The following is a 57,671-nucleotide window of genomic DNA, read 5'->3' as shown; positions in this document are numbered from 1 at the left end:
CCATCTGGGCGGCCCAGGAGTCGTCCTCGGTGAGCCGGGCGGGGGGCGCGGCGCGGTCCACCGGCACCCAGTAGACGCGGCTGTCGCCGACCCAGCCGACCACCAGCAGCCCGGCGGTGACCACCGCGCCGACGAGGGTGCAGGCGGGGGCGTTGGTGTGCTCGGCGTGTTCGCGGGCCGTGGCGGGCTCGCGGGCCAGGGAGTTGACGGCGTGCGCGGCGGCGACGATCGCGTCGTGCATGGCCTGCTGCGGATGGGTGCCCAGCGGCAGCGCGGCGAGCAGCGCCTCACTGGCCGCCCGGGACGCGGCCAGTGACGCCTCGTCGGGGCGGGTGGCCGAGGAGACGCCGTCGCAGACGATCGCCACCGAGGCGGGGCTGCCGTCGGGCAGCGTGGTGCGGCCGACGGCGAACGCGTCCTCGTTGCGGTGGTGGCGCAGGCCCCGGTCGCTGACCGCGGCGAGCGGGCCGCACTCCTGTTCCATGTGGTCGCGTTCGCGGGGCTGGGCGTGGCCGCAGTTCTCGCAGTAGCCGTCGTCGTCGACCCGGCCGGCCCGGCAGGCCACGCACACCGCCGTGGCGCCCCCCGGCACCGCCGCCGGTGCGGCGGCCGGGCGCGGGTCGGGCGCCTGGAGCGGGTACTCGTCCGGCTCCCGCGGCCGGTCGAACCGCACCCCGGCCGCCGCCTCCGCCCCCGGCCGCGTCTCCGGCTGGGGCTGGACGTGTCCGGGCACCGGGGCGGGCGCGGGCGGGGGCGGCGGCAGGACGGGGCCGGCGGGCGGCACGCCGTCCAGGGCGATGGTCGGGCTGTCCGACGGCCGTGCGGGCACGGCGGACAGGTCGTATCCGCACGCACCGCAGAAACGGTCACCCGATTCAAGGGGTTCCTCGCAACTCGGGCAGGCGGACAGCCGGGGCATCTGCGACATCTACTACACCCATGTCCGGGGGCGGTAACGATTGGCTCGTTCCACCAGGTCGATCCTCTCCTCGCCGCCCCGCGCCAGATGGGCCAGCGTGCGGTACGAACGCTCCAGCGCGAAACGCAGGCCCCGTTCGTCCAGGCCGCTGCCGAGCAGCGTCCGGCCCCCGGCGGCGGGCAGGGCGGAACCCTGGCCACCGGAGAGTACCCAGTCCAGCGCGCAGCCGAGGACTTCGGCCGACAACTGCTCCCGGCGCGCCGGATCCAGACCGTACGCGTCCAGCGCCTCGACCTGCCGCGCGGCGGCGGTGAGATCCTCCAGGAATGGTACGTCGGCGGCGAGCGGCGTCCGCTGCCGCAGCCGGGCCCGGACGGCGGCCATCCGCGCGGCCGTGCAGTGGATCGACGACTCCGGCACCGACTCCAGCGTCCGTACGGCACCGGTCCGGTCGCCGGTGGCCAGCAGCACCCGGGCCAGTCCGAAGGCGGCGCTGACGAAGCTCGGGTCGGTGGACCACACCAGCCGGTAGTACTCGGCGGCGTTGTCCAACTGGCCCAGCACCTCCGCGCACAGGCCGAGGGCCAGCTTGGGCGCGGTCTCGCCGGGGAAGGCGTCGTAGATCGCGTCGAAGGCGAGCGCGGCGCCCTCGTGGTCGCCGGTGACCAGGCCGGCCACGCCCCGGTACCACACCACCCGCCAGTCGTCGGGCCGTTCGTCCTCCAGCGCGCGCAGGTCGTCCAGCGCGGCCGGGGCCTCGCCCTGCTCCAGCCGGGCCCGCACCTGCCGCAGCCGGGTCTCCACCGACGCCGCCGGCGCGGCGGCCAGCGCGCCCAGCAGCTCCCCGGGCGCGGACGCCATCAGGCCCGCGAGGAAACCGGCATTGGGGTCCTGGGGGTCCACCCGGGGCACGGGCAGCGCGAGGGCGGCGAGCGGCACGTCGACGGGCTTGACCAGCCCGGGCGCGGCGCCGGTGCCGCCCGCGGCGGGTCCCGTACCCCCCGTCGCCCCGGCCGGTGTCCCGGTCGCGGCCGGTGTGACGGCCGGTGTGCCGTCCGGTGCCGGGTGCGGGCCGCCCGGCGTCAGCGCGGGCGGACGGCCGGCCGGAAGCACGGCGCCTCTCGCGCGCCCCCGGGTGCGCACCGCACGCGCCCCCAGCCGCGACACCTCGCCGTCCAGCTTGGGGAACAACTCGGTGTCCGGGACCCGCAGTTCCGGCCCGAACAGGGTGGACAGCGCCGGCCGGGCCCGCCCCGACTGCAGGGAGACGACCTCGCGCAGCACCCCCGTCAGTTGCTCGGCCATCTCCTGCGCGGAGGCGAACCGGCGGGCCGGGTCGGGGTCGGTGGCGCGGACCAGCAGCCGGTAGAAGGACTCGTACTGCCGGAACACCTCGATGGTGTCGGGGTCCGGCAGGGAGTCGGCGTACACCGTGGTGTAGCCCTGGAAGTCGAACGTCAGGACCGCCAGGGTCCGCCCCACCGTGTAGAGGTCGGAGGCGACCGACGGGCCGGCGTCCGCGACCTCCGGCGCCTGGTAGCCGACCGTACCGTAGATCGCGGACTCGTCGTCGTCCATGCGGCGCACCGCGCCCATGTCGATCAGCTTGAGCTGGTCCTCGGTCTGTATGGCGTTGTCGACCTTGAAGTCGCAGTACAGCAGGTTGCGGCTGTGCAGATGGCCGAGCGCCTCCAGCGCCTCGATGCCGTACGCGCACGCCTGCTCCACCGGCAGCGGGTCGCGCCGGCCCTCCGGGGTGCGCCGGGCGTTGGCGATCTCCTTGAGCGACTTGCCGCCGAGGTACTCCATCACGATGTAGCCGTCGAGGGAGCCGGTGCGCTGGTCGAGGTGCTCGACGAAGTTGTAGATCCGCACGATGTTGGCGTGCTCGATCTCCGCCAGGAACCGCCGCTCGGAGATGGCGGCGGCCATCGCGTCCTGGTCGCCGGTGTCCAGCAGGCCCTTGAGGACCACCCAGCGGTCGGCGACGGCCCGGTCCACGGCGAGGTAGATCCAGCCCAGCCCGCCGTGCGCCAGACAGCCGACCACCTCGTACTGCCCGTGCACCACGTCCCCGGCCGCCAGCTTGGGCACGAAGGAGTACGGGTGGCCGCACTTGGTGCAGAAGCCCTCGGTGCGCCCCGGCCGGTCACCGCGCGACCGGCCCACCGGCGCCCCGCAGTCCGAGCGCGAGCAGAACCGCTTGCGCTCGGGCACCTCCGCGCGGTCCAGCACCATCGAGCGCGGGTCGGGCCGCGGGATCGGCGGGACCTGCACCAGGCCGGCGCCCAGCTTGCCGTGCGTGCCCGGACCGGCGGCCGAGCCCGAGCTGCGCACCGACACCGAACGGCTCGTCGCCCGGCCCGACAGGGCGCGCGAGAGCCGCCCCGACACCGACCGCCGCGACTTCGACGACTGCGAGGACGACCCCGGGCCCCGGCCGCCGGAACCGCCGCTGCCGCCGCCGGAGCCCCGGGACCCCCGCGAGCCCCGGCCGCCGCCGGTGATCCCGGTGGGCGCCGAGCCGACCGCGCCGGACGCCGACACCACCGGCGCCAGCCCGCAGGTGTCGCAGTACAGCTCGCCGCCGCCCACGTCCTCGTAGCGCCCGTCGCAGTCGGGGCGCTGACACGCCCCCCGGGCCTCGGTCATGACGCCGCCTCCCCCTGCTCCCTCACGCGCCCGGCCTGGTGGAGCCGAGCAGCTCCGCCGCCGCCCGCTGGTAGCGCAGCACCGCCTCCTCGGCGACCCGCAGGTCGCAGGGGGCGCTCCACAGCATCCGGCGGGCCTTCTCGTACTTCTCGACCAGCTCGGGGTCCTCCGCGAGCCCGTGCCGGGCGACCTTCGCCTTGTACGCGTCGAGCCGGCCGCGCAGCTCCGCGCGGACCGCGAGCGGCGCGGTGACGGCGGTCAGCGACTCGCGGGCCCGCAGCAGTTCGTCCTCCGCCTTCTGCTCCAAGGACTCCAGCAGCGGCGAGAGCCGGTTCCACTGCGCGGTCCTGCGGTACTCGGCGGCCGCCGCCAACTGCTCCTGGAGCGCGGTCGGCGGCCCGCTGACCGGCGGCACCTCGGTCGCCGCGATCTTCGCCAGCACCTCGCCGCGCGCGGTGCGGGCCTCGGCCAGGGTGCGGTCCGCGCGGGAGAGCACGTCCCGCAGTCTCACGATCCGCTGCTCCGCGTCCTGACGGACCGTCAGCACCGCGTCGATCTCCCGGCGCACGTCCTCCAGGGCGCGGGCCTCCCGGTCGTACACCGTGGTGTCGGGCCGGCCGCCGCCGGGGGCCGAACTGCCCTCGCCGGGCAGCCAGTACGCCAGCGGGTCGGCGATCACCTGCTCGCGCAGCCTGGTCAGGGTGCGGGTGATGCGCTCCAGGTCGTCGCCGGCCGGGTGCTCGCCGGGGCGGACGCCGACGGAGTGCGCGAGGCGGCGGGTGCGCTGGAGTTCGGCGGCGAGCAGGTCGATCCGGGCGGGCAGCGCCGACCAGACCGCGTCGGCGGCGACCACCACGTCCAGCGAGGACGCGTACAGCTCGTTCATCCGCTCCACCAGCGCGGCCAGCGAGAACCGCTCGCTCAGCCGCGCGCCCGGCCCCGCGGCGGCGCCCGGCACCGTGACGCACTCGCCGCGCAGCAGCTCGGTCAGCTCCACCAGGTCCTCGCGGCTGGACCAGCGGCGCCGGGCGCGGATCTCCCGCGCGGTGCGCAGCGCGCCGCTGTAGGCGTCGAAGTACGTCCACAGCAGCGTGATCGACGCCTCCGTGGCCGCCCAGCGGTCCCGGGTGACACCGGTCAGCTCGGCGCCTTCGAGCAGCCGGCGGCCCGCGTGGTCCTGGAGCGCCAGCAGCGAGGTCTCGACCGCCTCGTGCTCCGCGCCGAGCCGCGCCAGGGCACGGTCCACCTCGTCCCGGTCCAGCACCGGCCCGGTGGGTCCCGGGTCGCCCATCGATCACCTCTCGCTGCGGTTCGGTCGGTCGGCGGCCGCGGCCGCCCGGTTCAGCTCTTGCGCAGGTACCGCGGGTCCGGCGGTTCGTACTTCGCCGTGTCCCGGCCCAGTGTCTCCGACAGCCAGACGTCGTACGACCGCTGCCAGCCGCCGGTGGTGTCCGCGCGGAACTCCACCAGGATGCGGTTGACCCGGCGTACCAGATCGTCGGCGTCCTTCTTCATCGCCACGCCGTAGTACTCGGTCGTGAACGGGTCGCCCTTGAGCTGGACCGTGGGGTCCTGCGCGGCCTGGCTGGCGGCCAGCGCCCCGTCGGTGACCACCGCGTCCACCTCGCCGAGCTGGAGCCGCACCAGGCAGTCGAGCTGGTTGGGCACGGTCGTGCTCAGGTCGGCGGAGGCGACCAGATCGCCGTCGGCCCGGTCCTGCTCCAGGGTGCTGTACGCGGTCGAACCCGCCGCCGTGCAGATCTTCTTGCCGGCCAGCGACCCGTCGTACCCCGTGATCGGGGAGGACCGGGGGGCCAGGAGCTGCTGGCCGGTGCGGAAGTAGGGCGCGGAGAAGGCGACGTCCTTCATCCGGTCGCAGTTGATGGTCATGGTGCGCACCACCATGTCGACCCGGCCGTCCTGGATCGCCGGGATCCGCTGGTTGGTGGGGATCGCCTTGAACTGGACGGCGTCCGGGTCGCCGAGGATGTCCTCGGCGATGCGGTGCACCAGGTCGATGTCGAAGCCCTCCAGCTCGGCGGTGCCGCCGCTGTTGGGGTCGCGGTAGCCCCACCGGTAGCTGTTCTGGTCGACGCCGACGACCAGCTTGCGCTTCTCCCCGGTACGGGACTTGATCGCGTCGATGGTGGGGCCGTCGGCGGCGGACGGGGCGAGGGTCTGCTCCTCGGGGTCCGTGCACTCCTCGGCCCGGGTCTGGCTGCCGCGGGTGACGCCCGGCCCGCCGGTGCCGCCGGTGTCCCCGCCGTGCGACCGGGCGGCCGGCAGCAGCAGCGCGAACAGCACCGCCAGGGCGCAGACGACCGCCATGGCACCCACCCCGCCCCAGCCCCTCAGGCTGGCCCGCAGTCGTCGTGCACGCATCCTCGCCCCTCCTTCCGCGAGTCTCCCCGGTGCGCCGGTCACCGGTACTCCGACAGCCTGCGGCCGATGCCGAGGACCGCGCCGGCGGCGCCCAGCACCGCCAGGACGCCGGCGCCCACCGGCAGGCCGGTCATCGCGTCCAGGCCGTCGCCGGCCGCCCGCGCGAACTCACGTCTCTCGTGCTCCAGCGCCTCGGCGAGACGGGCGTCCACCCCGTCGAAGCACTCCACGGTGGCGCCCTCGTCGCCGATCACCTTGCGCAGCGCCTGCTGGTAGGCGCCGTTCTCGTCCGCCGCGCGGGCGGCCCGGTGGCGCTTCTGCCACTCCGTCATGTCGCCGGCCGCGGCGGCGACCGGCTTCCGGCCGGTGTCGTCGTCGGCGAGCCGCCCGGCGTCGGCCAGCTTCGCGGCGAGCGCCTTCATGTTCCGCTGGTAGTCGTAGTCGTAGGCGTCCAGCGCGGTGCCGTTCACCGTCCTGGTCTCGGCGCCGCGGGCGACCAGGGTGAGGTTCTCGTTGCCGCGGGCCTTCAGGGAGGCGATCCGGGCGTCGTGCAGCACGTTCAGCGAACGGACGCCGTGGTCGCGGGAGTCGTCGAGGTGGGCGCGGGCCACGGTGTGGCCGACGACCAGCCAGAGCAGCACCACGACGGTGGCGGCAGTGGCGGCCACCAGGCCGTGGTTGAGGACCCGGTTGGTGCGCCGGTAGGTGCGGAGCTGGGCCCAGCCCAGGGCGGCCAGGGCGAGCACGCCGAGCGCGACGGCGGCCCACGGGTAGGGCGTGGCGTCCGCGTAGTCGTCGCCCAGGCGGCGGTTCTCCGTGGTGTAGAGGTCCTCGGCCGCCGGGAGCATCTCCTTCTGCATCTTCTCGTTGGCGTAGCGCAGATAGGCGCCGCCGACCGGGAAGCCCTGGCGGTTGTAGGTGCGGGCCCGCTCGATCAGGCCCTTGTACTCCGGCAGCAGCCGGTTCAGCTCGGCGATGGTGGCCGCCGACGCGGACCGGGGGTCGGAGTTGGTGGCGGCGGTGACCAGGCCCGCCGCCGCGGTGCGGATGTCCTTCTCGTAGCGGTCGCGGGACGACTCGCTCTCCTGTCCGCCGGCCAGGAAGCCGCTGGACGCCGCCGTGTTGGCGTCGGCGAGGGAGCGGTAGATGTCGGCCGCGCCGGAGGACAGGGGCTGGCTGCGGTGCAGGACGTCGTCGGCGGCGTCGGCCCGCTCGGTGCTCTGCCAGGCGGTCACGGCACCGAAGGCGACGATCAGCAGGGCGAGCAGCGCGCCGATCAGCCGGAGCCGGCCGGGCTCGGTGACGGCCGCCGCCCGCAGCCGGTCCACGCCCTCGGCGAACGCGGTACGGCGCGGCGGCCCCGGTGCGGCGGCGGGCGCCGGGCCGGCCGGGTCCGGCGGGCCGGGCTGCGGCGGCACGGCCGGCAGCGTGGGCGTGCCGAGCGGTGGTGGCGGCGCGCTCGTCCTCGGCGGTTGGTTCACTGCTGACCTCCCCCATGGTCATCCGTCGCCGCCAGTATCGCCGCCCGGCACCGGCCCGCGCACCGGTTGCGACCCGAAGACGGCGGCGATCCCCGCGCCCCCGCACCACCCTGCCCATAGATACGCCGGGGGAACCGGTTCGGTTCCCCCGGGCGGACCGGCCCCGCGGGGCCCGGGCCTACTTGGCGGTGCCGGGCGGGATCGGCGTGCCGCTCCCCGGGGCCGGCGGAGTCAGCGGGGAGGCCGCCGCGGACTGCGGGGAGGAGGAGTTGGCGTAGGCGGAGGGCGCCGCGACGGCCGCCGTGGGGTCGGCGACGGTCTGCTCGGCCTCGTCGGCCGGGGCGGTGGCGCCGCCGACGATCGGGATGTCGGCCGCGTCGAACGCCCGCTTGATGCGCCAGCGCAGCTCGCGCTCGACGGTGAGGGACTTGCCGGGCATGGTCTTCGCCGACACCCGCACCACCATGGAGTCCAGCAGCACCGACTCCAGGCCGAGCACCTCGATCGGGCCCCACAGCAGCTCGCTCCAGGGGTCCTCCTTGGCCATCCGCTCGCCGACCGCGTCGAGCGTGGCCCGCACCCGGTCCAGGTCCTCGTCGGCCCGGACGGTCACGTCCACCCCGGCCGTCGCCCAGCCCTGGGAGAGGTTGCCGATCCGCTTGACCTCGCCGTTGCGCACGTACCAGATCTCGCCGTTGTCGCCGCGCAGCTTGGTGACCCGCAGCCCGACCTCGATGACCTCGCCGGAAGCCACGCCCGCGTCGATGGTGTCGCCGACGCCGTACTGGTCCTCCAGGATCATGAAGACGCCGGAGAGGAAGTCGGTGACCAGGTTGCGGGCGCCGAAGCCGATCGCCACGCCCGCGACACCGGCGGAGGCCAGCAGCGGCGCCAGGTTGATCTCGAACGTGGCCAGCACCATCAGCGCCGCGGTGCCCAGGATCACGAAGCTCGCCACCGAACGCAGCACCGACCCGATGGCCTGGGAGCGCTGCCGGCGCCGCTCGGCGTTGACCAGCAGCCCGCCCAGCGCGGTGCCGTCGACCGCCTGCACGGTGCGGTTCATCCGGTCTATCAGCTTGGTGATGCCGCGCCGCACCACCGCCCGCAGCACCGCCGCGATCACCACGATCAGCAGCACCCGCAGGCCGATCGCCAGCCACGTCGACCAGTTCTGCTCGACCCAGCCGGCCGCGTTGGACGCGCTCTCCTGGGCGTCCTTGAGGGTGGGCACGACCGGCGCCGTCGAGGACGGCGACGGCGACGGGGACGGCGAGGAACCGGCGGCCTTCACGACGGCGGCGGACAGCGACACGGCGGGTACCTCCAGGAGCAGCGGCCCGCCCCCGGCACGGGTCCAAGGTCACGAAAAGGTCACCGGACGGGCGGAACCACCACACTAACGGGGCATGATGTGCGGTTCGGTGTGATGTGCGGAGAAGAGACGGCACTCACCCGCGCTTGAACAGGTCACGCGCCGGGGGATGCATCAGATGTGGTCGAAAACACTCCCAGCCCGTTACCGGGACATGGTGGCGCGTGAGTCGGCCATGAGGGGAGACTGACTACGGATCGTCCCGGCGCGAGCCACGCGCCGCCGGCGTACAAGGAGGCATCCGTGCCGCACGTCCTGGTCCTCAACGCGTCGTACGAGCCGCTCGGCGTCGTACCGCTCCGCCGCGCGCTCGTCCTCGTCCTGGAGAACAAGGCCGTGTGCCTGGAGGAGTCCGGCGCCTATCTGCACAGTGCCACCGTCACCGTCCCCGCACCCAGCGTGGTCCGGCTCAAGCGATTCGTGCGGGTGCCCTACCGGGGGCCCGTCCCGCTCACCCGCCGCGCGCTCTTCGCCCGCGACGGCGGCCGGTGCATGTACTGCGGTGGCGTCGCAACCAGCGTCGACCACGTCATCCCGCGCAGCCGCGGGGGCAAGCACGTCTGGGACAACGTGGTGGCCTCCTGCCGCCGCTGCAACCACGTGAAGGCCGACCGCCACCTCGGCGAGATCGGCTGGCGGCTGCGCCACAAACCCGCCCCGCCCACCGGACTGGCCTGGCGCATCATCGGCACCGGCCACCGGGACCCGCGCTGGCTGCCGTATCTGCAGCCGTACGGCGCGGACGACGCCCTGGCCCGGATCGACGGCATCTCCGCCTGACCGGTCCGGGCCCTTCCACGTCCCGGCGTGCGGGGGCCCGGCCGGGAAGCCGCCCCCGGGAGAAGGGCAGGTGGGGCGGAACGTACCGGGCGTGACGGTCCGCACTTCCCGCCCCCGGGCACGTCTGCCGCCGCGTCCACGGGGTAGGGCTGCCATAGTCCGCCGAAGTCGCGCCCGACGAGGAGGCCCCGTGGCCGTGCCGACCCATCTGGTGTTCCCGCATCCCTGTGAACCCGTCGCGGACCGGTCCGCCGAACCGGAGGCACCGCTCACCAGCGAGCCGCCGCTGCCCGACGCCGAACCGCTCACCAGCGAGTCCCCGACCGCCGACGCCGTGCCGCTGACCAGCGAGTCCTCGCCCGAGCAGACGGCGGTCGTGCCGGAGCAGGGCACCGCCTCCTTCGCCGTACCGGAAGCGACGAGGCCGTAGTGGCGGCTCCCCGGCCGGCCGAGCCGCCCACCGAGGACCTCACCCGGCTCGCCGAACTCCACGGCGTCGCCGCCTCCTACCGACCGTCCCCCGACCGCACGGTCCCCGCCACCGCCACCGCGCTCACCCTCGCCCTCGCCGCCCTCGGCGTGGACGCCGGCGACCCCGCCGCGGTCCGCGCCTCGCTCGCCGCCCGCGAGGCGGAACTGGCGGCCCGGCTGCTGCCCCCCACCGTCGTCCACTGGAGCGGCGGCCCCGTGCCGGACGCCCTGGCCGCGCTGCCCGCGGGCACCCGGCTGCGGATCGACACCGAACAGGGCGAGACCCGGGCCGGCCCCGAGGACCTCCCGCCCGGCGTGCACCGGCTGACGGCCACCGCCCCCGACGGCCGCACCGCCCGCGCCCACCTCGTCGTCGCCCCGCCCCGGCTGCCCGCCCCGCCCGGCCGCTCCTACGGGCTGCTGGTCCAGCTCTACTCCCTGCTCTCCCGGCGCTCCTGGGGCATGGGCGACCTCGGCGACCTCGGCGAGCTGACCTCCTGGGCCGGCCGCGCCCTCGGCGCCGGATTCGTGCAGGTCAACCCGTTGCACGCGGCCGTGCCCGGCGCCCCCACCGACCCCTCCCCGTACCGGCCCTCCTCCCGCCGCTTCCCCGACCCGGTGCACCTGCGGATCGAGGACATCCCCGAGTTCGCCCACGTCACCGACCGCGACGAGGTCCGGGCGCTGTGGCAGCGCGCCGCCGGACTGCGCGCGGAGGTCCTGGACAAGGGCGCCCTCATCGACCGCGACGCCGTGTGGGCACTCAAGCGCGAAGCCCTGGAACACGTACGCCAGGTACCGCTCGGCCCCGGCCGCCGCGCCGCCTACTGCGACTACCTCGCCGCCCAGGGCCAGGCCCTGGAGGACCACGCCACCTGGTGCGCGCTCGCCGAGGTGCACGGTTCCGACTGGCACCGCTGGCCCGAGGCGCTCCAGGACCCGCGGTCCGCCGGGACCGCCCGCGCCCGCGCCGCGCTGATGGACCGGATCGACTTCCACTCCTGGCTGGCCTGGCTCACCGAGTCCCAGCTCACCGCCGCCCAGCGCGCCGCCCGCGAGGCCGGGATGCCGCTCGGCGTCGTCCACGACCTCGCGGTCGGCGTCCACCCCGGCGGCGCCGACGCCTGGGCGCAGCGCGAGCACTTCGCCGCCGGCATGTCGGTGGGCGCCCCGCCGGACGCCTTCAACGCCCGCGGCCAGGACTGGGGTCTGCCGCCCTGGCGCCCCGACCGGCTCGCCGAGTCCGGCTACGCGCCCTACCGCGACCTGCTGCGCGCCCTGTTCCGGTACGCCGGTGCGCTGCGCATCGACCATGTGATGGGCCTGTTCCGGCTCTGGTGGGTCCCCGAGGGCCACCCGCCCACCGAGGGCGCCTACGTCCGCTACGACGCCGAGGCCATGCTCGCCGTCCTCGTCCTGGAGGCGTCCCGCGCCGGGGCCGTGGTGATCGGCGAGGACCTCGGCACCGTGGAACCGGGGGTGCGCGAGACGCTCCGCGAGCGCGGCGTGCTCGGCACCTCGGTGCTCTGGTTCGAACGGGACTGGGAGGGCGACGGCCGCCCCCTGCCCCCCGACCGCTGGCGCGAGGACTGCCTGGCCACCGCCACCACCCACGACCTGCCGTCCACCGCGGCCCGCCTCACCGGCGAGCACGTCGAACTCCGCGACCGCCTCGGCCTGCTCACCCGCCCGGCCGAGGAGGAACGCGCGGAGGCCGCGGCGGACGCGGGGGAGTGGCTGGACCTGCTCGCCCGGCTCGGGCTGCTGCGCGGCACCGCCGACGGCACCGGCACGCCCTCCGAGGAGGCCGCGATCCAGGCCGTCCACCGCTTCCTGCTCGCCACCCCCGCCCGCATGGTCGGCGTCTGGCTGCCGGACACGGTCGGCGACCGCCGCCCGCAGAACCTCCCCGGCACCTCGGACGAGTACCCCAACTGGCGGCTGCCCGTCGCCGACGCCGAGGGCCGCCCGGTGACCCTGGAGGACCTCGCCGCCTCGCCCCGGCTGCACGCGCTGATCGAGGCGGTACGGGCGGGCGGCCCGGGGGGCTGAACCGCCGCGGACGGCACCCCGGGCGCGCGGCGCGCACCGGCGTTCGCTAACTTGGGCACGTGGACAAGAAGAACGCCCTGCGCGCCGGCACCCTGGCGGCCGGTACGACGCTGATGATGCTGCTCATGTCGTCCCCCGCGCTCGCGCTGACCCGCGACGACGGCGACGACCCCGGCACGGGCCTGAGCGTCATCGAGACGCTGGGCCTGTACGTCTTCGCCCCGCTCGTGCTGTTCGCGGTGATCGCCGGCCTCGTCCTGGTCCTCGACCGCTCGCAGGAGGCGCACCGGGTGACCAGCCGCAACATCCGCACCCGGGAGACCACGAAGGCCGACGCCAAGGGCTGATCCCGGCCCCGCCGCACGAGGCTCCACCGAGGCTCCGAAGGCTTCACCGAGGGCGCCCGCCCTGTCGTACGTACGCGCGCATCGCCGTACGTGCGCCACGGCGGGCGCCCTCGCGGCGTTCCGGGCCGGTGTTCTCGGGGCCGGTGTTCTCCGGGCCGGGTCCGGTCAGGGGTGCGGGGCGGTGAGGTAGCGCTGCACGGTGGGGCCCAGCCAGGCCACGACCTCCTCGTCGTGCAGCTCCACGGCGGCCGGGAAGCGCAGCACGAAACGGGTCAGCCCGAAGCCCAGCAACTGCGCCGCGACCAGGGCGGCGCGGGCCGGCACCTGCTCGGGGTCGGGGCAGACCCGCCGCACCGCCGGCAGCAACTGGTCGCGGAACAGGCCCCGGGTGCGCTCGGCCCCGGCCGGGTTGGAGGCGGCGACCCGGAACAGGGCGGTGAGCACCTCGTTCTCCCGCCACTGGGCGAGGAAGTGCCGCACCAGGGTCTCGCCGACGGTGGCGCGGGGGAGCGCGGCGAGGTCGGGGATCCGCAGGTCGACGGCGACGGCCGCGGCGAACAGGCCCTCCTTGCTGCCGTAGTAGCGCATCACCATCGAGGGGTCGATCCGGGCGTCCTTGGCGATGGCCCGGATGGTGGCCCGCTCGTACCCGTCGGCGGCGAACCGCTCGCGCGCCGCGTCGAGGATCGCGGCACGGGTGGCGTCGGAGCGGCGGGCGGCGGGGCCGGTGGGGCCGGTGGGGCCGGTGGGGCTCGTGGTGTCCGCGGGGGCGGTGCTGTCGGTCGGGGAGGGCATGTCGAGGAGCGTAGACCAACGGGTGATGGCCAACAAGTGTTGGCCAACAAGCGTTGACGCACCCTCGTCCACCCGCCTATCGTGACAACAAGCGTTGGCAACAACTGTTGGCAAACAACCGTTGGCACCCTCAGGAGGCCGCCACATGCACGCCACGCCGCACCCGCACCCGCACTCCCACCCCCAGCCTCACCCCGTGATCGTCGTCGGCGCCGGCCCCACCGGCCTGCTGCTCGCCGGTGATCTCGCCGCCGCCGGCGTCCCCGTCACCCTCGTGGAGAAGCGCCCCAGCGGCATCAGCAACCTCTCCCGCGCCTTCGGACTGCACGCCCGCAGCCTGGAGCAGCTCGATGCCCGCGGCCTCGCCGAGCCGCTGGAGGCGGTCGGCCGCCCCCTCGACCAGCTCCGCTTCTTCCATCTCAGCCTCGACTTCGCCGCCCTCCCCTCCCGCTTCAACCACGTCCTGGTCCTCCCGCAGTACGAGGTGGAGAAGGTGCTGCGGCAGCGGGCGGCCGAGGCGGGCGTCGAGTTCCGCTACGACACCGAGGTGACCGGACTGAGCCAGGACGCGGACGGGGTGACCCTCACCGTCCGCGGGCCCGGCGGGACCCCGGGCGAGCTGCGGGCGGCCTACGTCGTCGGGGCCGACGGCGTGCGCAGCGCGGTGCGGAACGCGGTGGGGCTGCCGTTCCCCGGCCGGGGCGTGATCCGGTCCGTGGTCCTCGCCGACGTACGGCTCGCCGAGGAACCGGCGGAGCGGCTCACCGGCGACTCCGTGCCGGGCGCGTTCGCCGTCATCGCGCCGTTCGGCGACGGCTACCACCGCGTCGTCGGCTGGCACCGCGGCCACAACGTCCCCGACAGCGAGCCCGTCGACCTGGACGAGGTCAAGGAGATCACCCGCCTGGTGATGGGCCGCGACTTCGGCATGCACGACCCGCGCTGGATCTCCCGCTTCCACAGCGAGGAGCGCCAGGCGCCCGCCTACCGGGTGGGCCGGGTCTTCCTCGCCGGTGACGCCGCGCACGTGCACAGCCCGGCCGGCGGCCAGGGCATGAACACCGGCCTGCAGGACGCGGCCAACCTGAGCTGGAAGCTCGCGGCGGTCGCGCACGGCCGGGCGCCCGAGCACCTGCTCGACACCTACCAGGCCGAACGCCACCCCGTCGGCAGGTCGGTGCTCCGCAGCAGCGGCGGCCTGATCCGCCTCGCGATGGCCCGGCGCCCCTGGACCCGGGCGCTGCGCACGGTGGCCGTCGCCGCCATGGACCACGCCGGCCCGGTCCGGCGCCGGGCGACCGGCCAGGTCACCGGCATCGGCTACCGCTACCCCGCCCCGCGCGGCGCCCACCGCCTCACCGGCGTCCGCGTCCCCGACGTGCGCTTCGCGGACGGCGGCCGGCTCTACGAGGCGCTGCGCGGCGGACGGTTCGCGCTGATCACCCCTCAGGCGTACGAGTACGGGGCCGCCCGCGCCGACCGGCTCGCGGTGCGCCGGTGGGCGAGCGACCGCCGTACGACCCTGCTGGTGCGGCCGGACGGGTACGCGGCCTGGGCGGCGGACGACGCGGACCAGCCGGCGATCGGTGCGGCCCTGGCCGCGCACGTGGCCTGACCCTCCGGACCTGCCGCCCGCAGCACGCCCCGGAAGCGGGAGCACTCCGGACGGGCCTGCCGTCCCGGGATCACCGGGACGGCAGGCCCGTCCCGGCCTACTTCGCCGCCGCGTCCGCCGCCTGCGCCCGCAGCGCGCGTTCCACGCCCGCGCGGGACTCCGAGACCAGGCGCCGCAGCGCGGCGTTCGGCTCGGCGGCGGACAGCCACGCGTCCGTCCTGGCGAGGGTCTCCTCGGACACCTGCACCGACGGGTACAGACCGACGGCGATCTGCTGGGCCATCTCGTGCGAACGGGACTCCCAGACGCCCTTGAGCACCTCGAAGTACCGGTCGGTGTACGGCGCCAGCAGCTCCCGCTGGTCGGTCTGGACGAAGCCGGAGATCACCGCCTCCTGCACGGCGTTGGGCAGCTTGTCGGACTCCACGACCGACGCCCACGCCTCCGCCTTGGCCTCCGGCGTCGGACGGGCCGCCCGCGCGGTGGCCGCGTGCCGCTCACCGGCCGCCGTGCGGTCCCGCTCGTACTCGGCGGCGATCTCCGCCTCGTCGAACCGGCCCACCGCCGCCAGCCGCTGCACGAACGACCAGCGCAGCTCGGTGTCGACGGCCAGCCCCGGCACGGTCTGGGACCCGTCGAGCAGCGCCTCCAGCAGGTCGAGCTGCTCGGGCGTGCGGGCCGCCGCCGAGAAGGCCCGGGCCCACGCCAACTGGTGGTCGCCGCCCGGCGCCGCCGCCCGCAGATGGGCGAGGGTGGCCTCGGTCCAGCGGGCCAGCAGCGTCTCGCGGGCGGCCGGGTCGGCGTACAGCTCGATGGCGAGCTTGACCTGGCGGTGCAGGGACTGCACGACGCCGATGTCGGACTCCTTGCCGATGCCGGACAGCACCAGGGAGAGGTAGTCGCGGGTGGCGAGTTCCGCGTCCCGGGTCATGTCCCAGGCCGACGCCCAGCACAGGGCGCGCGGCAGGGACTCGGCGAAGTCGCCGAGGTGCTCGGTGACGAAGGCCAGCGACGCCTCGTCCAGGCGGACCTTGGCGTAGGACAGGTCGTCGTCGTTGAGCAGCACCACCGCCGGGCGGCGGGTGCCGGCCAGCTCGGGTACGGCGGTCAGCTCGCCGTCGACGTCCAGTTCGACGCGCCGGACGCGGACCAGCTTGCCGCTCGGGTCGGGGTCGTAGGCGCCGACCGCGATGCGGTGCGGGCGCAGGGTGGGCTCGCCCTTGGCGCCGGCCGGGAGCGCCGGGGCCTCCTGCCGGACGGCGAAGGAGGTGATGACGCCGTCGGCGTCGGTCTCGATCTCGGGCCGCAGGACGTTGATGCCGGCCGTCTCCAGCCACGCCTTCGACCAGGTCTTCAGATCCCGCCCGGAGGTCTCCTCCAGGGCGCCCAGCAGGTCGGACAGGCGCGTGTTGCCGAACGCGTGCCGCTTGAAGTACGCCTGCACGCCCCGGAAGAACTCGTCCTCGCCGACGTACGCGACGAGCTGCTTGAGGACGGAGGCGCCCTTGGCGTAGGTGATGCCGTCGAAGTTGACGAGCACGTCGTCGAGGTCGCGGATGTCCGCCATGATCGGGTGCGTGGAGGGCAGTTGGTCCTGCCGGTACGCCCAGGTCTTCATGGAGTTGGCGAACGTGGTCCAGGAGTGTGGCCAGCGCGAGCCGGGCGCCGCGGCCTGGCAGGCGATGGAGGTGTAGGTGGCGAACGACTCGTTCAGCCACAGGTCGTTCCACCACTCCATGGTGACCAGGTCGCCGAACCACATGTGGGCCAGCTCGTGCAGGATCGTCTCCGCGCGGGTCTCGTACGCCGCGTCCGTCACCTTCGACCGGAACACGTACTGGTCGCGGATGGTCACCGCGCCCGCGTTCTCCATCGCGCCCGCGTTGAACTCCGGCACGAAGAGCTGGTCGTACTTCTGGAACGGGTACGGGTAGTCGAACTTCTCCTGGAACCAGTCGAAGCCCTGCCGGGTCACCTCGAAGATCGCGTCCGAGTCGAGGTGCTCGGCGAGCGAGGGACGGCAGTAGATGCCGAGCGGCACGCTCTGCCCGTCCTTCTCGTACACGCTGTGCACCGAGTGGTACGGGCCCGCGATCAGGGCGGTGATGTACGTCGAGATGCGCGGCGTCGGCTCGAACCGCCAGACGTTGCCCTCGGGCTCCGGCGTCGGCGAGTTGGAGATGACCGTCCAGCCCTCGGGCGCCCGCACGGTGAACTGGAAGGTCGCCTTCAGGTCGGGCTGCTCGAAGCTGGCGAAGACCCGCCGGGCGTCCGGCACCTCGAACTGGGTGTAGAGGTACGCCTGCTCGTCGACCGGGTCGACGAACCGGTGCAGCCCCTCGCCGGTGTTGGTGTACGCGCAGTCGGCGACGACCCGCAGCACGTTGCGGCCGGCCAGCAGCCCCGGCAGGGCGATCCGGTCGTCCTGGAAGACCTCGGCGACCGGCAGCGGGTCGCCGTTCAGCACCACCTCGTGGACGGCCGGGGCCACCAGGTCGATGAAGGTCTCCGCCCCCTGCTCGGCCACGTCGAAGCGCACCGTGGTCACGGACCGGTAGGTGCCGCCCTCCTGCGCGCCCGAAAGGTCGAGGTCGATCTCGTAGGCGTCGACGCCGATCAGCTTCGCCCGCTGCTGCGCCTCTTCGCGAGTCAGGTTTGTGCCAGGCACGCGGTCATCTCCTCGATATGTGTCGGTTGCGCCATCCTTCCATGTGCGGCGGGCCGAACGCGATGTCCGGATACCGCCGGTCAACGGCCCGGCCGGTGCCGAGCCTGGAAGGCATGAGCCACTACACCGCACACGCCATCCCCGCCCACGTCCTGAAGGAGCTGCGCGACCGCGACGACGCCGGCCGCCCGGCGGTCCCCGTCACCGACGAGGAGGGCGGCGCCCCGCTGCGTTGCTGCCTGCGCCACAGCGTTTCCGGCGAGTCGATCACCCTGGTGTCGTACGCCCCGCTGCGCCGCTGGGCGGCGGCCACCGGCGCCGACCCGGGCGCCTACGACGAGCAGGGCCCGGTCTTCGTGCACGCCGAGGAGTGCCCGGGACCGTCCGGGGCGGACCTGCCGTTCACCAACGCCCACCGGGTGCTGCGCCGCTACTCCGCCGAGGGCCGCATCCTGGGCGGACAACTGGTCGAGCGGGACTTCGCGGCGGCGCTCGACGAAGCGTTCGACGACCCGTCCGTGGCGTTCGTCCACGTCCGGGCCGTCGAGTACGGCTGCTTCTACTACGAGGTGACCAGGGACTAGCCGCCCGGCCCCGGGCCCTAGCCCTTCAGCTCGGCCGCCACCAGCTCCGCGATCTGTACGGCGTTCAGGGCCGCGCCCTTGCGCAGGTTGTCGTTGGAGACGAACAGGGCGAGGCCGTTCTCCACGGTCTCGTCCTGGCGGATCCGGCCGACGTAGGAGGGGTCCTGGCCGGCCGCCTGGAGCGGGGTCGGCACCTCGGTGAGGGCCACGCCGGGGGCGCCGCCGAGCAGCTCCTTGGCCCGCTCGACGCTGATCGGGCGGGCGAAGCGGGCGTTGATCTGGAGGGAGTGCCCGGTGAAGACGGGGACGCGCACACAGGTGCCGGAGACCTTCAGTTCCGGGATCTCCAGGATCTTGCGGGACTCGTGGCGGAGCTTCTGCTCCTCGTCGGTCTCGTACCGCCCGTCGTCCACGATCGACCCGGCCAGCGGCAGCACGTTGTACGCGATCGGCGCCACGTACTTGTGCGGCTCGGGGAACTCGGCCGCCGCGCCGTCGTGGGTCAGCTTCGGCGCGTCCTCGCCGACCTTCTTCACCTGCTCGAACAGCTCGTCGACGCCGGCCAGCCCGGAGCCGGAGACGGCCTGGTAGGTGGCGACGACCAGGGCCTGAAGGCCGGCCTCGGCGTGCAGCGGGCGCAGCACCGGCATCGCGGCCATGGTGGTGCAGTTCGGGTTGGCGATGATGCCCTTGGGGCGGTTGGCGACCGCGTGCGGGTTCACCTCGGACACCACCAGCGGGACCTCGGGGTCGCGGCGCCAGGCCGAGGAGTTGTCGATCACGACCGCGCCCTGCGAGGCGACCTTCTCGGCCAGCGCCTTGGAGGTGGCGCCGCCCGCCGAGAACAGCACGATGTCCAGGCCGGAGTAGTCGGCGGTGGCCGCGTCCTCCACCGTCACCCCGTCCAGGTCCTTGCCGGCGCTGCGGGCCGAGGCGAACAGGCGCAGCTCGGTGACGGGGAAGTCGCGCTCCGTGAGGATCCTGCGCATGACCGTGCCGACCTGTCCGGTGGCTCCGACGATTCCGACCCTCACGGCGACTCCCTTTCCTGGCGTGCGACCCTCCGGCCACCTGGCCGGGCCTTTTCCATCATGCGTCTCTCCCCCGGCCATGTGTCCAATCCATTGCCCGAGGGCTGGGACGCGGCGGCGCCCCGGCGCTCTGATGTGACGTACGCCACGTACTCCGGTGGGCGAACGTTTCCGCCCGCCGCGGCGTCATAGGGGAAACGCGGCGAGGGGAGGGGTGGCCGTGCTGCGCGGAAGGACCCGCCGTGGCCAGCAGGACGCCGTACGCGACGACCCGCTGGACGCGGCACAGGAACGCAGGGTGCGGGCGGTGCTCGCGCTCGGCGGAGTACCGCAGGCGGACCTGCCGGACGGGGTGCAGCAGGTCCGCCTGCGGCTGCTGGAGCGCGCCGCCAGCGGTCGCGGGGCACCGGAGAACGTCTCGGCGTGGGCGGCGGTGGTCGCCTCCAACCTCGCCATGGACTGGCACCGCGCCAAACGCCGCCAGGAGCGGATCGGGGAGCGCCTCGCCGCGCTCCGGCACAGCGACCACCCCTCCGGCGAGGAGACCAGCCTGCTCTCCCTCGCGGTCGCCCGGGGCCTGGACGAGCTGCCCGACATCCAGCGGCAGGTGGTCGTGCTGCGGTTCTTCGCCGACCTGCCGGTGCGCGGCATCGCGGCGGAGCTGGGCATTCCCGAGGGCACGGTCAAGAGCAGGCTGCACTCGGCGGTACGTGCGCTGCGCACCCGCCTGCACGAGGACGAGGTGGTGTGACATGGCCGCCGAGCACGAGGGACGCGTCCCCGTGGACGCGCTGATGGCCGCGATCACCGGGGAGGAACCGGCGCCCGGTGCCGGTGCCGGTGCCGGTACGGAGGCCGAGCGGCGGTCCGCCGAGGCGGACGTGGCGCTGCTGCGGGAGCAGTTGGGCGTCATCGGCCGGGCCCTGGCCGAGCCCCCGCCGCCCGCGCCGGCGCGGCCCGCGCCCGCCCGCGCCCCCCGGCGGCGGCGCCGGAGCCCGCACATCGCGTTCGGGGCGCTGGCGGTGGCCTGCGCCGGGATGTTCGTGGCCGGTCTGGGCTGGCTGGCGGCGCAGGGCGGCGGGGCCGGGGCCGCCGACGACGCGGCCGGCAGCAAGGCGGAGGCGACCGCCGGGCAGGACGCCGGGACGGTCTTCGGCAGCGCGGGCTATCTGGCCTGCGCCCGGCTGGTCGCGGAGGGCACGGTGACCGCCGCCGAGCCGGTACCGGGACGGGGACAGCACCGGATCACCCTGCGCGTCACCCGGTCCCACAAGCCCGCCCGGTCCGGGCGCGAGATCACCTTCGTCCTGGACGACGCGATCGCCCGTCTCCACCCGGGGGAGCACGCCCTGATCGGCCTCCCCCGGCACGGCACCGCCGCGGACGCCGTGGTCACCGGAGCGCGGGCGGTCGCCGCCGAACGCCCCCGGATCACCGCCGCCCTGCCCGAGTCCCGCACCCTGACCTGCGACTGAGGGGCGCGGATACGGCAAAGGGGCGGGCGCCGGGCGCCCGCCCCCCTGGTGCCGTACCGGACTACGGCACGACCTTGCCGATCGCCACGCTGCCGGTGCCCGCGACCGTGCCCCGGGCGTTCACCAGGTTCACCTGGCCGAAGAACGAGCGGCCCTCCGGCGCGGCGGCGAGCACCGTCACGCTCCCGGAGACCTTCGCCGACCCGCCGGTGGCGAGCTTCACCGCGCCGGTGCCGTCCCCGGCGACCGAGCCGAGGGAGGCGGCGAAGTACACGTCGCGGTAGTCGTACTCGGTGGTGCCGGCCGGCACCGCGTAGCCCACGACCTCGACGGTGTAGGTCCCGGCGGCCGGCTTCGGCACCGACACCGACTCCTCCGAGTCACCGTCGGCGGACTGCCCGACCAGCTCCCCGTCGGCGTCGTACACCGCCAGGTCGAGGTCGGCCCCGGCGTCGGAGACGCCTCCGATGGCCACGTCCAGGGAGTCGGCGCCCGCGGGCACCTCGACCGTGGAGGTGCGCGTCTGGCCCTGCGCGATGGACGGGCGGGAGGCCGCGGCCGAGCCCAGCGGCCCGCCGGTCAGCCTGCCGTCGATCGGGGCGTACCGGTTGGTCACCGTCCAGGTCGCGGTGGCCGGGGTGCCCACCTCGGCCTCGGGCACGGTCACGGTCTCCGGGTCGAAGTCCGCGCCGAGCACGGCGATGTCGAGGCGGTAGGGGTTGTCGAGCAGCGGCGAGGTGCGGCGCGACTCGACCTCGATCTCCCAGACGCCGGGCTCCGGGTCGGCGTACGAGCGTACGTCGGGCCGGCAGCCGTTGCCGTCGAGGTAGTTGTTGTAGCAGTACGGCGTGGAGGTCTCGTCGAGCGGGACGCCGTACGGGTGGATGGTGATGAACCGGGTCTGGCTCTTGCCCTTGAGCCCGCCGATGGCGACCTCCAGCGTCTTCGCGCCCTCGGGGACGGTCACGAAGTACGAGGTGGTGCTGTTGCGCTGCACCGAACCGGACGCCGAGTAGGTGTACTTCAGCGGCGTCGAGACCACGACGGTGGCCATGACCTGCCGGTCGGTGCCCGCGGTGCGCGGGTCGTCGACCGTGAGGATCGCGCTCTTGAGCCCGGCGGACCGGGGCGCGGCCTGCACCTTGACGGTGACCGGCTGGTTCAGCGGCAGGTTCACCGTGCGGGACCCGACGATCCGGAAGGTGTCCCCGGCGTTGTTGGCGAGGCCCAGCTCGTGCCGGACCGGGCGGTCGGCGCCGGAGGTGCGGGTGAGGGTGATGTCGTACGTCTTCTTCTGACCGGCCTTCAGGCCGCCCTCGCGGTCGTAGAGGCCGGTGCCGTAGCCCGGGGTCTCCAGCCTGGCGGAGAAGGCGGTGTCGACCGGGGCCTTGACGGTGTAGTCGTGCGCGGCGGCGCCGGCCCGGATCACCTTCCAGGCGTCCACGATGTCGATCAGGCCGGAGCCCTCCTCGTACGCCTGGGTGCCCTTGATGTGGCGGGCGGTCGAGGTCAGCGCCGTGCGCAGCTTGGCCGGGGTGAGGTCGAGGTGCTTCTGCTGGGCGGCCGACAGCAGCAGCGCGGAGGCGCCCGCGGCCTGCGGGGAGGCCATCGAGGTGCCCTGGAGCATGCCGTACCCGGCGGGCAGCGCGTAGCCGGCCTCGGCGACGGGGGCGCCGGGCAGCCAGGTCTGGATGGTGTTGATCGCGGCGCCGGGCGCGGTCAGCGTCGGCGTGAACCCGCCGTCCTCGCGCGGCCCGCGCGAGGAGAACGGCATCATGGCGTACTTCTTCTCCACCGCCGAGCCGTAGTTGGCGGCCCAGGTCTCCTTGGAGATGGAGGCGCCGACCGAGATGACCTTGTCGGCCAGGCCGGGGTCGCCGATGGTGTTGGCGCCGGGGCCGTCGTTGCCCGCGGAGATCACCAACTGGACGCCGTAGTCGTCGATGAGCCGGGTGTACAGCTCGGCGCGGGCGTTGTTGCCGTCGTTGAGCGAGGGCAGGCCGCCGATGGACATGTTGACGATGTCGACGCCGCGGTTGACGACGAGGTCCACCATGCCCTCGGTGAGCGCGACGTTGGTGCAGCCGCCGGACCAGGTGCAGGCCCGCGAGGAGACGATCTGCGCGCCCGGGGCGGCGCCGTTCATCTTGCCGCCGAACAGGCCGTTGGCGGCGGTGATGCCGGCGACGTGGGTGCCGTGCTCGGACTCGATGACGCCGATGTTGACGAAGTCGGCCTTGGCGCCGGCGCCGTTGTAGACGACGTCCTTGCGGATCTCCACCACGAAGGGCTGGCGTTCGGCGACGTCCGTGGACGGGTCGTCGGTGCCGAAGTACCCGACCTGGAAACCGTCCTTGTACGGCTTCATCGGGGTGTCGTCGGTGAAGTCGTGGTTGTCGTTGAGGTCGACGCGGACCGTGCCGGCCGCCGGGTCGTAGAGCACGCCCCAGGAGTCGGTGGTGTCGCCGTCGCGGTTGGCGTCGCCCGCGGCGTCGCCGCCGGTAGTGTACGACTCCAGGAAGGTGCTGATCCGGTAGGAGCCCGCCGGGGCGGTCCAGCTCTCGCCGCCGTAGGTGAAGGCGGGCCCGGAGACGCCGGTCAGCATCGGGCGCCAGGTGCGGTCGCCGTCGACGACCGGGTCGGTGGCGGTCACCCAGTCGACGATCTTGCGCTGCCCGGTGGTGGTCTTCTGCAGCGCCGGGTGGGCGAGGTCCACGCCGGAGTCGAGGATGCCGATGGTGACGCCGCGGCCGTCCGCCTTCGGGTTGCGCTTGACGAAGTCGACGGCGCCCGTCTCGAAGGACGGGTTGTACGGGTTGGCGGCGGGCGTCCTGCGGTTCGGCGCCGGGTAGGCGGCCGACGCCTTGGCGGCGGCGCCCTCGGCGGTGTCGGCGCTCGGCGTCGGGTCGTCCAGCGCGATCTCCTGGCGCAGGTCGATGCCGTGCACGGAGGAGAGCTCGGCGGCGGCGGCGATCGCCGCGTCGGCCTTGGCGGTGGGGACGGTGGCGCGGACGTAGCCGAGCTTGTCGTAGGTCCGGCCGACCGTGCCGCCGTCGACGGCGTCGAGTTCCTCGGCGACCCGCTCGGTCTTGCCGGGCGCGGTGGCGACCATCATGGTGATGGTCTTCTCGCCGTCGGCCTTGGCCTCGGCGAGCAGGTCGGCGTCGTCCGGACCGAGCTTGTCGTGCGCGGACTTGGCGCCGAGGTCGGCCGGGGCGGCCGCGGCCGGGTCGTCGGCGGCCATGGCCATGGGTATCGGCCCGGCCGCGGCGAGCGCGGCGACCAGACCGGCGGCCAGGGCGGCACGGGCCGCGCGTCTGCTGCCCGGCCTCGGCTCGCGCGGGGAGGTGTGGGTCATCGGCATCCCTTGCAGGTTTCGGCATCCCTGAGAACGTGACGGCACAACTACGACCAAGACCGGTCGGGTCTGATCGCAAGCAGTCCGGAATGCGATCCCGGACGACCGCTCAGCTTGACGCACCCGACCGCTGTTTGGGGAGGGCCGACCAGGACGCGATACGGCCATGGCGTACTCCCGCCATACGCCACCGCCGACACAAGGGACACCTCCCCCCATACCAACTCACCGCGGGGCTGCGGTCCCCCGGTGAGGCGATCGTCACGTTTGGTGAGACGACCGGGGCGGAAGAGGCGCGGTCGTTCCCCGGGCGGCGGCGGGCGCGCGGGGCGCCGGAGCGGCGTGGGTGATCCACGTCCGGTGATCGGTGTCGCGCGTTGCGGTCGCGTTCACACGCAGGTCACCCCCGGTGCCAACGATCCGGTGGAGGCGGCGGGTCCGCGGAAGCGATCCGTCCGCCGCCATCGCCGACGCGTTCGCACCCGGGGAGAGAAACGCATGTCGCGCACACGCTCAGTCACCGGCTCCGGGCCCGGAGTCCACCGCCGCGCCGTCCTCGCCGTCACCGGGGCGGTGGCCCTCTCCGCGGGCGCCGGCCTCGCCCTGCGCCCCGGCGAGCGCACGGCCGCCGCCGCCGACGCCACCGGACCCGCCGCCGACGCCACCGGCCCCGTCCTCACCTCCCGCGAGGCCCCCGCCGCCCCCCTGGCCCCCTACACCCGCGGCACCACCCTCGCCTCCGTCGCCACCCCGCGCGGCACCTCCGGCTACCGCCGCCTCGGCGACGGCCCCGGCTGGCGGCGGGTGGTCCGCGGCGAGCTGGCCGGGCCGAGGTCCGGCCGGGCCGGCCGCCGGGTCCCGCTCGCCGCCTTCGTCCAGCTCACCGACCTGCACCTGACCGACACCCAGCACCCGCTGCGCCTGGAGTACCTGCGCGCCACCGACCCGCACGCCTGGCGGCCCCAGGAGGCGCTCACCGTGCAGGGCGCCATCGCCCTGGTCGAGCGGGTCAACGCGCTGCGCGGCGGCCCCGTCACCGGCGCCCCGCTGCGCTTCGCCATGACCACCGGCGACAACACCGACAACAACGCCCGTACCGAACTGGACTGGTTCCTCACCGTGATGAGCGGTGGCCGGATCACCCCCAACTCCGGTGACCCCCGGCACTACGAGGGCGTCCAGAACAGCGGACTCACCCGGTACTGGCAGCCCGACGCGGCCGTCCGCGACGCCGACAAGCGCCTCGGCTTCCCCCACATCGAGGGGTTCCTGGCCGCCGCGATCCGCGAGGTCCGCAGCCCCGGCCTCAACCTGCCCTGGTACTCCACCGTCGGCAACCACGACGCCATGCCGCTCGGCTGCTACGCCAGCCACGGCGACTCCTACCTCGCCGAACTCGCCGTCGGCGGCCGCAAGCTGATGGAGCTGTCCGCCGCCGAGGCGAAGCGGCTGCAGAGCGCCCTGAAGGACGACCGGGACCCCCGGGGCGTCCGGTACCGCGAGTTCCTGGCGGCCCACGCCCGCGCCATGCGCCCGGTCACCCCCGACGAGCGGCGCGCGCCCTTCACCCCGGCCGACTACCTCACCGCCCACCTCGACCCGGCCCACCTCGGCCCCGGTCCGGCCGGCCACGGCTACTCCGCCGCCAACCTCCAGGCGGGCACCCAGTACTACGCCTTCCGCATCGCCGACGACGTGATCGGCGTCAGCCTGGACACCACCGACCCGGGCGGCCACTACGAGGGCTCCATCGGCGCGGCCCAGCTCGCCTGGCTGGACCGGACGCTCACCGAGCACCGGGACGCGCACGCCGTCGTCTTCAGCCACCACACCAGCCGGACCATGGACAACACCCGCCCCGACCCGGCCCGCCCGGACGAGGCCCGGCACACCGGCGCCGACCTCCTCGCCGTGCTGGCCCGCCACCGCAACGTCGCCGCCTGGGTCAACGGCCACATCCACCGCAACGCCGTGACCCCGCACACCGGACCGGACGGCGGGTCCTTCTGGGAGATCTCCACCGCCTCCCACGTCGACCACCCCCAGCTCGCCCGGGTGATCGAGCTGACCGACAACAAGGACGGCACCCTGTCGGTGTTCACCACCCTGGTGGAGTCCGCCGCCCCGGCCCGCACCGACGTCACCGACCTGTCCCAGACCGGCCTCGCCGCCCTCTACCGGGAGCTGTCCCTCAACGCCCCCGGCGCCCGCACCGACCTGGCGGGCGGCGCGGGGGACCGCAACACCGAACTGCTGCTCGAGAAGGACTGAAGAAGGACTGAAGAAGGACGGACCGGACGGACCGTCAGATACGGGATCCGCTCACAACCGTCCTGTCCCATAACAGCCGTTGATCTGTCAGAAGGCCGCATGCTCCACTAATCTCCGTGCACCACATAGGTCACCCGCCCACGGGCGGGAGGGCGTCCACGGGGGAGATGCGTGTATGAGGACCTGGGCTTCGAGAAACTCCTCGACGCGGACGGTTTCTTCGCGCGCCTGTTAGGGCGGTCGCCGTCGGGCGCCGACCGCAAACCGCTGTACGGACCCGACCTGCCCGTGGTGCTGCTCACCGGCGGCCCGGGGATGGGCAAGGGGCGGCTGCTGCGGGCGGTGCGGGACCGTTTCGCCCGCCAGGTGCCGGTGATCGCGCTGGACTGCGCCTCGGTGGGGTACGCCGACCGGGCCCGGCCGGAACCCGGTGCCCGCTCGGCGGTGACGGAGATCCTGGTCGAGGCCGCGCTGCTGCTGCACACCTGGCGGGGCACCGGCGGCGGGTTCACCTTCCCGCGGCTCTTCGCGGGCCTGGCGGTGATCTCGACCGGCGTCGCGGACGGCACCGGCGAGGCGATCAGAACCGAGGTCGAGCGGTACGAGGAGCTGATCCAGCAGCCCCGCCTGCGCGGGCTGGGGGCGCGCGACTTCTGGCGCGGCGCCCTGCTGGGCGCGGTACGCAAGATGCTGGAGGTGCTGGCCGGCCAGACGCTCGGCCCGTACGGGGCGGCCGCGCTCACCGCGCTGCTCGACGCCCTCTTCGAGCGCGTGACGCCCCGGGCCGAGGCGGCACTGACCCGGCTCTACGGCGACTACCCCGGCGCGGCCGGCCAGCCCAAGCACGGGCTGAGCCGGCTCGCCGCCGACTTCCGGGCCGGCGACGAGCGGCGGGAGGACGCCGAGCGCTTCCTGTTCCGCGCCCTGCGCGAGGACCTGGAGGCGGCCTACGGCGGGCTGGGCGGCTGGCTGGGCCGGGTCGGCCGCCCCGGGCTGCTGCTGGACCACGCCGACCAGCCGCTGGGAGAGCAACTGCTGCGCGCCGTCCTCACCGACCGCCGGGCCGGGCAGCGCGACCGCGTGGTGATCGTGGGCACGGCCCGCCGGGCGGACGGCGGCGACTTCCTGCACGGGGGCCTGGCACCCCGGCCGATGGCGGAGTTCCGGCCCGCCGACGGGGTGCCGGCCACCTGGACCCGCCGCGCCGACCCGGAACAGGACCGGGGCCCGCTCTCCGCCGGGGTGCTCATGCTGCGGATGCCGTTCCTCACCGGCGACCAACTGCGCCGGGAGACCGAGCGCATCCAGATGAACGCGGGGCGGGGCAGCGGCATCCATCGCCGCCGGATCGCCGCCGCCGTGGCCCAGCTCAGCGGCGGCCGGCCGCACTCGGTGATCCGGCTGGCCACCGCCGCCGCCGACCACCCGATGGAGCCGGACGACAACGACCGGGCCATCCTGGACGCCGAGCTGCACCACCCCGACGGCGCCCCCGGGCGGCCGGTGGCGGACGTACTGCTCCAGGAACTGGTCCTCGACCAGATGCCGGTGCGGCTCGCGGCCGAGCACCACGACCAGTGGCTCGACCTCCTCACCCACCTGTCCGTGGCGCACGACCCGCACTGCGCGGACGTACTGCTCCGCCACCACCAGGGGGACCGCGTCCACCGCCTGACCGCCCACGAGGTCGCGCGGCTGCTGCACGAGACCGGATGGCCCGGCTGCGCGCGGCACTTCATCGGCGACTTCGGCCTGCGCCAGTTGCTGGTGCACCGGCTGTACGGCCTCCAGCGCGACGGCGCCGCCTGGTACGCCGACCACCACCTGCTGCGCGACCACTACACCCTCAGCGAGCCGGGCGGCGGCGCGTTCCGCTCGGCGGCCGTGCACCGGATGAACCACCACCTCGTCTCCGGCGGCGTCGACGACGTGGTCCGCCACCTCGCCGCCGGCCTCCCCGGCCGTCCCGGCCCGTGGTGCGAGGAACTGCTGGAGATCGCCCAGGCGCCGTACCCGGGCGGGGCGGACGAACGCCGCCGGCGCGCCCAGGGGCTGGTGCCGGTCGACGGACCGCCGCTGCGCCGCACCGTCGACCAACTGCTGCACGCCGTATGGCTGTGCGAGGAGCGCACCCGACCGACCGGGAGTGAGATGGCCCGCACCCTGGAGCAGTTGCTGAGACAACTGTCGATCATGGACTTCGACGGCGCCGGAGAGCTCGGCCCGACCGCCACCGAGTGGAGCCGGCTGGTCGCCAACGAACGTCCGCTGCTGCACTGCGACTGCACCGATCAGCTCGGCCGGAGGAGGTGACGAGGATGCCCGGATGGATCCCCGGATGGCGCAGACTGCCCAGGTGGGGGAGGATCCTCTACGCGCTGGCGGGGGTGGCGGTGCTGGTGGCCGCCGGCCTGTACGGCGTGCCCGCCCTCACCAGGCCGGACACCTGCCACGACGGCATCGAGAAGATCGGCGGCGAGTGCGTCGGCGTCGACGGCACCGGCTACGACTTCGGCACCCCGGAGATCGGACCGGTGGCCCGGGCCATCGCCGCGGAGAACGACCGGATCGCGGACCAGCCGCACGTCACCGTGGCGATGATGCTGCCCCTGCAGTCGGACACGCCCGGACTGCGGCGGCAGATGCGCAGCGACCTCCAGGGCGCCTACCTGGGCCAGCGGCAGGCCAACTCGGGCGAGGGCCAGGTCCCCAAGATCCGGCTGGTGCTGGCCAACCCCGGGCGCAACTACGGCCATCAGCACGACGTCGTCAGCACGCTGCTCGACATGGCGGAGTCCGACCAGGACAAGCTGCGCGCCGTCACGGGCTTCAACCTCACCCTCGACGCCACCCGGCAGGCCGTGGCACGGCTGACCGAGGGCGGCGTCCCGGTGCTCGCCTCCCGGATCAGCGGCGACGGCATCGCGAACGTCGACGGGGAGAAGCAGCGCTTCCCGGGCCTGGCCCGGATCATCCCCACCAACGGCGAGGCCGCCAAGGCGCTGGCCAACTTCAACGGCGAGCGCGGCCGGCGCAACGCCAGGACGGTGCTGGTCTACGACAACCGCCGGGACGCCTACGTGGAGTCGCTGGCCCGCGCGTTCCGGGGGATCGAGGAGACGGGCGCGGCCGGCCCCGCCGACATGCCCTTCGAATCGCCGGGCATCGACGAGGCAGGCTCGACCGGCAGCCAGTTCGAGCAGATCGCCAACAACATCTGCGGTTCGAAGGCCGACACCGTCTACTTCGCCGGACGCACCCTGCACCTGCGGATCTTCGCGCTCACGCTCGCCAGGCAGACCTGCGCGGACCGGCACTTCACCCTGGTCAGCGGCTCGGACGCGGCCTCGCTGCGGCAGACCATGTCGGAGCGGGACTGGGCGCAGTTGAGCGGCGGCGAGAACGGCGCGGCGAAGGTGACGGTCCAGTACGCCGCCCCCGCGCACCCGGACGCCTGGGACACCGAACTGGCCGCCTGGACGAAGCGGTGGCAGGCGTCCCACGACCGCGAGCCCACCGACGCGGAACGCCCGCAGTACCTCACCGAGCCCAAGGCGGCCCTGGAGACCCTCCAGAACCTGATCAGGAGCGAGCGTCAGGCGGGCACGGACCTGGGATCCACCCCGGACCTGGAGGATTCCCGCACCATGCTCGTCCACGACGGCCTGGTCACCATCGGCACGGCCCTGCACGAGGTCCAGGGCAACGACGCCGAGCGGGCACCCGGCCTCGCGGACGTCCGCCAGGAGTGGTCCAAACTCCAGTCGGTGCACCGGGTGCGGGGCACGAGCGGCCTGATCTGCCTGACCAGCGGCGGCAATCCGTACGACAAGCCGGTCGCGGTGGTCGAACTGAACCCGGGCCGGGGCGCGCGCGGGACCCTGCGGTTCGTCGGCCTGGGCTGGTCCACCGGCAAGGCACAGCCGAAGAACTGCGTGATCCCGAGCGGCACGTCCTGAGCCGGCTCGCGCCGCCTTACTCGTAGCTCCACACCGCTTCGGATGAACTCCGAGGTGTACTCCTCGACCGGCTTGTTCAGCTCATGCGTGGCGAGGGCGTATGCCTCGGTCTGGAGGAGGCCCTAGACGACCGTCATGAGACCGCGGTACTGGGTGAGCCAGTCCTGCTGATGGGAATCCCGGTTGAGATTGATCAGCGACTCGAAAGCGGTCGTGGGACTGCGGATCTCCGAGGCATCCCTGCAACTCTCAACTTCCGAACGTGGGGGACCTCCGCAAGCTGCTGAGCAAGTACGGCGTCTCGGTGGACCGGGGATGTCGAGGACGCCGTGCTGGTCGTGGACGTGTCGGATCCGGTGCGGGTGCTTCCAAAGGTGCGGGACGACCCGGAGGGGGAGAGCGGGCGGGGGCTGCTGGTCGTGAGACCGCGGCGTTGTGTCCGCTGCCGTGGACGAGCAGCACACCCGCACCGGGGCAACCGCTTTTCCGGCGGGGCCGGACACTCCACCGGCTCCGGTCACCCGGCACGTCGCTATCGGGGCAGCACCACCACCGGGGCGGCGGGCTCCCGGTCGTGCGCCGCCATCAGCGCCGTACGGACCACGGCCGCCTGCTGCTCCGGGGCGTCGCGGAGCTGTCGCGGGGAGAGCTGGACGACCGTGATGCCCAGGTGCTCCAGGTGCTCGCGCCGCCGGGCGCGCTCCGGCCACAGCTCGTCGTCGCGCTGCCGGTGGGCGCCGGTGTCCAGGTCGACGGCGACCGCGTGGTCCGGCCAGTAGGCGTCCACGCCGCCGAGGTGGGGGCCGCCGGGCAGCCGCAGGTCGACGTTCCACAGCGGGTCGGGCAGGGCGTGGTCGCGGACCATCCGGTACAGCCGTTCCTCCGCGAGCGCCCGCCCCTCGGCCACCAGCGACTCGACCGCGTCGATCACGTGCGGGCGGCTCAGCAGCCGGGCCCGGATCAGCTCCTCCACCACCGCCGCCGGTTCGCAGTGCCCCTCGCGCACCGCCTCGGTCAGCAGCGCCCGCACCACGTCCGCGTCGGCCTGCTCGGCCACCGCGTCCGCCAGGGCCCGCGCGACCGGCGCGACGGGGATGCCCGCCACCAGCTTCGCCTCGGGCAGCCCGGCCGCGCGCACGATCCGGGCGCACCCGGCCGAGCGCACCCGGCGGGTCCGGGGCACCAGGACGTCGATGCGGGCCAGCGAGGGCAGCGGGGGAGCGGCGGCGAAGCCGTGCAGGGTCAGCGCGGCCACCCCGGTGATCATCGCCGGCACCGGCGAGGCCCCCGTCTCCCGGCCGGGCTGGGCCGGGACCCCGCCCGGGGTGCGCTCCCAGCCCGCGTACAGCAGGACCGCGCGCAGTCTCTCCTCGCCGGTCGGCGGGCCCGGCCGGAGCAGGACGACCCCGGGCAGGAGCTGCTGCCAGGGGCCGCCGGACCGGCACTGCTCGGTGATCTGCGCGGCCGTGACCCCGTGCGCGCGGAGCTGCCCGGCGGTCAGCACCCGGCGGGGTCCGCCGGCGAGGTGGTGCAGGCGGCGGGGGGAGAGCGGGGTGTTGTGCGTCATGCCGGGGGGTTTCCCGCACGCGGACCACCCCTTAACCCCTGTTACAAGCCCGCCACCAAATCAGGACAACCCGGCCCTAATGCACACCAGTTCGCCTGCGAAACCCCAGCTCACCGGCGGGACACCCGCACACTGCCACCACTTGGTAACACCCGGCGGAAAAGCGCCGCCAGGGGCGCGGGGAACTGCGCGACCAGCCCCCACCCACCCGCACCCACGACTCGGCTCAGCCCACCCCACCCGCATCGCACGCCTGCCCCCGCAGCGCCCGGGCCAGATCGTCCCGGGCCTCCAGCACCAGCCGCCGCAGCGCCGGCGCCGCCCCCTCGTGGGCGGCCAGCCACGCGTCCGCCGCCGTCAGCGTCTCCGGCGAGTCCCGCAGCCCGGGGAAGAGCCCGCGCACCACGTCCATGCCGATCTGGATCGACCGCTCCCGCCACACCCGCTCGATCACCGCGAAGTACTTCTCCGCGTACGGGGCGAGCAACTCCCGCTGGGTGGGCTGGACGAACCCGGCGATCGTCGCCTCGACCAGCGCGTTGGACAGCGCGTCGGACTCCACGACCTGCGCCCACGCCTGCGCCTTGACCGCCGCCGAGGGACGCGCGGCCAGGCAGCGCACCTGGTGGCGCTTGCCGGACGCGGTGTCGTCGCGGGCCAGTTCGGCGGCGAGCACCGCCTCGTCGGCCACCCCGTGCGCGGCGAGCGGTTCGAGGAAGGCCCAGCGCAGCTCCTGGTCGACCTCCAGCCCGTCGATCTTCTCGGTGCCCTCCAGCAGGTCCTGCAGCAGTCGCAGGTCCGCGTCGCCGGAGGCCACCGCCGCGAAGAACCGCGCCCAGGCGAGCTGCTGCTCGCTGCCCGCCCCGGCCTCCCGCAGCTCCCGCAGCGCGCCCTCGGCGAGCAGCGCCCCGCCGGTCTCCCGCCAGTCGGGGGCGGCGTAGTGGGTGAGCGCCGACTGCGCCCAGGCGTGCAGCATCTGGAGCACGCCGATGTCCGACTCGCGCCCCGCGAACCTGAGCACCAGGTCGATGAAGTCCCGCGCGGGCAGCAGCGCGTCCCGCGTCATGTTCCACAGCGCCGACCAGCACAGCGCCCGCGCCAGCGGGTCGGTCATGTCGCCGAGGGCGGCCCGCAGCGTGGCCAGCGAGGTCGCGTCGAAGCGGATCTTGCAGTACGTCAGGTCGTCGTCGTTGACCAGCACCAGCTCCGGCGCCTGCTCGCCCGCCAGTGCGCCGACGACCGTGCGCGGCCCGTCGACGTCGGTCTCGGCCCGCGCGTACCGCTCCAGCGCGCCGTCCGCGCCGCGCCGGTACAGGCCGACCGCCACCCGGTGCGGGCGCAGTTCGGGGTGCGACTCGGCGGCCTCCTGCACCACCGCCAGCTCGTCGATCCGCCCGTCGGTGGTGAGCAGCACCTGCGGGGTCAGCGCGTTGACGCCCGCGGTCTGGAGCCAGGACCGGGCCCAGGCCGCCATGTCCCGGCCGCTGGTCTCCTCCAGCACCGACAGCAGGTCGCCCAGGCGCGTGTTGCCGTACGCGTGCCGCTTGAAGTACCGGCGGGCGCCCTCCAGGAACGCGTCCTGTCCGACGTACGCCGCCAACTGCTTGAGCACCGAGGCGCCCTTGGCGTACGTGATGCCGTCGAAGTTGAGCTTGGCGTCCTCCAGGTCGCGGATGTCGGCGGTGACCGGGTGGGTGGACGGCAACTGGTCGGCGCGGTACGCCCACGCCTTGCGCCGGTTGGCGAAGGTGATCCAGGCGTCCGTGAACCGGGTGGCGCCGACGTTGGCGAAGGCGCCCATGTAGTCGGCGAAGGACTCCTTCAGCCACAGGTCGTCCCACCACTCCATGGTGACCAGGTCGCCGAACCACATGTGCGCCATCTCGTGCAGGATCGTGTTGGCGCGGCCCTCGTACGACGCCCGGGTCACCTTCCCGCGGAAGATGTACTCCTCGCGGAAGGTCACCAGCCCCGGGTTCTCCATCGCGCCGAGGTTGTACTCGGGCACGAACGCCTGGTCGTACTTGCCGAACGGGTACGGGTAGTCGAAGTGGTCGTGGAAGAAGTCCAGGCCCTGCTTGGTGATCAGGAACACGTCGTCCGCGTCGAAGTAGGGCGCCAGCCCCTTGCGGCACAGCGCGCCCAGCGGGATCCGCAGCCTGGTGCCGTCCGCGAGGGTGCGCTCGTACAGGTCCGTGACGTAGTGGTACGGCCCGGCGACCACGCAGGTGATGTACGTGGAGATGGGCTTGGTCTCCGCGAACCGCCACACCCCGTCGGCGCGCTCCCCGGCCCCGTTGGACCACACCGTCCACTCCTCGGGCGCCCGCACCTCGAAGCGGAAGGGCGCCTTGAGGTCCGGCTGCTCGAAATTGGCGAAGACCCGGCGGGAGTCGGCCGGCTCGTACTGGGTGTAGAGGTAGACCTCGCCGTCCTCGGGGTCGACGAAGCGGTGCAGGCCCTCGCCGGTGCGGGAGTACGCGCAGCGGGCGTCGACCACCAGCTCGTTGTCGGCGGCCAGGTCCTCCAGGACGATCCGGGAGCCGTCGAAGACCTCGCTCGGGTCGAGGTCGCGGCCGTTGAGGGAGACGGCGGTCACGCTCGGCGCGATCAGATCGGCGAAGCTGGACGCGCCGGGCTCGTTGCAGCGGAAGCGGATCGTGGTGACGGACCGGAAGGTGCGCGGCCCGCTCCCGGCGTGCTCGCCGACGGCCGAGCGCACGTCGAGGGACACCTCGTACCCGTCGACGGACAGCAGCGCGGCCCGCTCCCGGGCCTCGTCACGGGACAGATTCTCACCGGGCACGGGCGGCACTCCCTCGGCTGGTGTTCAGGATGTGGACAGCACCGATCCTGCCATGTGCCCCTGACGGCGGTCAGCCGGGAATGGCCGGGGCGGGCCGCGGTGTTTCCCCGGAGATCGGCCCGCAGTACGTGCCCCTTGAGGAGAGACATGTCGGAGAAGACGCCCGTCGACTTCTGGTTCGACCCGCTGTGCCCCTGGGCCTGGATGACCTCCCGGTGGGTCCTGGAGGTGGAGAAGGTCCGTGACATCGAGGTCCGCTGGCACCTGATGAGCCTCGCCGTGCTCAACGAGGACAAGCTCGACCAGCTCCCCGAGGAGTACCGCGAGATGCTGGAGACCAAGGCGTGGGGCCCGGTCCGCGTCGTCATCGCCGCCCAGGAGGAGCACGGCGCCGAGGTGCTCGGCGACCTCTACACCGCGCTCGGCACCCGCTTCCACAACCGGGGCGAGGGCCCGACGAAGGAGGCGACCGCCGCCGCGCTCAAGGAGGCCGGGCTGCCCGAGTCCCTCATGGAGCACTGGGACGACACCCCTTACGAGCCCCAGTTGCGCGCCTCCCACAAGGAGGGCATCGACAAGGTCGGCCAGGAGGTCGGCACCCCGGTCATCGCCGTGCCCGGCGCGGACGGCCGGCAGCTCGCCTTCTTCGGCCCGGTCGTCACCCCCGCCCCCAAGGGCGAGGAGGCCGCCCGGCTCTGGGACGGCACCCTCGCGGTCGCCTCGGTCCCCGGCTTCTACGAGATCAAGCGCACCCGCACCAAGGGCCCGGACTTCAGCAACCTGTAGGCCCGGCGGCCACCGGTACGGGAAAGCCCCCGCGAGTCACGTCCTCGCGGGGGCTTCCCTCTTTCCGCCCGCCGCCGTGAAGGGTGAGAAGACGATCACGAGGCGGGACGCTTCAGCGGCGGCCCGTCAGGGCGCCAGCAGCAGCACGTCGGCGCGGGACTTCGCGGCCGCGTACCGCCGCGCCACGTCCTGCCAGTTCACGACCTGCCACATCGCCTCGATGAAGTCGACCTTCTGGTTGCGGTACTGCAGGTAGAAGGCGTGCTCCCAGGCGTCGAAGACCAGGATCGGCACCGAGCCCTGGCCGACGTTGCCCTGGTGGTCGTAGACCTGCTCGACGATCAGCCGGCCGCTGAGCGGCTCGTAGGCCAGGACGCCCCAGCCGGAGCCCTGCGTGGTCGCGGCGGCCTTGGAGAGCTGCGCCTTGAAGCCCGCGAAGGAGCCGAACGACTCGGCGATCGCGTCCGCCAGCTCGCCCACGCCGTCCGCCGCCAGCGGTTCGCCGCCGCCGTCGCCGGTCATGTTGTGCCAGTAGATCGAGTGCAGGATGTGGCCGGAGAGATGGAAGCCGAGGTTCTTCTCCAGGCCGTTGATCGCGCCCCACTGCTCCTTGTCGCGGGCCTCGGCGAGCTGCTCCAGCGTGTCGTTGGCGCCCTTCACATAGGCCGCGTGGTGCTTGTCGTGGTGCAGCTCGATGATCTCCGGGCTGATCACCGGGGCCAGCGCGGAGTAGTCGTACGGCAGTTCAGGAAGCGTGTAGACGGGCATGGCGGATCCCCTCCGACCTCTTATTGCAAAAGGATTGCAGGTGCACGCTAGCAGCAGCAAGGGGGTCGCGCGTCCCCGGCACACGAAAGGGCCCCCGCACCGGACGTGGTGCGGGGGCCCTGCGGGCCGGGGCGGGTCAGCCGCGCGAGCGGGCGCGCTGCCGGGCCCAGCCGACGGCCGCCAGCACGAGCGTCATCCCGCCCGTGGAGTACAACTGCACGCGGGTGTCCGGCTCCCGGGCCATCAGGACGAAGACCGCGGCCATGCCCGCCAGCGCCACCCAGGTCAGCCACGGGTAGCCCCACATCCGCACCACCAGCTTCTCCGGCGCCTCGCGCGCCAGGCGGCGCCGCAGCCGGAGCTGGGCGACGGCGATGAAGACCCAGACGACCAGGATGACCGCGCCGATCATGTTCAGCAGCCAGGAGAAGACGTCGTCCGGCCGCCAGTAGCTGAGCAGCACGCACCCGAAGCCGAAGACGGAGGAGACCAGCACCGCGACCCGCGGCACCCCGCCGGAGACCCGGCCCAGCGCCCTCGGGCCCTGGCCGCGCTCCACCAGCGAGTAGGCGATGCGGGAGGAGCCGTAGATGTTGGCGTTCATCGCGCTCAGCAGCGCCACCAGCACGACCACGTTCATGAGCTGGCCGGCGCCCGGGATGCCGAGTTCGTCGAGGGCGGCGACGTACGGGCCCTTCTCGACGACCTCCGGGGAGTCCCAGGGGACCAGGGTGACGATGACCGCCATCGAGCCGATGTAGAACAGCGCGATCCGCCACATCGCGGTGCGCACCGCGCCCGCCACGCCCTTGACCGGGTCCTCCGACTCGGCGGCGGCGATGGTGACCGTCTCCAGGCCGCCGTACGCGAAGACCGAGGCGAGCAGGCCGATGATCAGGCCGTCGCCGCCGTGGGGCAGGAAGTCGGCGAGGTGGCTGGTGCCGGGGGAGTCGGTGCCGGGCAGCACCCCGGCCACGGCCAGCACGCCGAGCACCAGGAACAGCGAGATCGCGCCGACCTTCAGGGCGGCGAACCAGAACTCGAACTCGCCGAAGTTGCGCACGGCGGCCAGGTTGGTGCCGCAGAACACCACCATGAACAGCGCCACCCACGCCCACTCGGGCGTCCCCGGCAGCCAGCCGTGCACGATCTGCGCGGCCCCGATGCCCTCCAGGCCCACCGCCGTGCACAGCAGCACCCAGAACGCCCAGCCGGCCGTGAAACCGGCCCAGGGGCCGATCGCCCGTTCGGCGTGCGCGGAGAAGGAACCCGAGGACGGATACGCGGCGGACATCTCGCCCAGCATCCGCATGACCAGCATCACCAGCAGGCCGGACAGGGCGTAGGCGATGACGATCGAGGGACCGGCGGCGGCGATGCCGGCCCCGGACCCGACGAACAGCCCGGCGCCGATGACCCCGCCGAGGGCGATCATCGACAGATGGCGCTGCTTGAGGCCGTGGGCGAGGGCGGCGTGCTCCGCCGGGGGCGTTTCCTTGGTGGTGCTGGGCATGGGCGCGGCTCGTCCAATGCGTGCGGGGACGGGGATGAAAAAACGCCCATAGTCTCAGCGCAACGGCCGCCGTCCGGCAGCGCCCGCCCAGCATGCGGACGCCCGCCTTCCGCAGGGTGACACCGCCATCACGGCTTGGAGAGACCCCACAGTCGGGTCCGCCCCTGCTCCGGGTAGCCCACACCACCCGACCTCAGTGACCGGCATCACCTCCCGGGTGGTGTGAGCGGCGTCCGTTGTGCGAAGCCCACCAAGTCCCCGTCGCCCCCTTTGTCGGGCGCCGACGGTGATCGCCGCCGCGCGGCCGGTATAGCGTCACGGTGTCCCGACCTGCCCACACCCCCGCGGAGTGTCCATGAGCACCGCCACCGCCCTCGCCCGCCCCGGCCAGGTACTCGCCGACCTGCTTCCGGCCTCCCGCGTCCGGGACGCCGCGCTCGTCGTCGGCGGCGCCGCGCTCACCGGCCTCGCCGCCCAGCTCTCGCTGCCCGTGCCGGGCTCCCCGGTGCCGGTGACCGGGCAGACCTTCGCCGCGCTGCTGGTCGGCACCGCCCTCGGCGCCGGCCGGGGTGTCCTCTCCCTCGCGCTGTACGCGCTGGTGGGCCTGGCGGGCGTGCCGTGGTTCGCGGGCGGCGCCTCCGGCGCGGTGCCCTCCCTCGGCTACGTCCTCGGCATGCTCCTCGCCGCCGCGGCCGTCGGCGCGCTGGCCCGCCGCGGCGCCGACCGCTCGGTCTGGCGGACGGCCGGCGCGATGCTGCTCGGCGAGGCGATCATCTACGCCGTCGGCGTCCCCTACCTGGCGCTGGCCACCGGCATGTCGGCCGGCGCGGCGATCGCGGCCGGGCTCACCCCGTTCCTGATCGGGGACGCGCTGAAGGCCGCGCTGGCGATGGGCGTGCTGCCCACCGCGTGGAAGCTCGTCGGCAAGCGCTGACCCCCCGGCCCCCTCGAAGGCCCGGCACCGAGTCCTCAGGGACCCGGCCGCCGGGCCTTCGCCGCGTCCACCCCGGCACGCGGCGCGGGGGACAGCCCTCGGGAACGCGGCGCGGGGGACACCCCCGGAAACGCGGCGCGGAGGACACCCCCGGGAACGCGAGAGGACACCCCGGGGAACGCGAGAAGGATGCCCTCGTGAACGCGAGAAGGCCCCCGGGAACGCGAAAAGGGGCCCGCACCCGCGAGCCCCTTCCACGACGCCGGACGCCGGACGTCAGTCCCCGGCGCCCGCCCCGGCCGACGCGCGCTCACGTCCGCGCGCGAGCCTCTCCCGTACGAAGGCGATCGCCAGCACCACCGCCGCCACCAGCAGCGACAGCAGGACCGTCTTGCGCCCGTCGTGTTCGGTGTCGGTGAGCATGTAGCCCAGCACGAAGACGATCAGCGCGGCCGCCGCCCACGTCAGATACGGGTACAGCCACATCTTCACGACCAGCTTCTCCGGCGCCTCGGCCTGGATGATCCGCCGCATCCGCAACTGCGAGAAGCAGATCACCAGCCAGACGAAGAGCGCCACCGCGCCCGAGGAGTTGACCAGGAAGAGGAAGACGGAGTCGGGCCACTTGTAGTTGAAGAAGACCGCCAGGAACCCGAACGCCACCGAGGTGAGGATCGCCGTGCGCGGCACACCGCGCGGGGTCGTGCGCGCGAACGCCCTGGGCGCGTCCCCGCGCTCGCCGAGCGAGTAGGCCATCCGGGAGGCCGTGTACAGCCCGGAGTTCAGACAGGACAGCACCGAGGTCAGCACGATGAAGTTCATGATCTGACCGGCGTGCGCGATCCCGAGCGAGTTCAGCGCGGCCACGTAGGAACCGTCGTCGGCGATCGACTTGCTGTCCCACGGCAGCAGGGTGACGACGACGAAGATCGAGCCGAGGTAGAAGACGGCGATCCGCCAGATGATGCTGTTGGTCGACTTGGTGACCGCCCGCCGCGGGTCCTCCGACTCGCCGGCCGCCAGCGTGGCGATCTCGCTGCCCATGAAGGAGAAGACCACCAGCAGCACACCGGTGAGGATGGCACCGGGCCCGTTGGGCAGGAAGCCGCCGTGGTCGGTCAGGTTCGACAGGCCCGCCTGGTCGGCGTCGACGCCGGGCAGCACCCCGAACACGGCCAGCGCGCCGATCACGATGAACGCGCCGATCGCCACCACCTTGATCCCGGCGAACCAGAACTCGAACTCGCCGTAGGAGCCCACCGAGACCAGGTTGGTCGCGGTCAGCACCAGCATCACGATCAGCGCCCAGCCCCACTGGGGCACGGCCGGGATCCAGCCCTCCAGGATCTTCGCCCCGGCGGTCGCCTCGACCGCGAGCACCACCACCCAGAAGAACCAGTACAGCCAGCCGATCGAGAACCCGGCCCAGCGCCCCAGCGCCCGGTCGGCGTGGGCCGAGAACGACCCCGAGGTCGGATTGGCCGCGGACATCTCCCCGAGCATCCGCATCACCAGCACCACCAGGGTGCCGACGAGGGCGTACGACAGGAGGATGCCGGGTCCGGCGGTGGCGATGCCGCTGCTGGAGCCGACGAACAGGCCGGCGCCGATGACACCGCCGATCGCGATCATCGACAGATGGCGGTTCTTGAGTCCGGCCTGGAGGCCGGAACCGGGGTCTCCGGTGTGTCCGGGGCCCTCCTGGGCCGTGGAGAGGGTCGGCTGCGAGGTCATGGGGTGGATTTCCTTTGCGCCGGTCGAGCTGTCTCCCGTACGAGCGGTGTACGAGCCGGTCCAGTGAAACGGAGGTGGTCTATCTGGGGAACCTCCGATTCCCGATCGTTACCTGGGTTTTACCTGAACATCTGTGGTGTTGCTCACTCTTTCCGGACCGACACCCGACACCGCTGCCCAGCGGGCCGCGTGTCACACTCGACGCATGCGCGTGTATCTCGGCTCCGACCATGCGGGCTACGAACTCAAGAACCACCTCGTCGAGTGGCTGACGGCCGCGGGTCACGAGCCCGTCGACTGCGGTCCGCACATCTACGACGCTCAGGACGACTACCCGCCCTTCTGCCTGCGCGCCGCCGAGCGCACCGCCGCGGACGAGGGCGCCCTCGGCATCGTGATCGGCGGCTCCGGCAACGGCGAGCAGATCGCCGCCAACAAGGTCAAGGGCGTGCGCGCGGCCCTCGCCTGGAGTGAGGAGACCGCCGCGCTCGGCCGGCAGCACAACGACGCCAACGTCGTCGCGGTCGGCGCCCGCATGCACAGCCAGGAGGAGGCGACGAAGTTCGTCGAGATCTTCCTCAACACCCCGTTCTCCGGTGACGAGCGCCACATCCGCCGCATCGACATGCTCGCCGGGTACGAGACCACCGGGGACCTCCCGCCGATCCCCGCGCACCACCCGCAGCAGTGACCCGACCGCGCCGCGCCCCCCGGGACGCACCCCCGGGGGGCGGGCGCGACGGAAAGGACGACGCCAGGTGCCAGAGGGGCACACCATCCACCGGCTGGCCCAGGACTACGCCGCCTTCACCGGCGGCCCGGTCCGCGTCACCAGCCCCCAGGGCAAGTTCTCCGACGCCGCCGCCCTCCTCGACGGCGCGGAGCTGACCCGCACCGAGGCCCACGGCAAGCACCTCTTCCTCGGCTTCCGCGACCAGGACTGGGTCCACATCCACCTCGGCCTGTTCGGCAAGGTCGCCTTCGGCCCGGCCCCCGCGCCCCCGCCCACCGACACCGTCCGCCTCCGCCTGGCCGACGCCCGGGCGTACGTCGATCTGCGCGGCCCCACCACCTGCGCCCTGATCACCCCCGGCGAGAAGCGGGCGATACACGACCGCCTCGGCCCCGACCCGCTGCGCCCGGACGCCGACCCGGACGCCGCCTGGGCCCGGATCTCCCGCAGCCGTACGACGATCGCGGCGCTGCTCATGGACCAGAAGGTGGTCGCCGGCGTCGGCAACGTCTACCGCGCCGAGGTCCTCTTCCGGCACGGCATCGACCCCTACCGCCCGGGCCGGGACCTCACCCGCGCCGAGTGGGACGCCGTCTGGCGGGACCTGGTCGCCCTGATGCGCGAGGGCGTCCGGCTCAACCGCATCGACACCGTCCGCCCCGAGCACACCCCCGAGGCGATGGGCCGCCCGCCCCGGGTCGACGACCACGGCGGCGAGGTCTACGTCTACCGGCGGGCGGACCGCCCGTGCCACATCTGCGCCACCGGCGTCCGGGTCGCCGAACTGGCCGGCCGCAACCTCTTCTGGTGCCCGGCCTGCCAGTCCCGCTGACCGGACCGCCCGCGTCCCGGAAGCTGTGCGGCACGCCTCAGAAGCTGTGCGGCAGCCAGGGCGCCACGTCCGAGACGAAGGCCGCGGAAGCCTCCGCCAGCGCCCCGGGGCGCAGCTCCCGTACCCGGCCGGCCGCGGCCAGCGCGGTCAGCGGTACGCCGCCGAGGTAGGCCGCGCCCAGCTCCCGTACGGACAGCGCCAGGTCCGCCGCGTCCGTGGTGCGGGCGCAGCTCGCGCCCTTGGCGTCGCCGGACAGCCGCCAACGCCCCGCGTTCCACGGGCAGAACGCGTCCTCCACCTCGAACACCACGTCCACCGGCGCCTGGTAGGTCCGCGCCTCCAGCGCCGCCCCCACCTCCACCGGCCGCAGGTACAGCGCGTCCCGCAGATACGGCCGGCACCGCCGGATGTCGGAGACCTGGTACTGCCACGCCTCGTCGACCGGCCGCCCCCGCGCCACCACCGACGTGGTCAGGTCGAGGTCGAACAGGAACCGCCACAGCGCCGCCCGCGTCACCGGGTCCAGCGCCTCCAGGTCGGCCAGCAGCACCGTGCCGTCGGCGCCCTGCGGCCCCCAGGCCGGGCGTATCCGGAACCGCGCGTACCCCGTGACCCGCCCGTCGTCCCGCGACGCGACCACGCACTGCAGCGGCGACGCCCCGTCCCGGCCGCTCTCCGGGTCCAGCAGCCCCAGTTGCTCCCAGCCGGGCCGCCGGGCCAGCATCCCCGGCCGCCCCGGCACCGACCGGGCGTACACCTCCTCGCACGCGTCGAGGACCTCCGCGGGCACCGCGTACCGCAGGCGTACGCCGTCCGTCCCCTCCGGCACGGACAGCCGTACCCGGGTGGTGTCGATCTCGGCGTTCACCTGGAACGTCGCCGCGCCGTAGCCGAACCGGCCGTAGATCGCCGGCTCGGACGCCGTCAGCACCGCCAGCGGCTCGCCCCAGGAGCGCACATCGTCCAGTTGCCGCCGCATCATCGACGTCAGCACGCCCCGCCGCCGGTGCGTGGCCGCCACGCTGACCATGGTCACGCCCGCGGCCGGCACCTCGGCGCCGCCGGGCACGGTCATCCGGAAGCTGAACGCCCCCGCCGTGCCCACACAGGCGCCGCCGTCCCAGACGCCGATCGAACGGTCCACCTCCGTCAGGGAGTTGAACAGCTCCCGTTCCTCGTCCGGCTCCGGAACCCCGCCGAAGGCGCGGACCAGCGTGTCGTACCAGTTGTCCCATTCATCCCGCTGGAGCGCTCGCGGTCCGGTGGTCGGGCCGCTCACCGCGGCGCTGTCAGTCCCCATGGACCCATGCCTATCAGGGCACCGGAGGACCGGCGAGGGAATTTCTCCCGGCCGGCCCGCGCGACGGCCTTCCGTGAAGTTCACCGCGCGGTCCACAGTGAGGTGCCCGCGGTTCGCACGGTGAACCGCGCGGTGACCGCACGGGAAGTCCACGGGCCGGGCGGGGCCTCGGACGGGGGACAAGTGGGACCTCCCGTGCCAAGCGGCTGCTCCGATGGATAGGGTCCCGAACTGATGGCAGCAGGACGACAGCGGCGCGCGGAAGCCGACACGTTCCCGGCCCGGTTGCGCAAGCAGTGGCACCGGGCCCGCGTCGGCCTGCGCAGATCCGCCGTCGACTACTTCCGCGGCGACGGCTCGGACTGGATCGCCCTGGCCGGCCTGCTGCTGACCATCCCGGTCATCGCGGCCACCACCATGGTCAACTCCGTGTGGTGCTCACCGGCCGCGCTGGTCCTGCCGGTCGTCGTCGGCGGCCTGGTGCTCCGCCCGGCCAGCCTGCTCGGCCTGTACGCGGCCGCCGCCACGGCCCTCATCGTGGAGTCGGTGCAGCTCGGCCCGTACACCGAGGGCCCCTCCCGGGTCACCCCGGGCGTGGTCCTGGTCGTCGCCGCCTGCGGGTTCTTCGGGCTGCTGCTCGCGCAGTTCCGCAGCCGGGTCGGCGTGCCCTGGCGGCGCGGCCACACCATGCTGTTCGACCTGCGCGAACGCATCCGCGTCCAGAGCAAGCTGCCGAAGCTGCCGCCGGGCTGGCACCGGGAGATGGCGCTGCGCCCGGCGGGCGGCCAGTCCTTCTCCGGCGACTTCGTGGTCGCGGCCCGCACCGGTGGCGGCCGGACCCTGGAGGTCGTCCTCACCGACGTCTCCGGCAAGGGCATGGACGCGGGCTCGCGGGCGCTGCTGCTCTCCGGTGCCTTCGGCGGCCTGCTGGGCAGCCTGCCCCCGCACGCCTTCCTGCCCGCCGCCAACGGCTATCTGCTCCGCCAGGACTGGGAGGAGGGCTTCGCCACCTCCATCCACCTCGTCCTGGACCTCGACTCCGGGGACTACGAGCTGTACTCCGCCGGCCACCCGCCGGGCCTCCAGCTCAGCGCGGGCACCGGCCGCTGGGAGGAGAAGGCCGCCGAGGGGCCGCTCCTCGGTGTGTACGACGGCGCCCAGTTCGACCCCGTGAAGGGCTCGCTCCGCCCCGGGGACGTGCTGATGCTGTTCACGGACGGCCTGGTGGAGACGTCGGAACGGGACATCGTGGAGGGCATAGACCGCCTCACCGGCGAGGCCGACCGCTATGTCGCCGGCGGCTTCCACGGCGCCGCCTGGCACCTGATCGAGGCGGTCGCCAAGGACGTCAACGACGACCGGGCCCTGCTCCTGATCTGCCGGGAGGGCCCGACCACGGCCCAGGCCCTGGCCGCGAACGCGTCCTGAGGGCGTCCTGAGGCGGGGGCTGCGGGCCGCTCTGCGGTGCTCTGTCCGTGGCCGTGCCGTGCCGTGCCCATCCCGCCCACGCCGTGCCGTGCCGTGCCCTGCCAGACTGACGGCATGAGCACCTCACCCGCCGCCCGCTCCTCGTCCGCGGCCTCTTCCGCGTCCTCGCCGTCGCCGTCGCCGTCGTTGAGCCTCGCCGAGGTGGAGGCGATCGCCCGGGCCGCCCACGAGGGGCAGACCGACAAGGCGGGCCGGCCCTACGCCGAGCACCTGCGGGCGGTCGCCGAGGGCGTACGGGCGCGCGGCGGCGACGCGGACCAGATCGCCGCCGCCTGGCTGCACGACGCCGTCGAGGACGACGCGCTCACGCCGCGCTGGCTCCAGGACGCCCCGCTGAGCCGCCGTACCAAGGACATCGTCCGGGCGGTCACCAAGCGGCCGGGCGAGCCCCCGGAGGCGTACGCCGGGCGGATCCTCGCCACGCCGGGCGCCCTGCTGGTGAAGGAGGCGGACCTGGCGCACAACGCCGACCCGGCCCGCCTCGCCGCCCTGGACGAACCGACCCGCACCCGCCTGGCCGAGAAGTACACCCGCATGCGCGCCCTCCTCGGCCTGCCGGCACCGGACCGGCCGTCCGGCGCCTGACCGGCCCGGCGGGCCTAGGCGGAGACCTTCTCCCGGCTCTCCCGGCTGTCCCGCCGCTCCCCGTGCCCCCGCTCGTGCTCGCGCTCCCGTTCCCGCGCCAGCTCCGCCGCGTCCCGCCGGAACGCCCACTCCATCCGCGGCTCCATCGCGAACCGGAACACCCGCCGCACGGGCGCCGTGCACAGCAGCGTCACGGCCGCCGCCGCGAGGACGGTGACGAGGACCTCGCCGAGCGGCGTGTGCAGCCGGCTCGGCCGGAACCAGCCGAGATAGTCGCCGCCCTTGATCAGGAAGCCGTGCAGCAGATAGCCGTAGAGCGTCCCGGCGCCGAGCGCGGTGAACCACATCCGCCGGCGCGGCACCCAGGCGAAGAAGCACGCGGTCAGCAGCAGCGCGCAGCCGAACAGCGCCAGCGTCATCACCGGCCCCGCCCACCACGGCGCCCCCAGCTCCTGCGCCGAGTCCCGGTGGTAGAACCACGCGGTGTTCATCCGCGGCACCGCCCACCAGCCGACCGCGAGGGCCGCCGCGAACACCGGCACCGACGCGATCCGCACCGAACGCCGCCGCACCAGGTGGAAGTGCTCGGCCTTCATGGAGAGCCCCAGCACGAAGAACGGCAGGAACTGCAGCACCCGTTGCAGATCGAGGTCGTCCCCGATCTCCGGCGACGCCGACGCCAGCATGGCGATCCCGAGCGCCAGCGGCAGCGGCTGCCGGACCAGCTTCCAGACCGGCGTGGTCAGCCGCCAGACGAACAACGCCACCAGGAACCAGGTCAGATACCAGGGGTCCAGCAGACTGATCTCCTGCCCCGGGTCACCGTCGACGAACCGCTTGAACAGCGGGTACGCGGTCTCGAAGAGGACGTACGGCACGGCGACCCCGGTGATCAGCCGCCGCAGCCGGTCGGGGCGCATGTCGAAACTGCGCGAGAAGTAGCCGGAGATGATGATGAACGCCGGCATGTGAAAGGCGTACACGACCGTGTACAGGCCCTCCAGGACGCGGCTGTCACCCTTGAGCGGCTCCCAGGAGTGGCCCATGGCCACGAGCACGATCGCCAGGTACTTGGCGTTGTCGAAGAACGCGTCGCGCTGCTTCACAGAGGCGTGGAACATCTGAGGCACCCTAGCGGCGCCCGCGCGAATTCGTAAAACCCCTGAATAGGGCGGCGTGAGCGGCCGCACATATCAACGGCCCGCGCCCGCCGACCACTCCGCATACCTCTCCGCATCACCCGCCTTGTCCTGATTTCTCATGATCGATCCGGTCATACGGTCAGTGTTTCCCCGGCCCGTTGCCGTGTCCGGGGCGACAATGCGAAATACCTGCGAACGCGTTGTGTGGACAGGGAAACGAACCGGTCGAATTACCTGCGCGAGTAATCCTTCGAATTACTGTGCGGAGCACCGGGGTTGAGTCCCCGCACGTCCCCCCGCACGTCCCTCCGTGCACCGCCCCGCCCGCCGGTCCGCGCACCCGTCCCCGCCCGCGACCCGGCGGACCTCGGGTGAACGATGCGTCACGGGCCGCATAGGGCAGGCCGGTTGGTGGCACGATGGTTCTGGCGGAGGCGCGCGGTGTCGCGCCTCCGGGCCGGGAGAGCGGACCGACCTAGGGTGTGATCAGTTGTGGCCATTTCACTGTCAGTGGTGCTGCTGTTGGCGATCATCCTGGTGGTGCTCATGCGCGGAGGCTCCCTCAAGGCCGGCCCCGCGATCGTCGCGGTCCTCTTCGGCTTCTTCCTCGCCTCGACCGGCATGGCCCCGTCGATCAACCGCTTCCTGGACTCCATAGCGGACACGATCAACTCGATCAGCTTCTGACACGCCTCGGGCCCGGCACCGCCAAGCGCGGAACCGGGCCCGAGGACTGACCGGAGCGGGCGACGGGAATCGAACCCGCGTAGCCAGTTTGGAAGACTGGGGCTCTACCATTGAGCTACGCCCGCACAGCGCGCCGGGCGCGACCGCCGCGGCACTGGAGGCATCGTAGCGGGTCGCCCCCCTTCGCCGCACACCCCGCCCGCGCGGCCCCGCGGCATGTACCCTACGTGTCGCACCAGACGGGGTGTGGCGCAGCTTGGTAGCGCGTCCGCTTTGGGAGCGGAAGGCCGTGGGTTCAAATCCCGCCACCCCGACCAGCCAGGATCAGCCACGGTCACCTCGGGTGATCGCCTTTTGGGCCGTGTACCCGCTGCCGTTACTATGCAAGCTGCACGCCCGTGTGTCTCATCGTCTGAAGTCCTCCGGGCGGCGAAATCCGCCGGGCCTCTCTGGGCCCGGCAGAACCCAAGAAGTCAGCCACAAGGAGACCGAACCGTGAAGAGCGCCGTGGAGACCCTGAACCCGACCCGGGTTCGGCTCACTGTCGAGGTGCCCTTCGAGGAGCTCAAGGACAGCCTCGACGCGGCGTACAAGAAGATCAACCAGCAGGTCACGGTGAAGGGCTTCCGCAAGGGCAAGGTCCCGGCCCGGGTCATCGACCAGCGGTTCGGCCGCGGTGCGGTGCTGGAGGAGGCCGTCAACGACGCCCTCCCGAAGTTCTACACCGAAGCGGTCAACGAGGCCGAGGTGGACCCGCTGGGCCAGCCCGAGGTCGACATCACGGAGCTGAAGGACGGCGAGACGCTGAACTTCACCGCCGAGGTCGACGTCCGCCCGACCATCGAGATCCCGGACTTCTCCGGCATCGAGGTCGAGGTCGACGCCGTCGAGGTCACCGACGAGGACGTGGAGAAGTCGGTCGAGCAGCTCCGCGAGCGCTTCGCCTCCACCTCCCCGGTGGAGCGCGCCGCCGAGGACGGCGACGTCGTCACCATCGACCTGGAGGCCAAGGTCGGCGGCGAGGTGCTGGAGGACGGCATCGCCAGCGGTGTGTCCTACACCATCGGCTCCGGTGAGCTGCTCGACGGCATCGACGACGCCGTCAAGGGCCTGTCCGCCGGCGAGGAGGCCACCTTCACCTCCGAGCTGAAGGGCGGCTCGGCGGCCGGCCAGGAGGCCGAGGTCACCGTCAAGGTCACCCAGGTCGCCCAGCGCGAGCTGCCCGAGCTGGACGACGACTTCGCCCAGTTGGCGTCGGAGTTCGACACCCTCGACGAGCTGAAGGCCGACAGCCGCAAGCGGCTGGCCGACATGAAGCAGTACGACCAGGCCACCCAGGCCCAGGAGCGGGTCCTGGACAAGCTCCTGGAGCTGGTCGAGGTCCCCGTCCCCGAGAAGCTCCTCGAGGACGAGATCAAGACCCGCAAGCACAACCTGGAGCACCACCAGCTCGGCCAGATGGGCCTCGACCTCGCGAAGTACCTGGAGATCCAGGGCAAGACCGAGGAGGAGTTCGAGACCGAGACCCGCGAGGCCGCGGTCAAGGGCATCAAGACCCAGTTCGTCCTCGACGAGCTGGTCAAGCAGGAGAAGCTCAACGTCAACCAGGAGGAGCTGACCGAGCACCTCATGCGGCGCGCGGCCTCCTCCGGCATGTCCCCCGACCAGTTCGCCCAGGCCGTCGTCGAGCAGGGCCAGGTCCCGCTCCTCGTCGGCGAGGTCGCCCGCGGCAAGGCGCTGGCCGCCGTGGTCGAGAAGGCCACGGTCAAGGACACCAACGGCGAGATCGTCGACCTCAGCGACGACGAGGAGGAGACGGAGGCCGCCGAGGCCGCCGCCGACTCCACCGAGGACGCCCCGGCCCAGGAGAAGACCGAGGGCTGAGCCCCCGGCTCCCGCACCGACGGCAGGACGGGCCCCGAGACGCGCGCGCTCTCGGGGCCCGTCCCGCTCCCGCCCCGCCCCGCGCTACGCCCCCGGCGAACACCTCCCTCCGCGGGATTCCCCGAAGGGACCCGCGCGTTAGGGTCCATGAATACGAGGGCAGTGGAGTCCCCGAATACGAGCTCCCGCCCCGCAGGGAAACGTGAGACGGCCCGGCGCCGTCGTAAGACGAGCAGGTGGATACGTGACGAATCTGATGCCCTCAGCCGCCGGCGAGCCCTCCATCGGTGGTGGCCTCGGCGACCAGGTCTACAACCGGCTGCTCGGCGAGCGGATCATCTTCCTCGGCCAGCCGGTCGACGACGACATCGCCAACAAGATCACCGCACAGTTGCTGCTCCTTGCCTCCGACCCGGACAAGGACATCTACCTCTACATCAACAGCCCGGGCGGTTCGATCACCGCCGGCATGGCGATCTACGACACCATGCAGTACATCAAGAACGACGTGGTGACCATCGCCATGGGCCTCGCCGCCTCGATGGGCCAGTTCCTGCTCAGCGCCGGCACCCCGGGCAAGCGCTTCGCCCTGCCGAACGCCGAGATCCTGATCCACCAGCCCTCCGCGGGCCTCGCGGGTTCCGCGTCGGACATCAAGATCCACGCCGAGCGGCTGCTGCACACCAAGAAGCGCATGGCCGAGCTGACGGCCCAGCACACCGGCCAGACGGTCGAGCAGATCACCCGCGACTCCGACCGCGACCGCTGGTTCGACGCCTTCGAGGCCAAGGAGTACGGCCTCATCGACGATGTCATCGCCACGGCCGCCGGCATGCCGGGCGGCGGCGGCACCGGGGCCTGAGCACCGCCCCAGCCAGCCCCGGCCGACCGCCTCAGCCCCTTCCCAGGAGACACTGTGAACGACTTCCCCGGCAGCGGCCTCTACGACCGCGCGCGCGCCGAGTACACCGGCCCCACGGCCGAGTCCCGCTACGTCATCCCGCGCTTCGTCGAGCGCACCTCCCAGGGCATCCGCGAGTACGACCCGTACGCGAAGCTCTTCGAGGAGCGGGTGATCTTCCTCGGCGTGCAGATCGACGACGCCTCCGCCAACGACGTCATGGCCCAGCTTCTGTGCCTGGAGTCGATGGACCCCGACCGGGACATCTCGGTCTACATCAACAGCCCCGGCGGCTCCTTCACGGCGCTCACGGCCATCTACGACACCATGCAGTACGTCAAGCCCGACGTGCAGACGGTCTGCATGGGCCAGGCGGCCTCCGCCGCCGCCGTGCTGCTCGCGGCCGGCACCCCCGGCAAGCGGATGGCGCTGCCCAACGCGCGCGTGCTGATCCACCAGCCGTACAGCGAGACCGGCCGCGGCCAGGTCTCCGACCTGGAGATCGCCGCCAACGAGATCCTGCGGATGCGCTCGCAACTCGAGGAGATGCTGGCCAAGCACTCCACGCAGACCATCGACAAGATCCGCGAGGACATCGAGCGCGACAAGATCCTCACGGCCGAGGACGCGCTCCAGTACGGCCTGATCGACCAGATCATCACCACCCGGAAGATGGACAACTCCTCCCTCCGCTGAGGCAGGACGCTGTATCGTCTGCCGCCCCTTGGCACGGTTTGGCGTGGTTCACGTCAAAGCGAACCGTGCCAAGGGGGGCCCGGACGGGGGGCCCGGCAAGGTACCGTCGACATAAGGCAGCACCAGGAGTCCACTGGACGTCGGCGTCCAGGAGTCTCCCAGGCGAAGGGGAAGCACACCGTGGCACGCATCGGTGACGGCGGCGATCTGCTCAAGTGCTCGTTCTGCGGCAAGAGCCAGAAGCAGGTCAAGAAGCTCATCGCAGGGCCCGGTGTCTACATCTGCGACGAGTGCATCGACCTCTGCAACGAGATCATCGAAGAGGAGCTGGCCGAGACCAGCGAGGTCCGCTGGGAGGAGCTGCCCAAGCCCCGCGAGATCTACGAGTTCCTCGAGGGCTACGTGGTCGGCCAGGAGGCCGCCAAGAAGGCGCTCTCCGTCGCGGTCTACAACCACTACAAGCGGGTCCAGGCCGGGGAGAACGGCGGCGCGCAGGGCCGCGACGACGCCATCGAGCTGGCGAAGTCCAACATCCTGCTGCTGGGCCCCACCGGCTCCGGCAAGACCCTGCTGGCCCAGACCCTGGCCCGCATGCTGAACGTGCCGTTCGCGATCGCCGACGCCACCGCCCTCACCGAGGCGGGCTACGTCGGCGAGGACGTCGAGAACATCCTGCTGAAGCTGATCCAGGCCGCTGACTACGACGTCAAGAAGGCCGAGACCGGCATCATCTACATCGACGAGATCGACAAGGTCGCCCGCAAGAGCGAGAACCCCTCGATCACCCGCGACGTGAGCGGCGAGGGCGTCCAGCAGGCGCTGCTGAAGATCCTGGAGGGCACCACCGCCTCGGTGCCGCCGCAGGGCGGGCGGAAACACCCCCACCAGGAGTTCATCCAGATCGACACGACGAACGTGCTGTTCATCGTGGGCGGCGCCTTCGCCGGCCTGGAGAAGATCATCGAGGCCCGGGCGGGCGCCAAGGGCATCGGCTTCGGCGCGCAGATCCGCTCCAAGCGGGAGCGCGAGTCCCAGGACCACTTCCAGGAGGTCATGCCGGAGGACCTGGTCAAGTTCGGCATGATCCCCGAGTTCATCGGCCGGCTGCCGGTGATCACCAGCGTGCACAACCTCGACCGCGAGGCCCTGCTGAAGATCCTGGTCGAGCCGCGCAACGCGCTGGTGAAGCAGTACCAGCGCCTGTTCGAACTCGACGGGGTGGAGCTGGACTTCGAGCGCGAGGCGCTGGAGGCCATCGCCGACCAGGCCATCCTGCGCCAGACCGGCGCCCGCGGCCTGCGCGCCATCATGGAGGAGGTCCTCCAGGGCGTGATGTACGAGGTCCCGTCCCGCAAGGACGTCGCCCGCGTCGTCATCACCGCCGACGTGGTCCTCTCCAACGTCAACCCGACGCTGATCCCGCGCGACTCCCGCGGCCGCGGCCCGGGCGAGCAGAAGTCGGCGTAACCGCCGCACGGACGAGGAAGGGGCCCCGGCCGCCACGACCGGGGCCCCTTTTCCCGTACCCGGACGGGTCAGACCTTGACTCGAACGTCCTTGCGGATCTTGGTGGTGAGGTCCACCGCCACGTCCTTGCTGATGCTGGCGGTGACCTCGCCCGGCGAGACCATGGCGATCGTGCTGTGGTCCGCCCACGCGCAGAACCAGTCGGACTTCTCCTTCTTGGTCTGCGGGTTCTTGCCCTTGGCCACCTGGCACTTCATGAGCGCGCCGTCGAGCTCCACGCTCTCCGGCTCACCCACCAGATCGGCGCCCGTACCGCTGGAGGAACCCTTCGAGGCCGACTTCTTCATATTGGCGAAGAACGCGTCCAGCGCCGCCTCCGGGTCGGCGATCTCCCCGTACGCACCGGCGAAGGTGATCGTGGAGAACTCGTCCGGCACCGAACTGGGGTCGGACGGGTCGTAGCTGCCCGGGTCGATCGTCGTGTAGATGCCCAGCGCCGACTTGCCGTTCTTGACGCCGCTCTTCTCCAGGTCCTCGGTGGTGCTGCCGCTGCTCAGACCGCTGTCGGACATCAGGTTGTACTCGCCGCCGAGCACCGTCTTCGGCGTGGTGAGCTTGTGCGCGCCGTCGTCCTCCAGACCGCCGCCCGCACCCCCGCCGCCGGTCCCGCCGAGCACGAAGTACGCGCCCACCCCGATCGCCGCCACGACCGCGACCGCGCCGACGATCAGCCCGGTCTTCTTCTTCCCGCCGCCCGGAGCCGGCGGCTGCGGCATCCCGTACGGCGTCTGCCCGTAGGGCTCCTGTCCGTACGGGGGCTGCTGCGGGGGCACGCCCTGCGGAGGCTGCTGCGGATAGCCGTAACCGGGCTGCGGAGGAGGCGTCTGCTGGGGGTGGCCGTAACCGGGCTGCGGAGGAGGCGTCTGCTGGGGGTGGCCGTAGCCGGGCTGGGGGGCCTGCGGCGGCTGGCCGTACGGGCCCGGCTGGCCGTACGGTCCGGGCTGCTGGGGCTGCCCGCCGTACGGGCCCGGCTGGTTGTAGCTCATTCCTGGGTTCCCCTCCGGATGCACGTCTCTTGCCCGCCATCCTGACGCAGACATGGCGGGAACCGGCCACCGGGGGCCGCACCGTTACAAAGCAAACGCGTTTCGGGACTCGGTCGTGACACCTCTAAACTGACCCTCGTGACCGAGAACACTCAGCAGCCGCAATCAGCGCCCATCACCGAACTGCCGACCCAGTACACGCCGGCCGAGGTAGAGGGGAAGCTGTACGAGCGCTGGGTAGACAAGGGGTACTTCACCGCCGACGCGGACAGCGACAAGCCCCCGTACACCATCGTCATCCCGCCGCCCAACGTCACCGGCTCCCTGCACCTGGGCCACGCCTTCCAGCACACGCTGATGGACGCCCTCACCCGCCGCAAGCGCATGCAGGGCTACGAGGCGCTGTGGCTGCCCGGCATGGACCACGCCGGCATCGCCACCCAGAACAAGGTGGAGCAGCAGCTCGCCGACGAGGGCAAGTCCCGGCACGACCTCGGCCGCGAGGAGTTCGTCCAGCGGGTGTGGCAGTGGAAGGAGGAGTACGGCGGCAAGATCCTCGGCCAGATGCGGCGCCTGGGCGACGGCGTCGACTGGTCCCGGGAGCGCTTCACCATGGACGCCGGCCTGTCCCGGGCCGTCGGCACCATCTTCAAGCGCCTCTACGACGACGGGCTGATCTACCGCGCCGAGCGCATCATCAACTGGTGCCCGCGCTGTCTGACCGCCATCTCCGACATCGAGGTGAACTACCAGGAGGACGACGGCGAGCTGGTCTCCATCCGGTACGGCGAGGGCGAGGACAGCCTGGTCGTCGCCACCACCCGCGCGGAGACGATGCTCGGCGACACCGCCGTCGCCGTCCACCCCGACGACGAGCGCTACCGGCACCTGGTCGGCCGGCGGATCAAGCTGCCGCTGACCGACCGGACCATCCCGGTCGTCGCCGACGCCCACGTCGACCCCGAGTTCGGCACCGGCGCGGTCAAGGTCACCCCGGCCCACGACCCGAACGACTTCGCCATCGGCCAGCGGCACGACCTGGAGTCGATCACCGTCATGGACGAGCGGGGCGTCATCACCGCGCACGGCCCCTTCGAGGGCCTGGACCGCTTCGAGGCCCGCTCCACCATCGTCGCCGCGCTGCGCGAGCAGGGCCGGATCGTCGCCGAGAAGCGGCCCTACGTGCACTCCGTCGGCCACTGCTCGCGCTGCGGCACCACCGTCGAACCGCGGCTGTCCCTGCAGTGGTGGGTCAAGGTCGCCCCGCTGGCCAAGGCGGCCGGTGACGCCGTCCGCGACGGCCGGGTCACCATCCACCCCGAGGACATGGCGAAGCGGTACTTCGACTGGGTCGACAACATGCACGACTGGTGCATCTCGCGCCAGTTGTGGTGGGGCCACCGCATCCCCGTCTGGTACGGCCCGGACGGCGAGGTCGTCTGCGTCGGCCCCGACGAGGAGCCGCCCGCCGGCGAGGGCTGGCACCAGGAGACCGACGTCCTGGACACCTGGTTCTCCTCGGGCCTGTGGCCGTTCTCCACCCTGGGCTGGCCGGAGCAGACCGCCGACCTGCGCAAGTTCTACCCGACCGACGTCCTGCTGACCGGCCACGACATCATCTTCTTCTGGGTCGCCCGGATGATGATGTTCGGCCTGTACGCCATGGACGGCGAGGTCCCGTTCAAGACCATCGCGCTGACCGGCCTGGTCCGCGACGAGCGCGGCAAGAAGATGTCGAAGTCCTTCGGCAACGTCGTCGACCCGCTCGACTGGATGGACACCTACGGCTCCGACGCCGTCCGCTTCACCCTGGCCCGCGGCGCCAACCCCGGCACCGACGTGCCCATCGGCGAGGACTGGGTCCAGGCGTCCCGGAACTTCGCCAACAAGATCTGGAACGCCACCCGGTTCGCCCTGATGAACGGCGCCACCGTCGAGGGCCCGCTGCCGGACGCCGCCGAGATGTCCCCGACCGACCGCTGGATCCTCTCCCGGCTGGGCCGGACGGTCGCCGACGTCGACGCGTTCTACGAGGACTACCAGTTCGCCAAGGTCTCCGACGCCCTCTACCACTTCGCGTGGGACGAGGTCTTCGACTGGTACGTGGAGCTGTCCAAGACCACCTTCCAGGCGGGCGGCCCGGCGGCCGAGGTCAGCAAGCGCGTCCTGGGCGAGGTCCTGGACGTCACGCTGCGGCTGCTGCACCCGGTCGTCCCGTTCGTCACCGAGGAGCTGTGGACCACGCTCACCGGCGGCGAGTCGGTCGTCGTCGCCGACTGGCCGAAGGACTCCGGCTTCCGGGACGCGGCCGCCGAACGGGAGATCGAGACCCTCCAGTCGGTGATCACCGAGGTCCGCCGGTTCCGCGCCGACCAGGGCCTCCAGCCCGGCCAGCGCGTCCCGGCCCGCCTCACCCTGGACGGCACGGCCCTCGCCCCGCACGAGCCGGCCATCCGCCAGTTGCTCCGCCTCCAGCCCGAGGGCGACGCCTTCACGGCGACGGCGACCCTGCCGGTGGCCGGCGCCGAGGTCGCCCTCGACCTCTCCGGCACCATCGACGTCGCCGCCGAGCGCAAGCGCCTCGGCAAGGACCTCGCGGCGGCCGAGAAGGAGAAGGCCCAGGCCACGGCCAAGCTCGGCAACGAGGCGTTCCTGGCCAAGGCCCCGGACCACGTGGTCGACAAGATCCGGGGACGCCTGGCCAAGGCGGAGGAGGACATCGTCCGCCTCCGCACCCAGCTCGACCGCCTGCCGCAGGCGTAGGGGCCCCGCACGAGGGTCCCCGGCACTTACTGCATGCCGGGGACCCTCGCGCACCTCCAGGGACGCGGGGCCGTACCGCCATGCGGCTCCGCCGCGTGGACGCGACCAGCCACGACACACCCGCACACGGACGAGGGCCCGAGCCACCCCCGCCTTCGCCGGCACCCCTCCGTAGACTGGGCCCCGTGAGCGACATCCCCGGCGACGACCAGCCAGACCCCCTCGACTCCTTCGACGAGATCATCGAGGCGGAGACCACCCGAGACCCCGACCTCGCGGTCATCGAGGCCGGCAGCCGCACCCTCCGCACCCAGGGCGGCCCCCCGCAGGCCGACGTACCCGCCCGCCCCGAGGACCCCGAGGTCGACAAGGCGCTGCGCGAGGTCGAGGCCGAGCTGGCCACCCGCTGGGGCGAGACCAAGCTGGAGCCCTCCGTCAGCCGTATCGCCGCGCTGATGGACGTCCTGGGCGACCCGCAGCGCTCGTACCCGTCGATCCACATCACCGGCACCAACGGCAAGACCTCCACCGCCCGCATGATCGAGGCCCTGCTCGGCGCCTTCGAGCTGCGCACCGGGCGGTACACCTCGCCGCACGTGCAGTCGATCACCGAGCGGATCAGCCTGGACGGCGCGCCGATCGCCGCGGAGCGGTTCGTGGAGACGTACCAGGACATCAAGCCGTACGTGGAGATGGTCGACGCGCGGCAGGAGTACCGGCTGTCCTTCTTCGAGGTGCTCACCGGCATGGCGTACGCCGCCTTCGCCGACGCGCCCGTGGACGTGGCCGTGGTCGAGGTCGGCATGGGCGGCTCCTGGGACGCCACCAACGTGATCGACGGGGACGTCGCCGTGGTCACCCCGATCGACCTGGACCACACCGACCGGCTCGGGGAGACCACCGCCGAGATCGCCACCGAGAAGGCCGGCATCGTCAAGCAGGACGCCACCGTCATCCTCGCCCAGCAGCCGGTGGACGCGGCCCAGGTGCTGCTGAAGAAGGCCGTCGACGTGAACGCCACCGTGGCCCGCGAGGGCCTGGAGTTCGGCGTGGTGGCCCGGCAGGTCGCCGTCGGCGGCCAGTTGCTGACGCTGCGCGGCCTGGGCGGCGAGTACCCCGAGGTCTACCTGCCGCTGCACGGCGCCCACCAGGCGCACAACGCGGCCGTGGCGCTCGCCGCCGTCGAGGCGTTCTTCGGGGTGGGCGCGCAGCGTCCGGAGCCGCTGGACATCGACACCGTCCGCAAGGCGTTCGCCGCCGTCGCCTCGCCGGGCCGCCTGGAGGTGGTCCGCACCTCGCCGACGGTCGTGCTGGACGCCGCGCACAACCCGGCCGGGGCGCGGGCCACCGCCGCGGCGCTGGGGGAGGCGTTCCAGTTCAGCCGACTGATCGGGGTGGTCGGCGCGAGCGGCGACAAGGACGTGCGGGGGCTGCTGGAGGCGTTCGAACCGGTGTTCGCCGAAGTCGTCGTCACCCAGAACACCAGCCACCGCGCGATGGACGCCGACGCGCTGGCCGCGATCGCCGTCGAGGTGTACGGCGAGGACCGGGTGCAGGTCGAGCCGCAGTTGCCGGACGCGCTGGAGGCCGCGATCACCCTGGCCGAGGAGGAGGGCGAGTTCGCGGGCGGCGGGGTGCTCGTCACCGGCTCGGTCATCACCGTCGGCGAGGCCCGACTGCTGCTGGGAAGGGGCTGACATCCCGTGCGTACGCTCTGTTCCTCGACCCTGATCGGCGAGTTCTTCGTGATCGGCTTCGCCGGGCTGGTCGCCATGAAACAGCCCGACCTGTCCATGGGGACGGTGTGGACGGTCAGCGGCATCG

General features: G+C 73.0%; 43 protein-coding genes and 2 tRNA genes (2 of these 45 only partly in view). 26 read left to right on the top strand and 19 right to left on the bottom strand.

Annotation, left to right across the window (positions count from 1 at the left end; translation table 11 throughout):
* The 6 genes from IE316_RS02205 to IE316_RS02180 form a co-directional block, all read right to left on the bottom strand.
* On the bottom strand, nt 1–928 hold the 5' portion of the coding sequence (locus IE316_RS02205; protein ID WP_190202352.1) for a PP2C family protein-serine/threonine phosphatase. Its footprint begins 338 nt before the window's first position; the window shows 928 of its 1,266 coding nt (coding positions 1–928); its start codon is at nt 926–928; its stop codon lies beyond the left edge, outside the window.
* A gap of 3 nt (nt 929–931) precedes the next feature.
* The gene (locus IE316_RS02200) at nt 932–3,571 is read right to left on the bottom strand and encodes a serine/threonine-protein kinase (protein WP_190202351.1); all 2,640 of its coding nucleotides are present in this window, start codon (nt 3,569–3,571) and stop codon (nt 932–934) included.
* 22 nt (nt 3,572–3,593) lie between these two features.
* Entirely contained in the window at nt 3,594–4,862 is a 1,269-nt protein-coding gene (locus IE316_RS02195; RefSeq protein ID WP_190202350.1) for a hypothetical protein, read from the bottom strand.
* 50 nt (nt 4,863–4,912) lie between these two features.
* Complete coding sequence (locus tag IE316_RS02190; RefSeq protein WP_190202349.1) at nt 4,913–5,953, bottom strand: glutamate ABC transporter substrate-binding protein; 1,041 nt, start codon at nt 5,951–5,953, stop codon at nt 4,913–4,915.
* A 38-nt stretch (nt 5,954–5,991) separates the two neighbouring features.
* Complete coding sequence (locus IE316_RS02185; protein ID WP_229910176.1) at nt 5,992–7,380, bottom strand: GlnX family signal transduction membrane protein; 1,389 nt, start codon at nt 7,378–7,380, stop codon at nt 5,992–5,994.
* A gap of 232 nt (nt 7,381–7,612) precedes the next feature.
* Nucleotides 7,613–8,749, bottom strand: coding sequence for a mechanosensitive ion channel family protein (locus IE316_RS02180; RefSeq protein ID WP_190202347.1), 1,137 nt, complete (start codon nt 8,747–8,749; stop codon nt 7,613–7,615).
* A gap of 303 nt (nt 8,750–9,052) precedes the next feature.
* Here IE316_RS02180 and IE316_RS02175 point away from each other — a divergent pair, with 303 nt between their 5' ends.
* From IE316_RS02175 to IE316_RS02160, 4 genes are all read left to right on the top strand, one after another.
* Nucleotides 9,053–9,589, top strand: coding sequence for an HNH endonuclease (locus IE316_RS02175; RefSeq protein ID WP_053763139.1), 537 nt, complete (start codon nt 9,053–9,055; stop codon nt 9,587–9,589).
* A 190-nt stretch (nt 9,590–9,779) separates the two neighbouring features.
* The gene (locus IE316_RS02170) at nt 9,780–10,019 is read left to right on the top strand and encodes a hypothetical protein (protein WP_190202346.1); all 240 of its coding nucleotides are present in this window, start codon (nt 9,780–9,782) and stop codon (nt 10,017–10,019) included.
* Complete coding sequence (malQ, locus tag IE316_RS02165) at nt 10,019–12,112, top strand: 4-alpha-glucanotransferase (protein ID WP_190202345.1); 2,094 nt, start codon at nt 10,019–10,021, stop codon at nt 12,110–12,112. The genes IE316_RS02170 and malQ overlap by 1 nt, the downstream gene beginning before the upstream one ends.
* 59 nt (nt 12,113–12,171) lie before the next feature.
* On the top strand, nt 12,172–12,459 hold the full coding sequence (locus tag IE316_RS02160) for a hypothetical protein (protein ID WP_190202344.1): 288 nt from the start codon (nt 12,172–12,174) through the stop codon (nt 12,457–12,459).
* Between the two features lie 165 nt (nt 12,460–12,624).
* Here the strand turns inward: IE316_RS02160 and IE316_RS02155 are convergent, their stop codons facing one another.
* Nucleotides 12,625–13,254 carry a TetR/AcrR family transcriptional regulator gene (locus IE316_RS02155; RefSeq protein ID WP_190202343.1) on the bottom strand — a complete coding sequence of 210 codons (630 nt, stop codon included), beginning with the start codon at nt 13,252–13,254 and terminating at the stop codon, nt 12,625–12,627.
* A 145-nt stretch (nt 13,255–13,399) separates the two neighbouring features.
* On the opposite strand from IE316_RS02155, the gene IE316_RS02150 reads away from it, so the two are divergent.
* On the top strand, nt 13,400–14,869 hold the full coding sequence (locus IE316_RS02150) for an FAD-dependent monooxygenase (RefSeq protein ID WP_190202342.1): 1,470 nt from the start codon (nt 13,400–13,402) through the stop codon (nt 14,867–14,869).
* A gap of 97 nt (nt 14,870–14,966) precedes the next feature.
* Here the strand turns inward: IE316_RS02150 and pepN (IE316_RS02145) are convergent, their stop codons facing one another.
* Nucleotides 14,967–17,537: an aminopeptidase N gene (gene pepN / locus IE316_RS02145; protein ID WP_190202341.1), complete on the bottom strand. Its 2,571-nt coding sequence runs from the start codon at nt 17,535–17,537 to the stop codon at nt 14,967–14,969.
* A gap of 113 nt (nt 17,538–17,650) precedes the next feature.
* On the opposite strand from pepN (IE316_RS02145), the gene IE316_RS02140 reads away from it, so the two are divergent.
* The gene (locus IE316_RS02140; protein WP_190202340.1) at nt 17,651–18,121 is read left to right on the top strand and encodes a DUF1203 domain-containing protein; all 471 of its coding nucleotides are present in this window, start codon (nt 17,651–17,653) and stop codon (nt 18,119–18,121) included.
* 17 nt (nt 18,122–18,138) lie between these two features.
* Here the strand turns inward: IE316_RS02140 and IE316_RS02135 are convergent, their stop codons facing one another.
* Complete coding sequence (locus IE316_RS02135; protein ID WP_190202339.1) at nt 18,139–19,155, bottom strand: aspartate-semialdehyde dehydrogenase; 1,017 nt, start codon at nt 19,153–19,155, stop codon at nt 18,139–18,141.
* A gap of 217 nt (nt 19,156–19,372) precedes the next feature.
* Here IE316_RS02135 and IE316_RS02130 point away from each other — a divergent pair, with 217 nt between their 5' ends.
* Both IE316_RS02130 and IE316_RS02125 read left to right on the top strand, forming a co-directional pair.
* Complete coding sequence (locus tag IE316_RS02130) at nt 19,373–19,903, top strand: RNA polymerase sigma factor (RefSeq protein ID WP_190202338.1); 531 nt, start codon at nt 19,373–19,375, stop codon at nt 19,901–19,903.
* A 1-nt stretch (nt 19,904) separates the two neighbouring features.
* The gene (locus IE316_RS02125; protein ID WP_190202337.1) at nt 19,905–20,627 is read left to right on the top strand and encodes a hypothetical protein; all 723 of its coding nucleotides are present in this window, start codon (nt 19,905–19,907) and stop codon (nt 20,625–20,627) included.
* 61 nt (nt 20,628–20,688) lie between these two features.
* Here IE316_RS02125 and IE316_RS02120 read toward each other — a convergent pair whose 3' ends face one another.
* On the bottom strand, nt 20,689–23,985 hold the full coding sequence (locus IE316_RS02120; protein ID WP_190202336.1) for a S8 family serine peptidase: 3,297 nt from the start codon (nt 23,983–23,985) through the stop codon (nt 20,689–20,691).
* Nucleotides 23,986–24,483: 498 nt separating this feature from the next.
* Between IE316_RS02120 and IE316_RS02115 the strand changes: the two genes are divergently transcribed.
* From IE316_RS02115 to IE316_RS02105, 3 genes are all read left to right on the top strand, one after another.
* Nucleotides 24,484–26,256 carry a TIGR03767 family metallophosphoesterase gene (locus IE316_RS02115; RefSeq protein ID WP_190202335.1) on the top strand — a complete coding sequence of 591 codons (1,773 nt, stop codon included), beginning with the start codon at nt 24,484–24,486 and terminating at the stop codon, nt 26,254–26,256.
* 171 nt (nt 26,257–26,427) lie between these two features.
* Complete coding sequence (locus IE316_RS02110) at nt 26,428–28,569, top strand: hypothetical protein (RefSeq protein WP_190202334.1); 2,142 nt, start codon at nt 26,428–26,430, stop codon at nt 28,567–28,569.
* 5 nt (nt 28,570–28,574) lie between these two features.
* On the top strand, nt 28,575–30,215 hold the full coding sequence (locus IE316_RS02105) for a type 1 periplasmic-binding domain-containing protein (protein WP_190202333.1): 1,641 nt from the start codon (nt 28,575–28,577) through the stop codon (nt 30,213–30,215).
* Nucleotides 30,216–30,747: 532 nt separating this feature from the next.
* Here the strand turns inward: IE316_RS02105 and IE316_RS02100 are convergent.
* Both IE316_RS02100 and pepN (IE316_RS02095) read right to left on the bottom strand, forming a co-directional pair.
* Nucleotides 30,748–31,782 carry a hypothetical protein gene (locus IE316_RS02100; RefSeq protein ID WP_190202332.1) on the bottom strand — a complete coding sequence of 345 codons (1,035 nt, stop codon included), beginning with the start codon at nt 31,780–31,782 and terminating at the stop codon, nt 30,748–30,750.
* A gap of 226 nt (nt 31,783–32,008) precedes the next feature.
* Nucleotides 32,009–34,588, bottom strand: coding sequence for an aminopeptidase N (pepN, locus tag IE316_RS02095; protein WP_190202331.1), 2,580 nt, complete (start codon nt 34,586–34,588; stop codon nt 32,009–32,011).
* Nucleotides 34,589–34,735: 147 nt separating this feature from the next.
* Here pepN (IE316_RS02095) and IE316_RS02090 point away from each other — a divergent pair, with 147 nt between their 5' ends.
* Nucleotides 34,736–35,374, top strand: a complete 639-nt coding sequence (locus IE316_RS02090; RefSeq protein ID WP_190202330.1) for a mycothiol-dependent nitroreductase Rv2466c family protein — start codon at nt 34,736–34,738, stop codon at nt 35,372–35,374.
* 126 nt (nt 35,375–35,500) lie between these two features.
* Here the strand turns inward: IE316_RS02090 and IE316_RS02085 are convergent, their stop codons facing one another.
* Together IE316_RS02085 and IE316_RS02080 are read right to left on the bottom strand one after the other, a co-directional pair.
* Nucleotides 35,501–36,142: a superoxide dismutase gene (locus tag IE316_RS02085; protein ID WP_190202329.1), complete on the bottom strand. Its 642-nt coding sequence runs from the start codon at nt 36,140–36,142 to the stop codon at nt 35,501–35,503.
* Between the two features lie 136 nt (nt 36,143–36,278).
* Nucleotides 36,279–37,655: an amino acid permease gene (locus tag IE316_RS02080; protein ID WP_190202328.1), complete on the bottom strand. Its 1,377-nt coding sequence runs from the start codon at nt 37,653–37,655 to the stop codon at nt 36,279–36,281.
* A 355-nt stretch (nt 37,656–38,010) separates the two neighbouring features.
* Between IE316_RS02080 and IE316_RS02075 the strand changes: the two genes are divergently transcribed.
* On the top strand, nt 38,011–38,589 hold the full coding sequence (locus tag IE316_RS02075) for a biotin transporter BioY (protein WP_190202327.1): 579 nt from the start codon (nt 38,011–38,013) through the stop codon (nt 38,587–38,589).
* A gap of 276 nt (nt 38,590–38,865) precedes the next feature.
* Here the strand turns inward: IE316_RS02075 and IE316_RS02070 are convergent, their stop codons facing one another.
* Nucleotides 38,866–40,323, bottom strand: coding sequence for an amino acid permease (locus IE316_RS02070; RefSeq protein ID WP_190202326.1), 1,458 nt, complete (start codon nt 40,321–40,323; stop codon nt 38,866–38,868).
* Nucleotides 40,324–40,528: 205 nt separating this feature from the next.
* Here IE316_RS02070 and IE316_RS02065 point away from each other — a divergent pair, with 205 nt between their 5' ends.
* Both IE316_RS02065 and IE316_RS02060 read left to right on the top strand, forming a co-directional pair.
* Nucleotides 40,529–41,014, top strand: a complete 486-nt coding sequence (locus IE316_RS02065) for a ribose-5-phosphate isomerase (RefSeq protein WP_190202325.1) — start codon at nt 40,529–40,531, stop codon at nt 41,012–41,014.
* 67 nt (nt 41,015–41,081) lie between these two features.
* The gene (locus IE316_RS02060; protein ID WP_190202324.1) at nt 41,082–41,888 is read left to right on the top strand and encodes an Fpg/Nei family DNA glycosylase; all 807 of its coding nucleotides are present in this window, start codon (nt 41,082–41,084) and stop codon (nt 41,886–41,888) included.
* Nucleotides 41,889–41,925: 37 nt separating this feature from the next.
* Here IE316_RS02060 and IE316_RS02055 read toward each other — a convergent pair whose 3' ends face one another.
* On the bottom strand, nt 41,926–43,188 hold the full coding sequence (locus IE316_RS02055; protein WP_190202323.1) for a GNAT family N-acetyltransferase: 1,263 nt from the start codon (nt 43,186–43,188) through the stop codon (nt 41,926–41,928).
* A gap of 234 nt (nt 43,189–43,422) precedes the next feature.
* Here IE316_RS02055 and IE316_RS02050 point away from each other — a divergent pair, with 234 nt between their 5' ends.
* A complete protein-coding gene (locus tag IE316_RS02050; RefSeq protein ID WP_190202322.1) occupies nt 43,423–44,616 on the top strand; it encodes a PP2C family protein-serine/threonine phosphatase in 1,194 nt (397 codons plus the stop codon).
* A gap of 114 nt (nt 44,617–44,730) precedes the next feature.
* On the top strand, nt 44,731–45,261 hold the full coding sequence (locus IE316_RS02045) for an HD domain-containing protein (RefSeq protein WP_229910151.1): 531 nt from the start codon (nt 44,731–44,733) through the stop codon (nt 45,259–45,261).
* Nucleotides 45,262–45,275: 14 nt separating this feature from the next.
* On the opposite strand, the gene IE316_RS02040 is transcribed toward IE316_RS02045, so the two are convergent.
* Complete coding sequence (locus tag IE316_RS02040; protein ID WP_190202321.1) at nt 45,276–46,382, bottom strand: acyltransferase family protein; 1,107 nt, start codon at nt 46,380–46,382, stop codon at nt 45,276–45,278.
* 513 nt (nt 46,383–46,895) lie between these two features.
* On the opposite strand from IE316_RS02040, the gene IE316_RS02035 reads away from it, so the two are divergent.
* A complete protein-coding gene (locus IE316_RS02035) occupies nt 46,896–47,090 on the top strand; it encodes a hypothetical protein (protein WP_190202320.1) in 195 nt (64 codons plus the stop codon).
* A 54-nt stretch (nt 47,091–47,144) separates the two neighbouring features.
* Here the strand turns inward: IE316_RS02035 and IE316_RS02030 are convergent.
* A tRNA-Gly gene (locus IE316_RS02030) sits at nt 47,145–47,215 on the bottom strand.
* Nucleotides 47,216–47,330: 115 nt separating this feature from the next.
* Between IE316_RS02030 and IE316_RS02025 the strand changes: the two genes are divergently transcribed.
* The 5 genes from IE316_RS02025 to clpX all read left to right on the top strand — a co-directional run bounded on the left by IE316_RS02025 (nt 47,331) and on the right by clpX (nt 52,038).
* Nucleotides 47,331–47,407, top strand: a tRNA-Pro gene (locus IE316_RS02025).
* A 178-nt stretch (nt 47,408–47,585) separates the two neighbouring features.
* On the top strand, nt 47,586–48,974 hold the full coding sequence (gene tig, locus IE316_RS02020; RefSeq protein ID WP_190202319.1) for a trigger factor: 1,389 nt from the start codon (nt 47,586–47,588) through the stop codon (nt 48,972–48,974).
* 256 nt (nt 48,975–49,230) lie between these two features.
* Nucleotides 49,231–49,836 carry an ATP-dependent Clp protease proteolytic subunit gene (locus IE316_RS02015; protein ID WP_030858107.1) on the top strand — a complete coding sequence of 202 codons (606 nt, stop codon included), beginning with the start codon at nt 49,231–49,233 and terminating at the stop codon, nt 49,834–49,836.
* 54 nt (nt 49,837–49,890) lie between these two features.
* A complete protein-coding gene (locus IE316_RS02010) occupies nt 49,891–50,571 on the top strand; it encodes an ATP-dependent Clp protease proteolytic subunit (protein WP_190202318.1) in 681 nt (226 codons plus the stop codon).
* Between the two features lie 180 nt (nt 50,572–50,751).
* Nucleotides 50,752–52,038 carry an ATP-dependent Clp protease ATP-binding subunit ClpX gene (clpX, locus tag IE316_RS02005; protein WP_190202317.1) on the top strand — a complete coding sequence of 429 codons (1,287 nt, stop codon included), beginning with the start codon at nt 50,752–50,754 and terminating at the stop codon, nt 52,036–52,038.
* 68 nt (nt 52,039–52,106) lie between these two features.
* Here clpX and IE316_RS02000 read toward each other — a convergent pair whose 3' ends face one another.
* Complete coding sequence (locus IE316_RS02000) at nt 52,107–53,084, bottom strand: hypothetical protein (RefSeq protein WP_190202316.1); 978 nt, start codon at nt 53,082–53,084, stop codon at nt 52,107–52,109.
* A 138-nt stretch (nt 53,085–53,222) separates the two neighbouring features.
* Here IE316_RS02000 and IE316_RS01995 point away from each other — a divergent pair, with 138 nt between their 5' ends.
* From IE316_RS01995 to IE316_RS01985, 3 genes are all read left to right on the top strand, one after another.
* Complete coding sequence (locus tag IE316_RS01995; RefSeq protein ID WP_190202315.1) at nt 53,223–55,847, top strand: valine--tRNA ligase; 2,625 nt, start codon at nt 53,223–53,225, stop codon at nt 55,845–55,847.
* 185 nt (nt 55,848–56,032) lie between these two features.
* Nucleotides 56,033–57,544 carry a bifunctional tetrahydrofolate synthase/dihydrofolate synthase gene (folC, locus tag IE316_RS01990; RefSeq protein ID WP_190202314.1) on the top strand — a complete coding sequence of 504 codons (1,512 nt, stop codon included), beginning with the start codon at nt 56,033–56,035 and terminating at the stop codon, nt 57,542–57,544.
* A 6-nt stretch (nt 57,545–57,550) separates the two neighbouring features.
* A protein-coding gene (locus IE316_RS01985; RefSeq protein WP_190202313.1) for a DUF4233 domain-containing protein crosses the window boundary here: on the top strand, nt 57,551–57,671 show its 5' end (the start). 236 nt of this gene lie beyond the right edge of the window; 121 of the gene's 357 nt are visible here — the first part of the coding sequence; its start codon is at nt 57,551–57,553; the stop codon falls past the right edge of the window.

This window comes from Streptomyces fumanus, from assembly GCF_014655295.1.
GTDB classification, from domain to species: domain Bacteria; phylum Actinomycetota; class Actinomycetes; order Streptomycetales; family Streptomycetaceae; genus Streptomyces; species Streptomyces fumanus.
The sequence above is the reverse complement of the archived record's forward strand: the minus strand, read 5'-3'. Positions and strand labels throughout refer to the sequence as shown.

What these genes read in the sequence shown, in the direction of transcription:
- IE316_RS02200 (WP_190202351.1), bottom strand. Translation starts at nt 3,571, where the DNA reads ATGACCGAGGCCCGGGGGGCGTGTCAGCGCCCCGACTGCGACGGGCGC.
- IE316_RS02195 (WP_190202350.1), bottom strand. Translation starts at nt 4,862, where the DNA reads ATGGGCGACCCGGGACCCACCGGGCCGGTGCTGGACCGGGACGAGGTG.
- IE316_RS02190 (WP_190202349.1), bottom strand. Translation starts at nt 5,953, where the DNA reads ATGCGTGCACGACGACTGCGGGCCAGCCTGAGGGGCTGGGGCGGGGTG.
- IE316_RS02155 (WP_190202343.1), bottom strand. Translation starts at nt 13,254, where the DNA reads ATGCCCTCCCCGACCGACAGCACCGCCCCCGCGGACACCACGAGCCCC.
- IE316_RS02150 (WP_190202342.1), top strand. Translation starts at nt 13,400, where the DNA reads ATGCACGCCACGCCGCACCCGCACCCGCACTCCCACCCCCAGCCTCAC.
- IE316_RS02140 (WP_190202340.1), top strand. Translation starts at nt 17,651, where the DNA reads ATGAGCCACTACACCGCACACGCCATCCCCGCCCACGTCCTGAAGGAG.
- IE316_RS02125 (WP_190202337.1), top strand. Translation starts at nt 19,905, where the DNA reads ATGGCCGCCGAGCACGAGGGACGCGTCCCCGTGGACGCGCTGATGGCC.
- IE316_RS02120 (WP_190202336.1), bottom strand. Translation starts at nt 23,985, where the DNA reads ATGACCCACACCTCCCCGCGCGAGCCGAGGCCGGGCAGCAGACGCGCG.
- IE316_RS02115 (WP_190202335.1), top strand. Translation starts at nt 24,484, where the DNA reads ATGTCGCGCACACGCTCAGTCACCGGCTCCGGGCCCGGAGTCCACCGC.
- IE316_RS02105 (WP_190202333.1), top strand. Translation starts at nt 28,575, where the DNA reads ATGCCCGGATGGATCCCCGGATGGCGCAGACTGCCCAGGTGGGGGAGG.
- IE316_RS02100 (WP_190202332.1), bottom strand. Translation starts at nt 31,782, where the DNA reads ATGACGCACAACACCCCGCTCTCCCCCCGCCGCCTGCACCACCTCGCC.
- IE316_RS02090 (WP_190202330.1), top strand. Translation starts at nt 34,736, where the DNA reads ATGTCGGAGAAGACGCCCGTCGACTTCTGGTTCGACCCGCTGTGCCCC.
- IE316_RS02085 (WP_190202329.1), bottom strand. Translation starts at nt 36,142, where the DNA reads ATGCCCGTCTACACGCTTCCTGAACTGCCGTACGACTACTCCGCGCTG.
- IE316_RS02080 (WP_190202328.1), bottom strand. Translation starts at nt 37,655, where the DNA reads ATGCCCAGCACCACCAAGGAAACGCCCCCGGCGGAGCACGCCGCCCTC.
- IE316_RS02075 (WP_190202327.1), top strand. Translation starts at nt 38,011, where the DNA reads ATGAGCACCGCCACCGCCCTCGCCCGCCCCGGCCAGGTACTCGCCGAC.
- IE316_RS02070 (WP_190202326.1), bottom strand. Translation starts at nt 40,323, where the DNA reads ATGACCTCGCAGCCGACCCTCTCCACGGCCCAGGAGGGCCCCGGACAC.
- IE316_RS02065 (WP_190202325.1), top strand. Translation starts at nt 40,529, where the DNA reads ATGCGCGTGTATCTCGGCTCCGACCATGCGGGCTACGAACTCAAGAAC.
- IE316_RS02055 (WP_190202323.1), bottom strand. Translation starts at nt 43,188, where the DNA reads ATGGGGACTGACAGCGCCGCGGTGAGCGGCCCGACCACCGGACCGCGA.
- IE316_RS02050 (WP_190202322.1), top strand. Translation starts at nt 43,423, where the DNA reads ATGGCAGCAGGACGACAGCGGCGCGCGGAAGCCGACACGTTCCCGGCC.
- IE316_RS02045 (WP_229910151.1), top strand. Translation starts at nt 44,731, where the DNA reads ATGAGCACCTCACCCGCCGCCCGCTCCTCGTCCGCGGCCTCTTCCGCG.
- IE316_RS02040 (WP_190202321.1), bottom strand. Translation starts at nt 46,382, where the DNA reads ATGTTCCACGCCTCTGTGAAGCAGCGCGACGCGTTCTTCGACAACGCC.
- IE316_RS02015 (WP_030858107.1), top strand. Translation starts at nt 49,231, where the DNA reads ATGCCCTCAGCCGCCGGCGAGCCCTCCATCGGTGGTGGCCTCGGCGAC.
- IE316_RS02000 (WP_190202316.1), bottom strand. Translation starts at nt 53,084, where the DNA reads ATGAGCTACAACCAGCCGGGCCCGTACGGCGGGCAGCCCCAGCAGCCC.